51 protein-coding genes and 1 riboswitch (2 of these 52 running past the window's edge) are annotated in these 57,671 nt (G+C 34.9%); of the genes, 15 read left to right on the top strand and 36 right to left on the bottom strand.

Annotated features, from left to right (window positions below; translation table 11 throughout):
- Positions 1-114: the 5' portion of an efflux RND transporter permease subunit gene (locus AN959_RS00590; RefSeq protein WP_056827437.1), read on the bottom strand. 2,934 nt of this gene lie to the left of the window's left edge; only the first 114 of its 3,048 coding nucleotides appear in the window; it begins with the start codon at positions 112-114; its stop codon lies beyond the left edge, outside the window.
- A 104-nt stretch (positions 115-218) separates the two neighbouring features.
- On the opposite strand from AN959_RS00590, the gene AN959_RS00595 reads away from it, so the two are divergent.
- Entirely contained in the window at positions 219-845 is a 627-nt protein-coding gene (locus AN959_RS00595) for a TetR/AcrR family transcriptional regulator (RefSeq protein WP_053590150.1), read from the top strand.
- 46 nt (positions 846-891) lie between these two features.
- On the opposite strand, the gene AN959_RS00600 is transcribed toward AN959_RS00595, so the two are convergent.
- From AN959_RS00600 to AN959_RS00625, 6 genes are all read right to left on the bottom strand, one after another.
- Positions 892-1,677 (bottom strand): SDR family NAD(P)-dependent oxidoreductase, encoded by a 786-nt coding sequence (locus tag AN959_RS00600; RefSeq protein WP_056827439.1) that lies wholly within the window; start codon positions 1,675-1,677, stop codon positions 892-894.
- A gap of 363 nt (positions 1,678-2,040) precedes the next feature.
- Positions 2,041-3,453 carry a dihydrolipoyl dehydrogenase gene (gene lpdA, locus AN959_RS00605; RefSeq protein ID WP_053590152.1) on the bottom strand — a complete coding sequence of 471 codons (1,413 nt, stop codon included), beginning with the start codon at positions 3,451-3,453 and terminating at the stop codon, positions 2,041-2,043.
- Between the two features lie 3 nt (positions 3,454-3,456).
- Positions 3,457-4,821 (bottom strand): dihydrolipoamide acetyltransferase family protein, encoded by a 1,365-nt coding sequence (locus AN959_RS00610; protein ID WP_056827441.1) that lies wholly within the window; start codon positions 4,819-4,821, stop codon positions 3,457-3,459.
- A 31-nt stretch (positions 4,822-4,852) separates the two neighbouring features.
- A complete protein-coding gene (locus AN959_RS00615) occupies positions 4,853-5,830 on the bottom strand; it encodes an alpha-ketoacid dehydrogenase subunit beta (protein ID WP_053590154.1) in 978 nt (325 codons plus the stop codon).
- A gap of 3 nt (positions 5,831-5,833) precedes the next feature.
- Complete coding sequence (pdhA, locus tag AN959_RS00620) at positions 5,834-6,946, bottom strand: pyruvate dehydrogenase (acetyl-transferring) E1 component subunit alpha (RefSeq protein ID WP_056827444.1); 1,113 nt, start codon at positions 6,944-6,946, stop codon at positions 5,834-5,836.
- A 257-nt stretch (positions 6,947-7,203) separates the two neighbouring features.
- On the bottom strand, positions 7,204-7,851 hold the full coding sequence (locus tag AN959_RS00625; protein WP_053590156.1) for a YkyA family protein: 648 nt from the start codon (positions 7,849-7,851) through the stop codon (positions 7,204-7,206).
- 133 nt (positions 7,852-7,984) lie between these two features.
- On the opposite strand from AN959_RS00625, the gene def reads away from it, so the two are divergent.
- Positions 7,985-8,542: a peptide deformylase gene (gene def, locus AN959_RS00630; protein WP_056827446.1), complete on the top strand. Its 558-nt coding sequence runs from the start codon at positions 7,985-7,987 to the stop codon at positions 8,540-8,542.
- A 785-nt stretch (positions 8,543-9,327) separates the two neighbouring features.
- Here def and AN959_RS00635 read toward each other — a convergent pair.
- The gene (locus AN959_RS00635) at positions 9,328-10,263 is read right to left on the bottom strand and encodes a carbohydrate kinase family protein (protein ID WP_056827447.1); all 936 of its coding nucleotides are present in this window, start codon (positions 10,261-10,263) and stop codon (positions 9,328-9,330) included.
- A gap of 16 nt (positions 10,264-10,279) precedes the next feature.
- Positions 10,280-11,056 carry a Cof-type HAD-IIB family hydrolase gene (locus tag AN959_RS00640; RefSeq protein WP_056827449.1) on the bottom strand — a complete coding sequence of 259 codons (777 nt, stop codon included), beginning with the start codon at positions 11,054-11,056 and terminating at the stop codon, positions 10,280-10,282.
- A gap of 283 nt (positions 11,057-11,339) precedes the next feature.
- Here AN959_RS00640 and AN959_RS00645 point away from each other — a divergent pair, with 283 nt between their 5' ends.
- The 3 genes from AN959_RS00645 (at position 11,340) to AN959_RS00655 (ending at position 13,975) form a co-directional block, all read left to right on the top strand.
- Positions 11,340-11,549: a DNA-dependent RNA polymerase subunit epsilon gene (locus tag AN959_RS00645; protein WP_056827452.1), complete on the top strand. Its 210-nt coding sequence runs from the start codon at positions 11,340-11,342 to the stop codon at positions 11,547-11,549.
- A gap of 3 nt (positions 11,550-11,552) precedes the next feature.
- Positions 11,553-13,220, top strand: a complete 1,668-nt coding sequence (rnjA, locus tag AN959_RS00650) for a ribonuclease J1 (protein WP_053590162.1) — start codon at positions 11,553-11,555, stop codon at positions 13,218-13,220.
- Positions 13,221-13,348: 128 nt separating this feature from the next.
- Positions 13,349-13,975: a LysE family transporter gene (locus AN959_RS00655; protein ID WP_056827455.1), complete on the top strand. Its 627-nt coding sequence runs from the start codon at positions 13,349-13,351 to the stop codon at positions 13,973-13,975.
- Here the strand turns inward: AN959_RS00655 and AN959_RS00660 are convergent.
- From AN959_RS00660 to AN959_RS00670, 3 genes are all read right to left on the bottom strand, one after another.
- Positions 13,960-15,309 carry an amino acid permease gene (locus AN959_RS00660; protein WP_056827456.1) on the bottom strand — a complete coding sequence of 450 codons (1,350 nt, stop codon included), beginning with the start codon at positions 15,307-15,309 and terminating at the stop codon, positions 13,960-13,962. The two genes, AN959_RS00655 and AN959_RS00660, sit on opposite strands and share 16 nt — an antisense overlap.
- 208 nt (positions 15,310-15,517) lie before the next feature.
- Positions 15,518-16,177 (bottom strand): TrkA family potassium uptake protein, encoded by a 660-nt coding sequence (locus AN959_RS00665; protein WP_053590165.1) that lies wholly within the window; start codon positions 16,175-16,177, stop codon positions 15,518-15,520.
- 72 nt (positions 16,178-16,249) lie between these two features.
- Positions 16,250-16,693: a thioredoxin-like domain-containing protein gene (locus AN959_RS00670; protein ID WP_056827459.1), complete on the bottom strand. Its 444-nt coding sequence runs from the start codon at positions 16,691-16,693 to the stop codon at positions 16,250-16,252.
- A gap of 194 nt (positions 16,694-16,887) precedes the next feature.
- On the opposite strand from AN959_RS00670, the gene AN959_RS00675 reads away from it, so the two are divergent.
- The 6 genes from AN959_RS00675 (at position 16,888) to AN959_RS00700 (ending at position 22,563) form a co-directional block, all read left to right on the top strand.
- On the top strand, positions 16,888-17,430 hold the full coding sequence (locus AN959_RS00675; RefSeq protein ID WP_056827461.1) for a helix-turn-helix domain-containing protein: 543 nt from the start codon (positions 16,888-16,890) through the stop codon (positions 17,428-17,430).
- 18 nt (positions 17,431-17,448) lie between these two features.
- Positions 17,449-18,555: an ABC transporter ATP-binding protein gene (locus tag AN959_RS00680; RefSeq protein ID WP_053590168.1), complete on the top strand. Its 1,107-nt coding sequence runs from the start codon at positions 17,449-17,451 to the stop codon at positions 18,553-18,555.
- Positions 18,545-19,369 (top strand): ABC transporter permease, encoded by an 825-nt coding sequence (locus AN959_RS00685; RefSeq protein ID WP_056827463.1) that lies wholly within the window; start codon positions 18,545-18,547, stop codon positions 19,367-19,369. Before AN959_RS00680 ends, AN959_RS00685 begins: the two co-directional genes overlap by 11 nt.
- Complete coding sequence (locus AN959_RS00690; RefSeq protein WP_056827465.1) at positions 19,353-20,156, top strand: ABC transporter permease; 804 nt, start codon at positions 19,353-19,355, stop codon at positions 20,154-20,156. Before AN959_RS00685 ends, AN959_RS00690 begins: the two co-directional genes overlap by 17 nt.
- Positions 20,153-21,226, top strand: a complete 1,074-nt coding sequence (locus tag AN959_RS00695) for a PotD/PotF family extracellular solute-binding protein (protein ID WP_053590171.1) — start codon at positions 20,153-20,155, stop codon at positions 21,224-21,226. Before AN959_RS00690 ends, AN959_RS00695 begins: the two co-directional genes overlap by 4 nt.
- Before the next feature lie 152 nt (positions 21,227-21,378).
- Positions 21,379-22,563, top strand: a complete 1,185-nt coding sequence (locus tag AN959_RS00700; RefSeq protein ID WP_056827468.1) for an MFS transporter — start codon at positions 21,379-21,381, stop codon at positions 22,561-22,563.
- A gap of 42 nt (positions 22,564-22,605) precedes the next feature.
- Here AN959_RS00700 and AN959_RS00705 read toward each other — a convergent pair whose 3' ends face one another.
- The 17 genes from AN959_RS00705 to AN959_RS00785 form a co-directional block, all read right to left on the bottom strand.
- Positions 22,606-25,203, bottom strand: coding sequence for a VWA domain-containing protein (locus AN959_RS00705; protein WP_056827470.1), 2,598 nt, complete (start codon positions 25,201-25,203; stop codon positions 22,606-22,608).
- Positions 25,187-26,944 carry a BatA and WFA domain-containing protein gene (locus AN959_RS00710; protein WP_056827472.1) on the bottom strand — a complete coding sequence of 586 codons (1,758 nt, stop codon included), beginning with the start codon at positions 26,942-26,944 and terminating at the stop codon, positions 25,187-25,189. Before AN959_RS00710 ends, AN959_RS00705 begins: the two co-directional genes overlap by 17 nt.
- An 11-nt stretch (positions 26,945-26,955) precedes the next feature.
- The gene (locus AN959_RS00715; protein ID WP_056827473.1) at positions 26,956-27,831 is read right to left on the bottom strand and encodes a DUF58 domain-containing protein; all 876 of its coding nucleotides are present in this window, start codon (positions 27,829-27,831) and stop codon (positions 26,956-26,958) included.
- A complete protein-coding gene (locus AN959_RS00720; protein ID WP_056827475.1) occupies positions 27,828-28,820 on the bottom strand; it encodes a MoxR family ATPase in 993 nt (330 codons plus the stop codon). The genes AN959_RS00715 and AN959_RS00720 overlap by 4 nt, the downstream gene beginning before the upstream one ends.
- A gap of 12 nt (positions 28,821-28,832) precedes the next feature.
- A complete protein-coding gene (locus AN959_RS00725; protein WP_056827476.1) occupies positions 28,833-30,257 on the bottom strand; it encodes a hypothetical protein in 1,425 nt (474 codons plus the stop codon).
- Between the two features lie 13 nt (positions 30,258-30,270).
- Positions 30,271-31,113, bottom strand: a complete 843-nt coding sequence (locus tag AN959_RS00730) for an ABC transporter permease (protein ID WP_053590178.1) — start codon at positions 31,111-31,113, stop codon at positions 30,271-30,273.
- A complete protein-coding gene (locus AN959_RS00735; RefSeq protein ID WP_053590179.1) occupies positions 31,114-32,043 on the bottom strand; it encodes an ABC transporter ATP-binding protein in 930 nt (309 codons plus the stop codon).
- Positions 32,040-34,445 (bottom strand): hypothetical protein, encoded by a 2,406-nt coding sequence (locus AN959_RS00740; protein ID WP_056827478.1) that lies wholly within the window; start codon positions 34,443-34,445, stop codon positions 32,040-32,042. The genes AN959_RS00735 and AN959_RS00740 overlap by 4 nt, the downstream gene beginning before the upstream one ends.
- Before the next feature lie 84 nt (positions 34,446-34,529).
- The gene (locus AN959_RS00745; RefSeq protein WP_056827480.1) at positions 34,530-35,408 is read right to left on the bottom strand and encodes a LysR family transcriptional regulator; all 879 of its coding nucleotides are present in this window, start codon (positions 35,406-35,408) and stop codon (positions 34,530-34,532) included.
- A 3-nt stretch (positions 35,409-35,411) separates the two neighbouring features.
- The gene (locus tag AN959_RS00750) at positions 35,412-36,881 is read right to left on the bottom strand and encodes an MDR family MFS transporter (protein WP_253278848.1); all 1,470 of its coding nucleotides are present in this window, start codon (positions 36,879-36,881) and stop codon (positions 35,412-35,414) included.
- 64 nt (positions 36,882-36,945) lie between these two features.
- Positions 36,946-37,398 (bottom strand): cyclic-di-AMP-binding protein CbpB, encoded by a 453-nt coding sequence (cbpB, locus tag AN959_RS00755; protein WP_053590183.1) that lies wholly within the window; start codon positions 37,396-37,398, stop codon positions 36,946-36,948.
- 608 nt (positions 37,399-38,006) lie between these two features.
- Positions 38,007-38,774, bottom strand: coding sequence for a 2,4-dienoyl-CoA reductase (gene fadH / locus AN959_RS00760; RefSeq protein WP_056827484.1), 768 nt, complete (start codon positions 38,772-38,774; stop codon positions 38,007-38,009).
- Positions 38,775-38,862: 88 nt separating this feature from the next.
- Positions 38,863-40,773, bottom strand: a 1,911-nt coding sequence (locus AN959_RS00765; protein WP_216598622.1) for a GGDEF domain-containing phosphodiesterase, incomplete at its 5' end; no start/stop codon positions are given.
- A 1,203-nt stretch (positions 40,774-41,976) separates the two neighbouring features.
- On the bottom strand, positions 41,977-43,137 hold the full coding sequence (locus AN959_RS00775; protein WP_056827490.1) for a DUF58 domain-containing protein: 1,161 nt from the start codon (positions 43,135-43,137) through the stop codon (positions 41,977-41,979).
- A complete protein-coding gene (locus AN959_RS00780) occupies positions 43,134-44,072 on the bottom strand; it encodes a MoxR family ATPase (protein WP_056827492.1) in 939 nt (312 codons plus the stop codon). Before AN959_RS00780 ends, AN959_RS00775 begins: the two co-directional genes overlap by 4 nt.
- A 27-nt stretch (positions 44,073-44,099) precedes the next feature.
- Positions 44,100-44,270: an aspartyl-phosphate phosphatase Spo0E family protein gene (locus tag AN959_RS20505; RefSeq protein ID WP_082460677.1), complete on the bottom strand. Its 171-nt coding sequence runs from the start codon at positions 44,268-44,270 to the stop codon at positions 44,100-44,102.
- Positions 44,271-44,364: 94 nt separating this feature from the next.
- Complete coding sequence (locus AN959_RS00785) at positions 44,365-44,553, bottom strand: hypothetical protein (protein WP_056827494.1); 189 nt, start codon at positions 44,551-44,553, stop codon at positions 44,365-44,367.
- Positions 44,554-44,679: 126 nt separating this feature from the next.
- On the opposite strand from AN959_RS00785, the gene AN959_RS00790 reads away from it, so the two are divergent.
- From AN959_RS00790 to AN959_RS00800, 3 genes are all read left to right on the top strand, one after another.
- Entirely contained in the window at positions 44,680-44,868 is a 189-nt protein-coding gene (locus AN959_RS00790; protein WP_053590192.1) for a DUF2187 family protein, read from the top strand.
- 62 nt (positions 44,869-44,930) lie between these two features.
- The gene (locus tag AN959_RS00795) at positions 44,931-45,542 is read left to right on the top strand and encodes a CPBP family intramembrane glutamic endopeptidase (RefSeq protein WP_082460679.1); all 612 of its coding nucleotides are present in this window, start codon (positions 44,931-44,933) and stop codon (positions 45,540-45,542) included.
- Between the two features lie 80 nt (positions 45,543-45,622).
- Positions 45,623-46,225: a hypothetical protein gene (locus tag AN959_RS00800; protein ID WP_056827496.1), complete on the top strand. Its 603-nt coding sequence runs from the start codon at positions 45,623-45,625 to the stop codon at positions 46,223-46,225.
- A 41-nt stretch (positions 46,226-46,266) separates the two neighbouring features.
- Here AN959_RS00800 and AN959_RS00805 read toward each other — a convergent pair whose 3' ends face one another.
- Positions 46,267-46,713, bottom strand: a complete 447-nt coding sequence (locus AN959_RS00805; RefSeq protein ID WP_056827499.1) for a MarR family winged helix-turn-helix transcriptional regulator — start codon at positions 46,711-46,713, stop codon at positions 46,267-46,269.
- Between the two features lie 56 nt (positions 46,714-46,769).
- A complete protein-coding gene (locus tag AN959_RS00810) occupies positions 46,770-47,855 on the bottom strand; it encodes an ATP-binding protein (protein ID WP_056827500.1) in 1,086 nt (361 codons plus the stop codon).
- A 196-nt stretch (positions 47,856-48,051) separates the two neighbouring features.
- Between AN959_RS00810 and AN959_RS00815 the strand changes: the two genes are divergently transcribed.
- Positions 48,052-49,812 carry a B12-binding domain-containing radical SAM protein gene (locus AN959_RS00815; protein ID WP_056827502.1) on the top strand — a complete coding sequence of 587 codons (1,761 nt, stop codon included), beginning with the start codon at positions 48,052-48,054 and terminating at the stop codon, positions 49,810-49,812.
- A gap of 20 nt (positions 49,813-49,832) precedes the next feature.
- Here the strand turns inward: AN959_RS00815 and AN959_RS00820 are convergent, their stop codons facing one another.
- From AN959_RS00820 to AN959_RS00840, 5 genes are all read right to left on the bottom strand, one after another.
- Positions 49,833-51,185: a TrkH family potassium uptake protein gene (locus tag AN959_RS00820; protein WP_056827504.1), complete on the bottom strand. Its 1,353-nt coding sequence runs from the start codon at positions 51,183-51,185 to the stop codon at positions 49,833-49,835.
- Between the two features lie 106 nt (positions 51,186-51,291).
- Complete coding sequence (locus AN959_RS00825) at positions 51,292-52,059, bottom strand: TerC family protein (protein WP_056827506.1); 768 nt, start codon at positions 52,057-52,059, stop codon at positions 51,292-51,294.
- A gap of 1 nt (position 52,060) precedes the next feature.
- A riboswitch (yybP-ykoY riboswitch) is annotated at positions 52,061-52,218 on the bottom strand.
- Between the two features lie 62 nt (positions 52,219-52,280).
- A complete protein-coding gene (locus tag AN959_RS00830; RefSeq protein WP_056827508.1) occupies positions 52,281-53,369 on the bottom strand; it encodes an SDR family oxidoreductase in 1,089 nt (362 codons plus the stop codon).
- 446 nt (positions 53,370-53,815) lie between these two features.
- Complete coding sequence (locus tag AN959_RS00835; RefSeq protein ID WP_056827510.1) at positions 53,816-56,881, bottom strand: efflux RND transporter permease subunit; 3,066 nt, start codon at positions 56,879-56,881, stop codon at positions 53,816-53,818.
- Positions 56,882-57,226: 345 nt separating this feature from the next.
- A protein-coding gene (locus AN959_RS00840) for a peptide chain release factor 3 (protein WP_053590203.1) crosses the window boundary here: on the bottom strand, positions 57,227-57,671 show its final stretch. The gene runs 1,130 nt beyond the window's last position; 445 of the gene's 1,575 nt are visible here — the last part of the coding sequence; the start codon falls outside the window, past its right edge; its stop codon occupies positions 57,227-57,229.

Here is a 57,671-nt window from a genome sequence, read left to right on the forward strand (position 1 = left end):
AATAGTTTCAAGTTTCATTTGTGTTCCTGCATAAATACCTGTCGCCGTAATGATTAACGTTAATAACCATACCGCAAGTTTATTTTTCATAACAAAGTTAATGATGGAATTCATTATTTTCCCCCGTATAGATATATTTTGACCAGTCAGTCACATTACTTTATAATAGTAATTGACCAGTCGGTCATTCGTCAACTAATAAGGAAGTAGGGGTTCATTTGCCTGACAAAAAAGTTTTAATAATTGAAAAAGCGGTAGAGCTCTTTGCTAAAAACGGTTTTGAGTCTACTTCTGTTCAAGAAATTACAGAAGCTTGCGGTATTTCAAAAGGTGCATTCTATTTACACTTTAAATCAAAAGAAAGTTTACTTTTTAGCATCTTTGAAATTTTTATTGATAGAGCAATTCAAAAGATCTCAAGCGTTTTTGAAATGGAAATATCACCGAAAGATAAACTAGAACTTTTTTTATGTATCCAATTTGAAGAAATTGAACAATACTCTGACTTCATCTTGATGCTCTTAAGAGAACAAACTAAACCAGATGAGACCGAATTGTTTGTCCTTATGCAAAAGATGGATCACCAACTTAACAACGCATTGAATACACTATTAATTGAAGTCTATGGAGAAGATATCAATAAGCACGTTGCTGATATGACCGTCATAATAAAAGGAATTATTAAAGGCTATATTGAATTAATTGTCTTATCTAATCAAAATTTTAATTTGAAAAAATTGTCAAACTTTCTTCTACATCGAATTGATTCAATAGTATTAGGGTTAACAAACCCTTTTTTAGAAGAAGATCTGTTATTAAACATTTGCTATAAAAAAACTACTTGAAGATGAACTTTTCATCTGACAAGTAGTTTTATTTTGCAAATAACAATTACATAGCTGCACCAGATCCACCATCAATGTTGACGGAAGTTCCAGTTACATACGATGCTGCATCAGATACTAAAAAAGTGATGACATTAGCAGCCTCAGATGTATCCCCAATTCTCTGAAGAGGAATAGTAGGTCCTACAACACTTTTGGAATATTCATCCCAACTTAAATCTGGTGCTTCATTTTTCCAACGCTTCTCAATTTGCTCACTTCTTATTAATCCGATGCATACTGTGTTTACACGAATATTATCTTTTCCTAAATCTTTGCTCATTGCTTTTGTTAATGCCATACCAGCAGCACGGCTAACAGTTGTTGGTAGAGAAGATACAGGAGGAGTTTTTCCTAATACTGCTGTTACATTCACAATAGCCCCTCCACCTACTTCACGCATAAATGGAATCGCTGCTTTAGATGTGTGAATGGCACCAAATAGCTTTAAATCCAAATCTGTTTGCCATAATGCAGTTTCAACAGATTCAAAAGGATTTGCTGAAGAAGTACCCGCATTATTAATCAGAATATCAAGACGACCGTAATGATCCACTGTTTTCTGAATGATGTTCTTGCATTGTTCTTCTTTTGTAATGTCAGCAGGAACAACCAAAACCTCTTCTCCAGTTACTTGCTGGATGAAATCGGCAGCTTCTTGTAAACTTTCTTCACCTCGTGCACAAAGAGTCACTTTTGCTCCTTCTTTCACTAATTGTAAAGCTGTATGTAGTCCAATGCCCTTACTAGATCCAGTAACAATTGCTACTTTACCTGTTAATCCTAAATCCATAAAATCATCTCCTTATTTTTATTACATCTCTTCTATCATAGTAACATCCTTTTTATAATTTGTTTGAAAATTACTACTATAATATCATATAAGAAAATGCTGGCTCCCTTTAAAAGCTGTCCCTCTGCAACTTTTGTAGACTCGTTGATAGGATACTAAAAAATAGATTCTATGCTTTCCTATTGTGAGGTCCCTTCTACTCTATGTTTTGGTGACTGTTTAATATTCACAACCTTCACGGAAATAAACGTAATGTTCAAAGCAACCCTAATACAATAATGATAAAAAGAGTGATTATATACATTTCAACTAACATGAAAAAACCACTCAAAGCAAGGTTGCTTTGAGTGGTTCCGAAATAAATTATTTTGAAATGATATGAATTGGGTGACCCATAACAACTTCAGCAGCTTCCATTGCTATTTCACCTAATGTTGGATGTGCGTGAATAGTCATTGCGATATCTTCAACTGTCATTCCAGCCTCAATAGCTAAACCTAGCTCAGCAATCATATCAGAAGCTCCTTGACCTACAATTTGAGCTCCAAGAAGTAATCCATCTTCTTTACGAGAAACAAGTTTTACGAAACCTTCTGCAGCATTGAGTGCAAGTGCACGACCATTTGCACCGAATGGGAATTTCCCAGCAGCTACATCATATCCTTGTTCTTTAGCTTGCGCCTCGTTTAAACCTACTGTAGCCATTTCTGGATCTGTAAAGCAAACTGCAGGAATCGCTAAATAATCTACAACAGATGATTGACCAGCAATAGCCTCAGCAGCTACTTTACCTTCGTAAGAAGCTTTGTGTGCAAGTTGAGGTCCTGCTACGATATCACCGATTGCATAGATATTACTAATGCTAGTACGGCATTGTTTATCTACTTCTAGTAATCCGCGTTCACCGAACTTAATGCCAATTTCTTCTAGACCCATTTCGTCTGTATTAGGACGACGACCTACTGTTACTAATACATAATCAGCTTCGACTTTTTTCTCTTCTCCGCCTGCTTCATAAGTTACAACAACACCATTTTCAGTTTCTTCTACACCTTTAGCAGAAGCTTTAACTGAAATCTCGACACCTTTTTTCTTAAGGCCTTTTTTAACGATTGTTGTCATTTGCTTTTCGAAGCCAGCTAAAATGTCATCGCCACCTTCAATAATTGTTACTTTTGAACCTAGGTTAGCATATGCAGAACCTAATTCGGTACCAATATATCCTCCACCAATTACAACTAAGTTCTCTGGAATCTCAGGTAAACTTAAAGCACCAGTTGAGTTAAGTACGCGTTTTGAATATTTGAATGTTGGGATTTCAACTGGGCGAGAACCAGTAGCAATAATCGCATTTTTAAATGTATACGTTTGAGCAGATTTTTCGTCCATAACACGAACAGTGTTAGCGTCTACAAAATATGCTTCACCCATTACTACTTCGATATTGTTACCTTTTAATAACCCAGAAACACCGCTTGTTAATTTTTTTACTACGCTATCTTTGAAAGCTTGTGCTTTAGAAAAGTCAATTTTCACATCAGTAGCCGTAATACCCATGTCGTCCGCATGTTTTGCTTGTTCAAAACGGTGACCAACAGAAATTAATGCCTTCGATGGAATACAACCAACGTTTAAACAAACGCCACCAATATATTCTTTTTCTACTACTAAAACTTTTTGTCCAGTTTGTGCTGCACGAATTGCAGCTACATATCCACCAGGGCCTGAACCAATTACTAAAGTATCTGTTTCAATCGGAAAATCTCCTACAACCATTTTTTACGCCTCCATTAATAATAATTCTGGACTGCTTAGCAAACGTTTAATATGGTTCAACGCATGTTGAGCAGTCGCACCATCGATCATTCGATGATCAAAGCTCAATGATAATGCTAACACAGGAGCAGCTACAATTTCACCATTTTTTATTACAGGTTTTTCTGAAATTCGACCAATTCCAAGTATTGCTACCTCTGGATGGTTAATAACTGGAGTAAACCATTGTCCACCAGCAGAGCCAATATTCGTTATAGAGCAGGAAGCACCTTTCATTTCAGAAGGTGAAAGTTTTCCTTCACGTGCCTTACCAGCAAGTGAATTAATTTCATCCGAAATAGCAAATACAGATTTTCTATCCGCATGTTTAATGACTGGAACAAGCAATCCTTTTTCAGTATCAGCTGCAATTCCAATATTAAAGTAATGCTTTTGAATTACTTCACTTGTTTCATCATCATAAGAAGTATTTAATTGCGGGAACTCACGTAATGTACTTACTAATGCTTTCACCACATATGGTAAGTAAGTTAACTTGATATTTTTTTCCGCTGCAATATCTTTAAACTTCTTGCGATGAGCAACAAGTTCCGTCACATCCACCTCATCCATTAAAGTTACATGAGGAGCAGTATGTTTTGAATGAACCATTGCTTTAGCGATCGCTTTTCGAATACCAGAGATTTTCTCGCGAGTTTCAGGGAATTCTCCTTCTATAGAAACTGGTGCAGATGTTTTTACTTCTGCTTTTGTTTCTTTTGATATTTCTTCCCCTTGTACATTACTTGAAACCTCTTCAGATTTCTGATCACCAGATAAGAATGATTCAATATCCTCTTTTAGTATTCGTCCATTTTTTCCTGTTCCAGAGACATCTGCAATATTCACTTCATTATCACGAGCAAACTTACGAACAGATGGCATTGCAATCACACGTTTGTCGCCTTTTGGATCCACTCTTGGCTGTTCTGTTGTTTCTGTTGTTTCTGTTGATTTCTCAGATTTTTCAGGAGCCTTTGTTTCTTCTTTTTCTATAGATTGACCAGCCTCAGCTGTAGATTGTACTTGTGCTTCGGTTTTCTCGTTTGCCGCTTCGTTATCATGCCCTTTAAAATGTAGATCCTCATATCCAGGAGCATCTAATCGTATAAGCACATCTCCAACGACTGCAACTGTACCTTCGCTTACTAATACTTCCGTAACTTTCCCTTTTACAGGAGAAGGAATTTCTACTACAGCTTTATCGTTTTGGACTTCGCATAAAATATCATCTTCTGCTACTTCGTCTCCTACTTTGACAAACCATTTAACGATTTCGCCTTCATGTATACCTTCACCGATATCCGGTAATCGAAATTCAAATGCCACAGTATTCACCCTTTCTTTTAAATGCTATTTATTAAAACGTTAAGACTTTTTTAGCTGTTTCTACTATATCCTTTACTCCAGGTAACCAAACTGTTTCTGCTTGAGAAAATGGAAATACTGTATCAGGAGCAGCAACTCTAAGCACAGGCGCTTCTAAGCTTAAAATAGCTCTTTCTGTGATTTCAGCTACTACGTTTGCAGCGATACCAGCTTGTCTTTGAGCTTCTTGAACGACTATTGCACGTCCTGTTTTTTCAACAGAAGCAATAATTGTTTCAATATCAAGAGGTTGAACTGTACGTAAATCTACAACTTCTACAGAGTGACCTTCTTTTTCTAGCTCTTCCGCAGCTTTAATACTTTCATGTACCATTGCTCCATAAGTGATGATAGATAAATCTGTACCTTCACGTTTAACATCCGCTTTACCTAGTGGAATTGTATATTCTTCTTCTGGAACCTCACCACGGAATGAGCGGTACAATTTCATATGCTCTAGATAAATAACAGGGTCATTATCTCGAATAGCCGAAATCAATAATCCTTTTGCATCATAAGGTGTAGATGGAATAACTACTTTTACCCCTGGAGTAGATGTCATTAATAGTTCTAAGCTATCTGCATGCATTTCTGGTGTGTGCACACCTCCACCAAATGGTGAACGAATTGTAACAGGGGCATTAAAAGATCCTCCTGTACGGAAACGCATACGAGATAGTTGTCCACTAATAGAATCCATTACTTCATAAACGAATCCAAAGAATTGAATTTCAGGAACAGGTCTGAATCCTTGAAGTGCTAGACCAACTGCAAGACCACCGATCCCAGACTCTGCTAGAGGTGTATCAAATACTCGATCTTCTCCAAACTCTTTTTGTAGACCTTCAGTAGCACGGAATACTCCTCCGTTAACGCCTACGTCTTCACCGAAGACTAGAACGTTTTCATCATTTTTAAGCTCAGTACGGAGTGCGTCCGTAATTGCTTGAATCATCGTCAATTGTGCCATCGGTTACTTCGACTCCTTCTCTGTATAGTAAGCTAATTGCTCATCTAAGTTATATGGGTTTTCTTCATACATAATATTAATTAAATCAGTAACTTTTTGTTTTGGTGCACTGTCTGCTTTTTTAATAGCTTCTTTAATTTCCTCTTTAGCTTTTTCGATTACTTCTGCTTCTTTTTCTTCATTCCATAGTCCTTTTCCTTCTAAGAATGTACGGAAACGAACAAGTGGATCTTTCTTTTCCCAAGCAGAATCTGTTTCAGACGTACGGTAACGAGTTGGATCATCTCCAGCCATAGTGTGTGGACCGTAACGGTAACAAAGTGTTTCAATTAGAGTTGGACCTTCTCCTCTAATCGCACGTTCTCTAGCATCTTTTGTCGCTACATAAACAGCTAAAGGATCCATTCCATCTACTAACACACTTGGAATACCTGCAGCAATACCTTTTTGTGCAATAGTTTTTGCTGCTGTTTGTAATTCACGAGGAGTAGAAATAGCATATTGGTTATTTTGAACAATAAATACTGCCGGTGAGCGAAAAGCTCCTGCAAAGTTAATTCCTTCATAGAAATCACCTTGTGAAGATCCACCGTCACCTGTATAAGTAATGGCAATCGCTTTTTTACCACGTTTTTGCATTCCAAGTGCTACCCCAGCAGCTTGGATAAATTGCGCACCAATAATAATTTGTGGTGGGAAAACGTTTACACCTTCTGGTATTTGATTCCCCATGAAGTGTCCACGAGAGAACAAGAAAGCTTGCCATAATGGTAAACCATGCCATACGATTTGTGGCACATCTCGGTACCCAGGTAAGATAAAATCTTCTTTTTCAAGTGCAAATTGGGAAGCTAGTTGGGAAGCTTCTTGCCCAGCAGTTGGAGCATAAAATCCTAAACGTCCTTGACGGTTTAAAGAGATGGATCGTTGATCTAGAATTCTCGTATACACCATACGGCTCATTAACTCTACTAATTCTTCATCGGATAGGTTAGGGTTTGCTTCTTCGTTAACGATTGTCCCTTCTTCGTTTAAAATCTGGAACAATTCAAACTTTTCTTCAATCTCTTGAAGCGTTTTCTTTGGATCTAACTGCGGTAATTTTTTTGCAGCCATAATAGCAACTCTCCTTTTCTTCTGTATTAAAATTTCTTATAAGACATAGTGATACAACAATATTTCATTTTTAGTATACTCAAGTTTAAATCTACGGTCAATCATATAAAACTAGGGTTTGTTTTTGCAAGAAAATTTAAAACCTTTCAAACTGTATCACTAACTATTTTTGTCTGTATTATATCAGTTTACTAATGTAACAGTTATATATAATACAAAAGGCTATCCTAATGTTTCCCATTAGAATAGCCTACTGTTTACTTTTTTTCTTCTTGCAAGGAAGTAAATATATCTTCCTTCACTTTGTTTAACTGTGTAGTAAGCTCATTAAACTTCTCTACCGCTTTCTTGACCACTTCATTCTGTTCATTCACTTCTGCAACTTTGTTTTGAATTGTTTTTACTTCTGCTTCTTCAGTAATTAGTAAGTTATATAATTCTTCTTGCAAGCTAGCAAGAGAATTATACTCTTCAGTTAAAGCATCATAGGCTGCATATCTATTTTTTAATGCTTCTTCCATTTTTTCTAAATTTGCTTTTTCAGATTCATCTTTTGTTTCGGATATTAGTGTTTGTAATTGTTTCAATTTTTCAGATGCTTTAGTAATGGAAGCTGCTTCTTTTTCTACTAAAACTAACCGTTCTTCCAAAAGTTTAGAAGTTTCACCTACTTGTTTTGTAAGCTCTTCTTTTTGGTCTTTTGTTAATTCCATCATACTTTGAAAATTAGCTTGCTCTTTTTTTTCGATTGCTATTAACTCTGATTGTACAGCTCTATAATCAGATTCAGATTCATATAATTCAGTTAAGATGTTAGATAACTTTTCTTCTGTTTGTTGACCAAAAGAGCATGCAGACAGAAATAAGATAGAGCATAGAATAACTAGATATTTCATTTTTTTCATAAAGCAACCTCCTATATTCTTAACACTATAATTGTTCTTACCTTTAAATTCAACAGACCAATCGGCTCTTTTTGTTTAGTTAATGACCTTTTTTCGATATAATAGCTATATGAATATGGAAAGGACGATTCAAATGATACTTATGAACGACATTATAAGAGATGGTCATCCCACTCTTCGTAAAAAAACTTCTGAAATGACTTTCCCTTTATCAACAGAAGATCAAAAACTTGCAGCAGACTTATTAGAATATGTTATAAACAGCCAAGATGAAGAAATGGTTGAAAAATATAAGCTAAGACCAGGAATAGGCATAGCTGCACCACAAGTGAATGCTGAAAAAAGAATGTTTGCATTACACTTAACAGATGAAGAAGACAATATTGTTAGCTTTGTTGCCGTAAATCCAAAAATTATTAGTCATTCAGTTGAAAAAACCTATATTTCTGCAGGCGAGGGCTGCTTGTCAGTAGATGAAGTAATTGAAGGTTATGTTCCTAGATATGCAAGAATTACAGCAACTGGTTTTTATCCAGATGGTAAACCGTTTAAAAAACGTTTAAAAGGATTACCTGCAATTGCTTTCCAACATGAGTTAGATCATTTAAATGGAATTATGTTTTATGATCATATTAATAAAATGAACCCTTATGCAGAAATACCCGATTCTACACCTTATGATCGAGGATAATAAAAGAGGCGCCTATCTGCTTAGTAGCTACGCTTAGGACGCTGAAAAACTCTTCGAAGGTATCAATTAGCGAGGATGTGAACAAGATTTCGTTCACATCCTCGCTTTTTATCTGGACTCGTTAATTTCCGTTCCAGGCGGACACGTTCCGCCGGCATGGCTTCAGCCGCTTCCCTTGCTTCTGCGCAAAGCTCGTCGCAAAAATTAATTTCGCTACGCTCAGTCCAGGGTCTTCACCTCATGCACCTGACGCTTCGCTTTCGGTGCAGAAAACATTTGCTATTCCGGCTGGAGTCGCCGCCTGAAACGAAAATCAACTATTATCCGTTTTTCATTTAGAAAACCATCATGCTATTAATAAGAGTAAGTTTTTTTCAATTAGTATTTATAGAAAATAGTTGTAAAAGGCGACACTCCTGTGGGAATATCGTTAGCCGAAGACCCCGCAGTTGAGGGAAGGCAACGCCCGCGGAAAGGGAGCCGTTTCAACGATTTTCTTATTTATCGGACGACATTATTTAGTAAAAGTCAAATTCTATAGTCTTCTTCAGTGCCTTCAATACACTTCCTGTAGTGTCTCATCTGTCTCGCTTTTCCCGCAGGAGTCGAGCGGATGTTTCTACAAACCTATAAAATGCTACCTTATAGTTTTTTAGTACGCAGGAAGAATAACCTTGAGGAAAAAGAAAAATGACAAAAAATCAAAGCATTGAACACGACCAATTAGCAACTTCCTATGCCTTCAGTCTTAGAGGCGCCTATCTTGGTACCTCTTTTATCTATTTCTAACTTAATTCTTCTATTCTCGGCATTGCCGACAATGCGCCAAATTTTGTCGCACAAATTGCTCCTAGCTTGTTGCCGAATGATACATATTCCTTCCATACATTTATAGTAGTAGGGGCTCCATAAAGATGAATCTGTCTTAATATCCCTGCCATAAATGCATCACCAGCACCGGTTGTATCTACAGGGTCGACTTTGACAACTGGAATGTGAATTATCTGTTCATTCATCACAATATAAGCTCCCTCTTCTCCCATTGTAATAAGAATTGTTGGTATGGAGTAATACTGCAACTTTTCAATACCCGCTTCGAGCGTATCTGTTCTTGTTAAGAAAAAAAGCTCTTCTTCTGTTAATTTTAATAAATTTACATCTGTGAAAAAAGAAATAATTGTATTTCTACATTTTTCTTCATTTTCCCATCTTAATGGTCTAATATTGGCATCAAATGATAAGAAAGTTCCTGTCTCTTTCAATGTAGCTACTATTTCTTTTGTAGTATTAAAGGCAACGGGGTGAAATAAAGTTCCCGAACAAAAATGAAAAAGAGAAGCATTTTGAAAAGCTGATTGTTCTAACGTACAGTATTCTACTTGAACATTTGGCGTTTCATCTACATACTTATAAAAAATTCGGTCATTGTCAGTGGTCAAATGAACATATACTCCACTCACTCTTTTTTCTGGAATGATTTTTGCGTAAGTAAGATCTACACCTTCTCCCGCTAGTTCAGTTCTAACAAACTCTGATGTTTCATCTTCGCCAGTCACCGTTATAAAAGACGCTGGAGCTCCTAATCTAGAGATGCCAGCTGCGACATTTACAGTAGCCCCCCCTAAAAACTTCGTGAATTGTGTATTGCTTGAATCATTTGCAATATAATCGACAAATGCATCCCCGTATATTAGTACATGTTTATTTTGCATGTTTTTCATGTATATCTCCTTATTACTATTGTATAAGTTCTAACTTCTTCATAGCATTTATTAAACCATTTTCAGAAACATGCTCAGTGACAATTGTCGCACGATCCTTTAATGCATCTACAGAATTTCCCATTGCAACGCCTATCCCAACAAAATCGAGCATTTCTATATCATTGAATCCATCTCCGAAAGCAATACTATCATCTGGAGATTTCCCTAAATGTTTAAGCAATAATTCAATACCTTTAGCTTTTGAAACTCCTTTTGGTAGAACATCACAAGATACTCGATGCCAACGAACAAATTTTAAGTTTGGAAATGCATTTTCATATTCCTTTTGTTCTTCTAAGCTACAAAATATTAAAGCTTGATGGATGTCATTTGTTAAAAAGAAGTTTTCTTCTGTTCGAGGTAGCGCCATTTTTAAAGATGAAATACTTTCAAATACATCTTCATGGTCAGGTATATTCGATACAAATTCCTTACTATCCATATAAACTACCGGTTGCTCCCTATTTTGAGCAAAATCTGTTAACTGTTGCAACTCTTCTTTTTCTAGTACTCCTTTATAGATCGTTTCGCCTTTATACTGCACGATTTGGCCATTATAGCAAACAAAGGAGTCTAGGTTTAACTGGTCTAAAACAAATTTAGCTGTAAATGGAGCTCTTCCTGTAGCAATTATAATTTCATGCCCGTTCGATTTTGCTTCATTAATAGCTTCTATTACACCTGTGGGGATATTTTTATCACCATCTAGAATCGTTCCATCAATATCAAAAAATAAAATTTTATTTTTCATAAAAATAATCCTCTTTTCATTATGCAAATAGTTTGACTTTTCTGCGAAAATCCTTTACAATTTTTCCATTCTTGTATATAATGTAGTACAAGGAGTGGGTGGCCATGTTGAAACGCCTGAAAAGGAAACTGTTGAGACGGCTCGGTGGAATGCTCAGAGAAAAAACGATAGCATAGATTTTTATGCCCTTCAAATTTTGGAGGGCTTTTCTTTATTTTAAATAAGCGTCATGATAATATAAAGAGAATTGATTTATTTTGAACGTGAAAAAGGAGAGTATAAAATGATTTATAAAGTTTATTATCAAGAAAATGCACTAGAAGTACCAGTTCGCGAAAACACTAAGAGCCTATATGTAGAAGCAGAATCAGAACGTGAGGTTCGTTCTCTTCTGAAAGATCGAAAGTATAATATTGAATTAATTCAATTGCTTGAAGGTAATCATTTAGAATACGAACAAGCAAGTACGAATTTCAATGTTGAGAAGATATAATCTATGAAATTTGTAAAGAATGATCAAACTGCGGTTTTCGCCCTCGGCGGACTAGGCGAAATCGGCAAAAATACTTATGGCGTTCAATTTCAAGATGAAATAATTTTGATTGATGCTGGAATCAAGTTTCCAGAAGATGATTTATTAGGAATTGACTATGTTATTCCTGACTACACGTATTTAGTAAAAAATGTGGATAAAATTAAAGGCCTTTTTATCACACATGGTCATGAGGATCACATCGGTGGAATTCCTTATTTATTGAAGCAACTCAACGTTCCTGTTTATGGCGGAAAGTTAGCCCTCGGCCTACTACGCAATAAATTAGAAGAACATGGTTTACTTCGTCAAACTAAAATGAATGTTATTGAAGAAAATGATGTCATTAAGTTTAGAAAAACTGCAGTTAGTTTTTTTAGAACAACACATAGTATTCCAGATGCGTTCGGTATTGTAGTAAAAACCCCTCCAGGTAATATCGTTCACACGGGAGATTTTAAATTTGATTTCACACCTGTTGGTGAACCAGCAAACTTAACGAAAATGGCTGAAATCGGTAGTGACGGAGTGTTGTGTTTACTTTCCGATAGTACAAATGCAGAAGTCCCTAACTTTACAATGTCTGAACGTAAAGTAGGCGAAAGTATGGATTCTATCTTTAGAAAAGTAAATGGTCGTATTATATTTGCTACTTTTGCTTCTAATATTCATAGACTTCAGCAAGTAACAGATGCTGCTGTACATCATAATCGTAAAATCGCTGTATTTGGTAGAAGTATGGACAATGCAATCACGATTGGGCGTGAGCTTGGATATATCACTGCTCCTAAGGAAACTTTTGTTGACGTTAGTACATTAAATCGATTACCAGCAAATGAAGTACTTATTTTATGTACGGGTAGCCAAGGTGAACCAATGGCAGCTCTTTCACGAATAGCAAATGGCACTCATCGTCAAATTCAAATCCAGCCTGGAGATACTGTAGTATTTTCTTCCTCTCCTATTCCTGGAAATAGATCAAGTGTAAATCGCACGATTAACTTACTTTATCGTGCAGGAGCAGAAGTAATTCATGGATCTTTAAATAATATTCATACGTCTGGTCATGGTTCACAAGAAGAGCAAAAGCTTATGCTACGCCTGATGAAACCAAAATTCTTCATGCCAATACACGGTGAGTATCGTATGTTAAAAATCCATTCGGAACTTGCTATCGATTGTGATGTACTTCAAGAAAATACATTTATCATGGAAAATGGAGATGTACTTGCATTGAGTGCAAACGAAGCACATGTAGCTGGTAGAATTCCTTCTGGTGATGTATACATCGATGGTAGTGGGATAGGTGACATTGGCAATATCGTACTTAGAGATCGTCGTATTTTATCTGAAGAGGGATTAGTTATTGTCGTTGTCAGCGCAGATATGGAAAAGAAAAAAATTGTTTCTGGACCAGATATTATTTCACGAGGATTCGTTTATATGCGTGAATCGGGGACGATGATTAACGAGGCTCAACAAATGTTAAACAAGCACTTACGATTAACAATTCAGGACAAGCCTGCTGAATGGTCTGAATTAAAAAATGAGATTACAGACGTTCTAAGTCCTTATTTATATGAAAAAACAAAAAGACGACCAATGATTTTACCAATTATCATGGAAGTTTAGTATGTAAGCTTAAACCTCAGATTTCTATAATCTGAGGTTTTTTATTGAATAATTTTGTTTGCATTTAGTTGTACAAGACACTCCAAATGAATAAGATACAAGATATCTATTTCGATGGAGGACATACAATGAATTCAATTTTCACTTACATCTTGTTAGGAATTTCTTTAGCGGCACCAGTTGGACCTGTTAATGCGGCACAATTAGATACAGGAATCAAAAATGGTTTTTTTCATGCATTCATTTTTGGTTTTGGTGCATTAACAGCGGACATCCTCTATATGATTATGGTTTATTTTGGGGTTGGGCAATTCATAGATTCACCTTACATTAAAATATTTTTATGGACTTTCGGGTGTTTCGTTCTAACTTATACAGGCATAGAAAATTTACTAACCCTAAACAAAATTAAAATTAACATGTCATCTGGAAAGCGCATTCGTCTTAGGCAGGCATTACTGTCCGGATTCCTAATTTCCCTGTTGAATCCTCTAACGATTCTTTTTTGGTTGGGAATATACGGTTCTATCCTTGCGCAAACATCCGTCTCTCTCCAGGACGATCAATTAATTATTTTTAGCTTAGCAATTATAGTTGGAGTAATTTTGTGGGATACGATTATAGCTTTTCTTTCAAGTGGTGCAAGAAAGTACCTATCAACTAGGTTTCTTATTCTTATCTCCTTACTCTCTTCCCTATCGATGATTGCATTTGGTATATATTTTGGCATTCAAGCTTATCACACACTCTTTTGAGACTCTTCCTTTTCCCAGCGCTTACGTAACACTAAAATGACTAGTGCAATTACAGATATGAACACTAAACTGATAAAAAAACCTGGTCGACTCGTAGAATGAACAAGTGATCCACTTACTGCAGCGACTACAAGAATTATGCCGATAGTTCTTTTAACTTTATCCGCATTAGTCAGCTCAATCAATTTGTGATAAAACATTAACATAAATAACCAGTTATAAAGCAACATTAATGCTGCAGCAGTCGTTATATATTCATACACTTTATTAGGTAACACTAAAGAAGTTACAATAGATATTACAAGTCCTAAGGAAGTTAATGCAATAGCAGGTAAAGGCATTTTGAATTTTTTTTTCGTTTGTTTACTGAATATTGCTGGAGCATCTCCCTCTTCCGATAGCGTCGTAAGGATTGTGGTGACCGAAAATAAGGAAGCAGACATTGTTGAAAACCCAGCAATAATAATAGCCGCAGTAAAAACGTGGGGAAAAAAATCTAAATTAAAATCCGCTAAAGCAGTAACAAAGGGACTTTTCTTATCTTTAAATTCTGTATAGGGAACGAGCAATAGCGCCAAAGTAAGTGAAATTACATAAATTAAGCCAAGAAGAGCTAACATTACTTTCCCTGATTTTGGTGCATCTTCTTTCTTTTTTAGATGAATAGCCATAACTCCCATTACTTCTATTCCACCATGAGCGAAAAAGGCAAATAAAAGTGCACTCCAAAATCCAAAGACTCCTTTTGGAAATAATTCACCCATGGTTTTTGGAATATCTCCTTTTGGATTTCCATCAATAACACCTGTTAGAGCTAAGATAGCAATAACAATAAACATAAAGATTGCTGCAATTTTCATAATAGCAAATATACTTTCTACTTTTCCAAATGCTTTTGCTCCTATAAAAAGCACGATAAGTCCACAAATGGCGTATATTAAAGCAAAAATCCACAAACGAACACCTGGGAACCAAAGCTTTGTCAAAAGTGAAATTGCAGTCAACTGACTACCTATTATCAATATTTCAGAACACCAATAAACCCATCCACTACTAAATCCTGCCCAACGACCATATGCTTTTTTTGCGTATGTTCGAAATGTCCCCTTTTGTGGATCTTTAGCAGACATTTTCGCAAGAGCTTCAAACACAATGTATGTCGCAGTAGCTGCCAATATAAAAGCAAAAATAACGGATGGTCCGGTCATTTGAATGGCAATACTTGATGCCAAGAAAAAACCTGTCCCAATTATACAACCAACCCCGATTAAGGATAGTTGCCACCAAGAAAGATGCCCCTCACTATTATTTTTTTCAGACGTTTGTTTTGCCACAATTTCCACCTCCTTGTAATAGTCTTTCACAAGGAATTGTAATTATGATGTTTTTGTTTTTGTAAAAAAATGGTTCTGGAATGTATGAAAAAGATTGAAATATTTTATCTCTTTATAAGAAAGCTCTTGTGGGAGATTATTTAGAGGTTTCGTGCGCAAATAAAAAAGCCCACATCTGGGCTTATGTTTTGGTATTTACAGCTTTTCATTAAGATAAAACTTTTTTCTCAAAACGATTAATATCGACATCTGCTCCAATAATGATGAGTACATCATTTAATTGAAGCTGCTCATCTGGAGGTGGTGAAACAAAAATATCATTTCCCCTTTTGACAGCAACAATATTTATTCCGTATTTTGCACGAATATCTAAATCGATAATAGAATGACCTGCTATTTTTTCATTTACCTTTATTTCCATAATTGAATGTTTGTCAGATAGTTCAAGATAATCGAGAACATTACTAGATATTATATTATTTGCAATTCTAATACCCATGTCTCGCTCTGGATGAACAACTTGATCTGCCCCTATTTTGCGAAGTACTTTTTCATGGTAATCATTTTGTGCTTTTACAGTAATTTTTTTGACACCTATCTCTTTAAGCATTAGTGTTGTAAGAATACTGGATTGAATATCATCTCCAATAGCAACAATTACATGTTCAAAATTCCGAATACCAAGAGATTTTAAAGCTGCTTCGTCTGTGGTATCTGCTACAACGGCTTGTGTTGCAATTGCTGCAAATTCATCTACACGCTCTGGTACTATATCGATTGCCATTACATCTGCACCTTGAGTAATCAGTTCTCGTACAATACTTCCTCCAAAACGACCTAATCCTATAACTACGAATTCCTTTTGCACGCCAATACCTCCCTACCATTCGACTGCACTTAGTTTACCATATGGAATCAAATAGTAGATAGATTTATCGTCCTATTTTTCTTTCATTAAAAGAGTCAATCGTTTTTCAAGCATATGCATCCCGTTCTCACCAGATTGGACATGTCTTAACAAACCATTTTTATCAAATAAATAAAAGGAAGGAACAATTCTATTTTGAAATGCTTTGGTAACAATTAATTGATGGTCTAAGCAAACGGGATGGCTCATGTTCCATTTCTTAGTAAGAACTTGAATTAACTGTTCATCTATATCCTCTTGTTTTCTTGGCATATGCACACTAACGATTTTAAATTTTCCATTGTATAACACTTTCCATTTATTGATTTTTTCCACTGAGGTCTTACATAAATTACAGCTTACTGACCAAAAATGGACAAGAAGGGGTACTTCACCTATCAATTGCTCCTTTGTCTGTTTGCCATTCATCCACTTTAAATCCCGAGATAAATCAGGTAACTCCTCTCTTAGCTTCAATTACTTCTCTCCTTTTTTGTATAAGTCCAAAGCTATTGTATGCAAATGAAAGTAAATTGACTGTTCCTTTTATAGGAGTACTAACAATTTTTTGATATTAATAAAATAAGTTGTTAAAGTAAACTTTAAGTTGTGTTAAAATAAACTTTGTTTAAAATAGGAATTCATTTTCGCTTAAGAAGGAGTTTCTTTATATGCAAATAGGGAAAAAAATAAAGAGGTTGCGTTTAAAAAAAGGACTAACACAAGAAGAACTTGGAGAAAGAACAGACCTTAGTAAAGGTTTTATATCTCAATTAGAAAGAGATATAAATTCGCCGTCTATTGAGACCCTTTTTTCCATATTAAGTGTATTAGGAACAAAACCGAAAGATTTTTTTGACGATGAATACGCAAGGACAAAGGTGGTTTTCACGCAAGATGAACAGACTATTTATGAAGATGAAGATAAGAACTATGAACTAAGATGGCTTATTTCTGAATCCAATGATAATGAAATGGAGCCTGTTTATCTTAAGTTTGGAGTTGACGGTCAATTTAAACAATTTGAGCCTTCACTTTCTGAGACTTTTATTTATGTATTACAAGGAAGAGTTAAACTTACTTTAGGAAAGCAACAATACATAGCTTCAAAAGGAGAATCTATTTACTTTGAAGCGTCTGATCATCATCTGCTTGAAAATAATTCTACTGAAGAAGCACACGTTATTTACGTAGTTACAAATTCATATTTATAGAAGTTATGGAGGGATTTTATGTCGGAAACAACAATCATTCGTTTCGAGAATGTTACAAAATTCTACGATTCAGACACTACAGTACTTGATAATATTAACTTGGAATTAGAACGTGGAAAGTTTTATACTCTTCTAGGACCATCTGGTTGTGGGAAAACAACAATATTGAGATTAATAGCAGGATTTATGCAACCTTCCAGTGGAAACATTTATTTCAATGGGAAACTAATTAATAACGTTCCTGCAAATGAACGTCAAGTAAATACCGTATTCCAAGACTATGCATTGTTTCCACATTTAAATGTGTTTGAAAATGTTGCATTTGGTCTTCGTATTAAAAAGTTAGGAAAAAAAGAAATAGAACAAAAAGTATTTGAGGCACTTAAATTTGTTAATTTGACAGGATATGAAAATAGAGAAATCGTTGAAATGTCTGGTGGGCAAAGACAGCGTGTTGCAATAGCTCGTGCAATCGTCAATGATCCTGAAATAATTTTACTAGACGAGCCTCTATCAGCTCTTGACTTGAAACTTCGCTCTGAAATGCAATACGAGCTTCGTGAATTACAACAACGGTTAGGAAAAACTTTTATTTTTGTGACACATGACCAAGAAGAAGCACTTGCAATGTCTGATGAAATTTTCGTATTAAATGCAGGTCACATTGAACAAAGCGGTACTCCTATGGACATTTATGATGAACCAATTAATCGCTACGTAGCTGATTTTATTGGGGAATCTAATATTGTATCTGGAACGATGGTTGCGGATTTTCAAGTTCGAATTGGTGGAAAAGTATTTGAGTGTGTCGATCAGGGGTTAAATACAAACGAAAAAGTTGATATTGTAATCCGTCCAGAAGATTTAGAAATCACAGAAGTTGAAAAAGGAAAAATGAAAGTAAAAGTAGATACTCAGCTATTTAGAGGGGTTCACTATGAACTTTCAACTTACGATGATGAGGGAAATGAATGGCTTGTTCACTCAACCAAAAAAGCAGAAGTCGGTGAATTTATCGGTTTAGATTTTGATCCAGAATCTATTCATGTAATGCGTCTCAATGAAACAGAAGAAGAATTCGACAAACGTTTAGAATCTTACGGAGAAGAACAGTATGCAAACTAAAAATACGAAAACTTTATATTTAGTACCGTATTTTGCTTGGATTCTATTATTTGTAATAGCTCCAATAGCATTGATTGCTTATTATTCTTTCTTTGACTTAAACGGTAACTTTACGCTTACAAATTATCAAAATTTCTTTACTTCTGTTTATTTAAAATTGACCATTAGCTCTTTCTGGTATGCTTTTTTAATTACATTGTTTTCTTTACTAATTGCTTACCCTACAGCTTATTTTTTAACAAAAACAAAACATAAACAATTATGGCTATTATTAATCATTATTCCGTCTTGGATAAACTTACTTCTAAAAACATATGCTTTCATTGGAATTTTTGGTTTATATGGACCTATAAATGCATTTTTAAATGTATTTGGAATCGGAGAGCAGCAAATATTATTTACTGATTTTAGTTTTATTTTTGTCTCCGTCTATATTTTTATTCCTTTTATGATTCTACCTATCTTTAATGCATTGGATAAGTTAAATCCATCCTTAGTTGATGCTGGTAGAGATTTAGGTGCATCAAGTTGGACGACCTTTACAAAAGTGATTTTCCCATTAACGACGAATGGTGTGAAAGCTGGTATTCAAGCAGTATTTATCCCTTCCCTTTCCCTCTTCATGATTACACGTTTAATCGCTGGGAACAAGGTAATTACACTAGGTACAGCTATTGAACAACAATTTTTAGTTACACAAAACTGGGGAATGGGTGCAACAATTGCAGTATTCCTAATTATATTCATGGTAATAATAATGATAATTACAGGCCAAAGAGATAAGGGGGCTAATTTACATGGAAAAAACAAGTAAGTCAGCAAAGCTATATTTAGCCCTCGTATTTATTGTTTTATACGCACCGATTTTTTATCTAATCTTTTATTCTTTTAATAGTGGCGGTACGATGAATTCTTTTGAGTCATTTACATGGGAACATTATGGAGCTGTCTTTTCTGACACTCGACTGATTATGATACTTATTAATACTATAATTGTTGCATTACTTTCTGCATTAATAGCAACGATTATTGGTGTGTTTGGTTCCCTTGGTATTGTCTATATGAGAAATAAATCTATCCGTAATTCCATTTTATCTTTAAATAATGTATTAATTGTAAGTCCAGATGTTGTTATTGGTGCTTCCTTCTTAATCTTGTTTACAATGGTCGGTGTTAAATTGGGATTTGCTTCTGTGTTAATTTCTCATATCGCATTTAGTATTCCTATTGTTGTACTTATGGTTCTTCCAAAGCTACAAGAGATGAACAGCTCTTTAATCGATGCTGCTTCTGACCTTGGAGCGACGAACAAAGATATATTATCTCGAGTGATTATTCCATTTATCAAACCGGGAATATTTGCGGGATTTTTTATGGCATTAACCTATTCACTAGATGATTTTGCAGTGACTTTTTTCGTTACAGGGAATGGTTTCAGTACGCTTTCTGTTGAAATTTACTCCATGGCACGTGCTGGTATAACCTTAACGATTAATGCGCTATCTGGTATCATTTTTGTAGTTACTTTGTTCCTAGTAGTTGGTTATTACTTTATTAGTCAACGTGGTAAAAACCCTGTTGGAATGGGGGTAAGAAAATGAAGAATATTATAAGAGCTACAGTAGCAATAATCGTTGTATGTATTTTATTATTTCTTGTTAATGACTATTTAAATAAAAGCTCAGGAAAAGCTGGGAATGATACCGTTACTATTTATAACTGGGGAGAATATATTGACCCAGAGTTAATCGCACAATTTGAGGAAGAATCCGGATATCGGGTCGTATATGAAACGTTCGATTCGAATGAAGCTATGATGACTAAAATTGAGCAAGGTGGGACTTCCTACGATATTGCTGTCCCCTCTGAATATGCAATAGAAAAAATGAAAGAAAATAATTTACTATTACCAATTGACCATTCCAAAATACCGAATTTAAAAAATATTGATCCATATTTTTTAGACTTGTCCTTTGATCCTAAAAATGAATTTTCTATTCCTTATTTTTGGGGAACTGTAGGAATCGTTTATAATCCGAGCTTGCTCGATGGACAAACCTTTGAAAGTTGGGAAGCACTCTGGGATCCATCTTTAAAAGGAGAAATTCTATTAGTAGACGGTGCCAGAGAAGTTATTGGAATGGGCTTGAATAGTTTAGGCTATTCTTTAAACTCAACAAACGAAAACGAGTTGCAAGAAGCTACAGATAAGTTGAAAAAACTTACACCTAATGTAAAAGCTATTATTGGAGATGAAGTAACTCAACTAATGGTTAATGAGGAAGCTGCTGTGGCACTTACTTGGTCAGGACAAGCTGCTGATATGATGTGGGAAAATGAAGAACTTGACTATGCAGTTCCACAAGAAGGATCCAATTTATGGTTCGATAATATGGTTATACCGAAAACTGCTGCTAATGTGGAAGGAGCCCATGCATTTATTAACTTTATGTTAGATGCTGAAATTTCTGCTCAAAACGCAGATTATGTAGGTTACTCTACACCAAACGTTGCAGCAGTTTCCTTAATGGATGAAGAAGTTACCTCGGATGAACGTTTCTATCCTCCAGAGGAACAACGAGACAATTTAGAAGTTTATAATAATCTCGGTCTTGAATTACTCGGTAAGTACAATGAATTATTTTTAGAGTTTAAAATGAGTACAAACTAAAAACCTAGAACCGTCTATTAATAGACGGTTCTAGGTTTTTAATTATCTAAATATAAAATTAACAATAATTCGTGTTGCGAAAGTTTTTATTATGATAAGAATGTGATAGAATCGATAGACGTATATAAGTATTTTTAGAAAGTAGGAAACGTATGAAAAAGAAATCAAATCAATATGCCCTTTACATATTAATGTTTAATATGTTTATAGCGATGGCAGGAATCGGTTTAGTTATTCCAGTTATGCCTCAATATCTTGAAACATTTGGTGTAGCAGGACAAGCACTCGGATTTATTATTGCTTCCTTTGCATTAGGTCAGTTTTTATTTTCTCCTTTAGCTGGAGATTTATCTGATTCACTGGGACGCAAGAAACTAATCATAGTTGGCCTAGTTATCTTTTCTGCTTCACAATTATGGTTCGGAATGGCTACTCATGAGTGGATGCTTTATTGTGCACGTTTTGTTAGTGGGATTGGAGGAGCCTTTTTAATTCCTGCAACGATGGCATTTGTTGCAGATATCACCTCTCTTGAAGAACGAGGAAAAGGAATGGGACTCCTTGGTGCTTCTATGTCTCTTGGATTTATGATTGGTCCAGCAATAGGAGGATTTTTAGCTAACGTTAGCTTAACTTTCCCATTCTATATGGCTGCCCTAGCAGCAATCCTATCTTCCATTGTATCTTTTTTCATTTTGCCGGATATTAAAAATGCTGTTTCGGCAAATCCTCCTGAAGAGAAAAAACGACAAGATATTTTTGTTCAAATGAAGAACTCTGTTAAAACACCTTATTTTATGATGCTAATCATCATCTTTGTTTTCTCATTTGGTATTGCCAATTTCCAAACGACCTTCTCATTATACGTGGATCATAAATACAATTACACTCCACAAGACATAGCAGTCGTATTAACAGTTGGTGGATTTATCGGTGTAATTGTTCAAACAGTCGTTGTCGATAAGTTGTTCAAGCGTTTCGGAGAAATAAATGTTATCTTGACCAATTTAGTAGTAGCTGCCTTTGCTTTTTTACTATTCTTCCTAGTAGATGGTTTCTGGCTAGTATTATTAGTGGCTTCTATATTTTCTACTGCAACTACCCTTATTCGTCCAGCAGTCAATACGGTTGTTTCAAAATTGGCAGGGAATGAACAAGGATTTGCTGCAGGTATGAATAATGCTTATATGAGTTTAGGAAATATGATAGGTCCTGCACTAGCGGGAATATTTTTTGATATTAATATCAACTTTCCATTTGTCATAGGTTCGGTCATATTACTATTTTCATGGGGTTTAACTCTAGTTTGGGTTAAGAAAAAGAATCCCGTAATATAACACAAAAGCTGCTAGTGAATTTTTTATCACTAGCAGCTTTTTTTATCGTTTCTTTTTCTCTTTTACAAGTTTTTCAACATTACTTGTCGAAGTCACGTTCGGTATTTTTTCTTTTCTTTTCAATTTATAGAATGGAGCTATAATTTGTCTAAAACCAAACCTTCTAATTGTAATATCTATAAAAAACAAAATAATCGCAGCAAGTACAAGCATTTGTTGGATCGATTGTTTTTCAGAGCTTTTTATCTCTAAAGGTCGAAATACTTCAGATGCTTCTGTAAGCAGCCTGCCCCCTGTTTGACTTGCAATCTGCTCCAGCAAATTTGAATTTGCCTTCTGCACTTTATATTCTGCACTATATGGTATCGATATGCCTGCTTGGTATAAGGCATCTTGTTCATTTGAAACACGGAAAAATACAAGACCAGGATCACTTTCAACTGTCACTCTTGATTTTCCAGGTGCTATCGGTTCTGACGTAACAGGTAATTCTTCTCCTTTTTCATTGACTGCAGTTACTTCAATAAACGAAGACTTCCCAGTAGGATCCGCTACAGAATAACTACCATCACTTGATTTTTGAATCGTGAAAGGTACCTCACTATATGCAGGTAAAAGTCGAGAAACTGCTGTGTTCCAAAAATCACCCCAATTATTCCAATTTGCGAAATCACCACTCCACTCTCCTGTGGAATCAGATGTAAAAGCAATTGTTCTTCCTAACCCATACATCCATTCTGCTAGAACAGGATCTTCTTTTTCACTTTCTGCAATAATAGATGCTGTTTGTTTAGGAGTAGTCGCGATATACGCGTTCATTTGTGGTACACCATCGGCAAATAAACTCGTCCATGCTGCATCTCCATAAATGGTGGGATAAAACGGATTATCTTCAATATACGTGCGGGAGATCATGGCCGTTTCGGTAGACATTATGGCTGGAATAGTAGATTCATCTGCCACATCATAAAAAGATCCACCACCGATTTCAGCAATATTTTCCAATAATGCTCTGTCTGCATCCTGCCCAACTGCAACAGTAGACACTGTTATTAAATCCTGCGATCCTTCCTCAATTAATGCCTCGTAATCGTTTGAAGTAGCTGACTGTCCATCTGTTAATAAAATGATATGCTTTCTTTGCAGTTTTAAAGGAGATAGGCGTTCATAAGCTAAAGCTAAACTCGAATATATTTCTGTGCCCCCGCCTACCCCTACAGATAAAATATTGTCTAAGGCTTCTTCTTTATTCTCTAAAGATGCTGTCTCTATAATTTCCCAAGGACGATCATCGAATGCTATGAATCCAAGCGTATCTCCTTCACGTAACATTTCTACTGAACGGGCTGCTGCTTCTTTCGCATATTCGAATTTTGAGCCACTCATACTTCCAGAACGATCCATAACAATTACTAATCCAAGAGAAGGCAATTGATGCTTACCTTTAATCTCCATCTCCACTGGAAGTAACTTTTCAATAGGAGTTTTAAAGTATCCACCTAAGCCAAAGCTATTTTTGCCGCCAACCATCATAAACCCTACACCGAAGTTCTTCACTGCCTGTTCGATGACGGTCATTTTTTGCTCTCCCACAACATGCCCAGGAACATTATCAAAAATAATTGCATCATACGCCAAATAATTGGATAGATCGAACGGAAGCTCGGTAGAATCAATCACGTCCGTCTTGATAGCAGCTTGATCGATAACTGATGCAATATTAGAGTTATTTCTTTCATGTGTCACGATTAGTAGTTGTGGTGAACTTTCAACATTCGTGACACTTGTCAGTTTATTATTTTCAATTAAACCATCTCCCGCAATGACTACTTGAACCTCATACTTTAAAAGGCCCTCCCCAGCAGATGAATTTCGAAAAGTATACGTATTTGTACCTTGTTCAAGCGTTAAATGCTGACGTGATATTAACTCATCATTTTGATAAAGAAGTATTTCTCCTTTTGTATTAGTAGTGGATTCTAATTCGACGTTTAACTGTTGTTGCTCTCCTTCAAACGCAACGGGTGGCGTCTCAAAAGAGGTTATTGCAACATCTTCTGTAGCTATCCTATTCAGTTGAACTACGTCAATCGTTACATTTCCTCCAGTAATTTTAACTAACTCATCTGTAACAGAACCAGTAGTTTCGATACCGTCTGTGAAAAGAACAATACGTGTAGCTTTGTTGGGCTCCACAATACCCGTAGATAGTTGTAATGCTCTTGCTATATCTGTATCACCTGGATCTTTCATTGGCGCAAAAACAGGTAAATTTACTTCTCCACTCGTCAATGCGACTTCTGATTGAAAGTCTTCTGCAAATGTATAAACGCCTACAAGATGAGAATCCTTTCGGGTAGACATGCTTTTTTCAATCCATTCTGTCACTTGTTGATCAGTTCCTTGAACAGAAGCCGAACGATCGACTAAAAACAAAACTTGTTCTTCTTTAATAGGTAATAATAGATATGGATTTGTTAACCCTAGGATTAAACAAAAAATAGCAAGTAGACGTATAAAAAATACTACTTTTGCTTCTTTTCGAAAACTATTTTTATCTCTTCTCCATGTCCAAATCAAGTAAAGAAAAATTGGAATAAATAATAGTAGCCATAGTGGTTGATCAACTCGTAAATCCACGTCGTCTTTGCACCTCCCACTCTAGGACAAATAGTAACAATAAAACAATTAATAGGTAAGGAACAAATGAATGTTGACTAAAGTTTTCCTTCGATTCTATTTGTTGTCCACTTAATGTATAAGTCGCTCCTTTTTGAATTTCTTTTTCTTTTTGAGATAGAGCAACTGAAATATTTTTTTCTTTTTCATCTGAACGGAGTACATATAAACCTGGTTTCTTAGGTGCTATAAATGCACCCCCGTTTTCAATGGAATATTCATACTCATCAGCCATCGTATAAAGCTCCCACTCATTGCTTGCACTTCCAAGCGACAAGGCTTTGCGTTCATTCGGTGAAAAAGTCCCTAAATAAGTATTACCGGCAGATAGCTGCTCTTTCACACTCCACATAAACAGAGGAAACGATGGACTCAGAGGCCAATCAGTCATTTGAATATCAGAAAGAACAACAATATCTCCTCTTGGAGAAACTTGAATGAATGGTTCTTCTCCCACTGTTGCAATTGTCGTATATCCTTCTATAGGTGGATATACACTATTCACATATATATCTGTTAGATTAGCAAAAGAAAAAAGAGGATGTTCCAATGTTTCTACAACACCATTAACTTCTATTGGTGTAACATCATTTCTACCAATAAAAAAAGATGGAAGCTCTAACTGTTCCATTAATCCGAATTGATTTGTTACGACAATACCTTCTTCTTTTAACAAACCTACTTGTTCAGGAGGTATGCTGCTTACTTCTATATCTAACGATTGAAAAGCAGTTCTAACGAGGGAATGCAAAGAACTATCAATAAATACTTTTGATAATTGGTCTTGCATAAAGACAGTCATGGAATCATCAAGAGAATAATGATCCTTTATATTTAGGTTTGCTTTTAATAAGGACGATTCTTTAAGGTCATTAAATGATAAAGTAACTGTTTCATTTGGAGGTATGGTAATCTTTTCTTTTACCATTTCTGTCTGTTCATTTGACAGTGTCAATTCAGTTACTTCTTCTTTATTTGACTGGTTTTCAACCTGAATTAAAGCGGAGATTCCAGTATTCGTTTTGGTAGCGCCAAATCTCTTCAAAGATACATTTCTTACATCCTTTGTTTGTCCAACTACATTCCAACTTACTTGCTCATATTGTAAAGGCAACGATTGCTTGTCAAGTTGATCGGTAAATATGTAAACAGAGGTCGCTTTGTTATGAAAAAATGATTGAGCAAAGTCTAATGATTTCGACATACTTTCTTCTTCATAGCTTACTTCTATATCGTTTATAATATTTTTAATTTCATTCAAGTTCGTTTCTTGGCGAGCGATAACTACCGGTTGATTGCCTGTAGTTATTATTGTTAACGGTTTATCTGAAAGCTGTTCCACAAGTGTTAACATATCCTTTTTATGTTGCTCAAAAAGAGATGTACCATTTGTATTCACTTCCATCGTTGCAGATGTGTCTACAATAAACAAAGCTTGTTCTCCAGCCAATGATTTTGTTTTCCAAAATGGTTGTAGTAAGGCAATAACCAATAAAATCATTGCGAGCATCTGTAAATAAAATAAAGCATTTCGTTGTAAATGCTTCAAATAAGGAGATGCCTTTGTTTCCTTCATAGCTTCATTCCAAAAGAGAGTGGACGAAACATTCTGTTTCGCATATTTTTTACGAAAGAAATAATAAAGTAAAACCGCTAACGGAAAAATAGCTGTCCATAAAAACCCTAACTGATTAAAACCCAAATAATTTCACCTCACTGTACCCAGTTTGCACGTAATAGTTGATGAAACATAGTTTGTGAAATACCATCTTCTGCATTAACCTGAAGCAGTTTTACCCCGAATTTTCTACATAACAATTCTAAAGCTTGCTGATGTAATTTTCTTTCTCGCTCATATGCTTCCAATACGCTGGTAGACATAGATATATTTAATTGATGAGTAGTTTCCACATCTTCTAATTGCACATCACCTGTATAAGTTGGCTTTAACTCGTCTTTCGTTACTACTTGTAAAATACGTATGTCACCTGCGAACTTCGGTAATTTTTGAAGTAATTTTTCCCAAGATTCTATGGTTTCTAAGCAATCTGAAATAATAAAAAGAACAGTACTATCCTTTGGTAGAAATGAAATGACATTGTCAGTGAACGACTTTGTCATCATGGGTTCTTTTAAATCAGAGATTATTTGAGTATATGCCTTTCGATATGTTGCCCCTTTTCGTCTAAATGGTGGTTTCTTATCATCTGTTACTGCAGTGAAAGATAAACGATCATCACGCTGCAAAACGAGAATTCCAATGGATATAGCTAGTTGTTTAGCAAACGTCCATTTCATTTTATCCCCCATAGATTTGGTGGAATCAAGTATTATATGTACTCGCATTTCTTGTTCATCTAGAAATCGTTTAATAAAATACTTTTCTGTTCGAGCGTATACATTCCAATCTATTTGGCGTACATCATCTCCAGGGCTATACTCTCGAAAATCTGAAAAATCGAGAGAAGCTCCAAATCGTTGGGAGCGATGGGAACCTTTATGTTGACCACGCAGTTTGGATTTGGTTGCTAAAGAAAGTCTACTCAGTTTACCAGCCCAATCTTTTGGTACTAATGGCTCTGTACTCATATTGTTTGCCCTTGTTTAATAGTTTGTAAGATTAATTCCACCATTTCGTCAGAAGTTTTACCTTCTGCTTCTCCTTCATAATTCAATAACAAACGATGTCTTAGAACAGGTCTTGCCACTGACTTTATATCCGCGATCGACACATGATATCGGCCGGCTACTAACGCACGTGCTTTTGCAAGCTTTATAAGGCTTTGTAAACCACGTGGTCCACTTCCGTATTGTACGTATTGTGCAATTTCAGGGACAATTGCCGCTTCTGGATGCGTAGCTGCAATAATATCAACGGCATATTCCAGCATATCATCTGCGATTAAAACTTCTTTCACCATTTGTTGTGCATATACAATATCTTTTGCATTCATTATTTTATTTAGTTCAATGGAATTACCACCTGTTGTCCGTTTTGTAATTTCCATTAGTTCTTCTTTTGTTGGATACGAAACAAGAATTTTACAAAGAAAACGATCCATTTGTGCCTCTGGTAAAGGATATGTCCCTTCCATTTCGATGGGATTTTGTGTAGCTAATACAAAGAAAGGTCGATCCATCTGTTTCGTATCTCCGAGTATTGTCACGGTTTTTTCTCCCATTGCTTCTAAAAGTGCACTTTGCGTTTTTGGTGTAGCACGGTTAATTTCATCTGCCAACACCATTTGACTAAATATTGGGCCTTTTTGAAAGGTGAATTGCTGCTTTCCATTTTCTAAACGTTCAATCATACTTGTTCCCGTAATATCTGAGGGCATTAAATCTGGTGTAAATTGAATTCGAGAGAAAGACAAATCGAGTACTTCAGAAATTGTTCTAATGAGCATTGTTTTACCGAGACCAGGTAGCCCCTCTAAAAGAGCATGACCATCAGCCAAAACACAATAAATTGCAAACTCAACTGCTTCCCTTTGTCCCACAATAAATTGACCTATTTCTGTCTTTACTTCTTCTAAACGTTTACTCATATTCACATAATCTTCTGTAGTAAAAGTCATAAGTATCCTCCATTAATCACTATTTTCAACTGTAGAGAAATAATCTTGAACAATTCGTTGTAAATCAGATGGTAGTTGCATTCTTTCCGAGCTTTTTAAGTAAGAGTCAGCGTATTCATTAACCACTTCTTCATATGGTTTAACGGATCCCCGAGTTACAGGTACCTCACCAGATTGTTCACTAGCTGCTTCACCCTCACCAAGTTTTCCACTATCGACACTAGTTTCGCCATTTCCACCAATTCTTGATGGGATAGAAAGGAGGTCTCTTCCTCCGGAACCTTTACCTGCACCAGACCCTTGACCTTGACCCTGTCCTTGCCCTTGACCTTGGCCCTGTCCTTGGCCCTGTCCTTTGCCCTGTCCTTGACCTTGACCTTGGCCCTGTCCCTGTCCTTGTCCTTGGCCTTGTCCTTGTCCTTGGCCCTGTCCTTGTCCTTGGCCATGGCCTTGACCCTTTTGTTCTGTTCCTTTATTTTCACTTGCACCTTTTTGTTCCTCGTTGCCATTCCCTGATTTTCCGGAAGTATTCGTGCTATTGTTATTTGAACTCGAGTTTCCTTGAGCTATTTCATTTGTGCTAAAGGGGAATGTCTTACCCATTTTACTTAAAGCTGTTTGGGAGGATGCCGCACTTTTTGCTAGAGTATCATTTACATCTTCCAAAGAGGCAAGCTCTTTTTGTTCTTCCGCTGATAGAGATGTTTCGGTTGTTTCCCCATTTTCCGAGAGCTCTTTCTTTTTCTCTAGCTTTTGTTCTTTCAAGGCCAATTCTTTTTGTTTTTTTACTACTTCGCGCAATGCTTCTTCCGCTGTATCTACTTCTTTCAATTTTTCCTTTAATTCCTTCAAATCTTTTTTCACAGACTTTACCATTTCTTTTTTCTCTAATTTATTTACTTCTTTCTTCATTTCATTTACAACTTGATTTTCCTTTTCTATATCCTTCGCTTCTAGCTGTGTTGCAGAAGGAAATGCAAATAGGACTAATGCAAATGCAAGTGCTAGAACGAATCCTGTTATCCATTTAGGTTGAATATAAGATTTTTTTCGTTTCTTAAATGCCTCTAAAGCTTCTTTACTATCACTTTCTGCTTTATTGACAAGCCCTGTAATAAGTTCGGTTTTCTGTTGAAGAAAGGATAAAGCAGTAATCAAAATATTGTCTGGGAAGAAAGAATCTAGCCTTTCTAATGCCTCCTGTTTTGTAGGTCTTTTCCAAAAAGCGTATAAAAAAACTATTAGGAAAGTAAGAAAACCAATAATTATAGAAGAGCGTAAATAATACGGAAAGACAAATAAGCGAGAAACAAATAGAACAGACGAGGCACATGTAAATCCATAAAATAAGGCTGCTTGGAAATATCTCGTATAATGCTCTAATGAAAGGCTTCGTCTAGCTTTTTGAACTAGACGAATAAGCTTTTGTTGGCTCATCAAAGGGTCCTCCCTATTTTGATCGTTTCATATTTACACGTAATTTCTTCACTGCGATAAAAAGAGATAATATCGTGATTACCACATAAAAAATGGTATAACCTGCCCATATTGGGAACTCGATCTTTGTTGTTTCCGTAATAAAGCTATCCGATCCAGGTGAAATAAGTGTAAGCATTAACACTACAGGGTTAATACTTGCAAAAAAGTGACCGATAGGCGATGAAGTCAACGAACCGGTTGCCATACTATTCATTCCTGTAATGACAAGATAAATAAAACCAGTAACAGCCGTTAAAAAAATCATCGTTCCATACGTCGCAATCATCGCTACAATTGTTTTTCGAATAATTGTAGAGAACATGATTCCTATTCCACCTATTGTAATCATTGTAAGAAAATAAAATAAGAAAATAATTCCTAATTGACCTGGAGAAACTCCTCCAAAGAGAAATACTAAGCTATAAATTGGTAACCCTGCTAATACCATTAAGAGAAGAAATGCAATGGACGATGTTAGCTTCCCAAGTATAATTTGTAAGGATGTCTGTGAAGTTGTTAATAATATATTCAGCGTTTGTTTCTCTCGCTCTGTACTAATAGCACCTGCTGTCAGTCCTGGTGTTATAAATAGAATTAGCCCTAACTGGATATAAGTTAGCATTGAAAAAAGGAAGAAGCTTTCCTCCGGACGAAAGTATCCTGTTCCTGTAAAAGAAGTGGTAAGCATTATAAAACCAAATACAAAAATACACATCGCAATTAAATAAAAAAGTATTCCCATAAAGCTTTTAAGAGAACGAAAGCGTAATTTAATCTCTTTTACTAACACTGGATTATATAAAGCCTGTTTCACTTATTTCACCCCTTTCGTGATTTCCATAAAGACATCCTCAAGATCTGTTTCGGTTTCTGAGAACGAAATAATACGTAAGTTATTATCCAACGCTTTTTTCAACAAAGTAATTTGATCGTCCTCTGTACCTCTATAATGGAACGTTAAACTATTTTTCTCCAAATGCTGTTCTACTTTGAAAGCGAAAGGATCCTCTTCAAAAAAGGAAGCTGCATTGTCAAGTAAACCTTTTACTTTTACAGTAATCTGCCTTTCTCCAGCAAGTTGTGCCTGTATTTCAGCTACCGATCCGTGAGCAATCAGTTTTCCACCATCAATGACCCCAATTTCATCACACATTTCCGCTAGCTCTGGCAAAATATGCGAGGATATCAATATTGTCTTTCCCATCCCTTTTAGCTGTCTTAGTATATCTCGCATTTCTACGCGTGCACGTGGGTCTAACCCGGATGCCGGCTCATCCAAGATCAAAACTTTAGGGTCATGAATGAGTGCTCTTGCTAAACATAAACGTTGTTTCATCCCACGTGATAACAAATCCACATATTCATAGCGCTTATGTGATAAGTTAACTAGTTCAAGTAATTGTGGAATTAATGTTTTTCTATCATCATCTGATAATCCGTAGCTAGCACCATAAAAATCTAAATATTCATTTGCTTTTAACTGATCATAAACTCCAAAAAAGTCAGGCATATATCCGATCTGCTTTCTTACTTCATGTGCTTCCGTCTTAACACTTTTCCCATTAACAAATGCATCCCCAGCAGTCGGTTGTAACAGCGTTGCCAAAATAGAAAAAGTAGTAGATTTACCTGCACCATTCGCACCTACAAACCCAAATACTGTACCTTCATCCAATGTAAGATTTAAGTCATTTAATGCATAAAAAGAGCCATATTTTTTCGTTAATCCTTTAATCTCAATCATTGCTTAACCTCCCCTTTTAAACGAACTTCTGGAAGTCTTGAATAGGTATCCCCTTGAATCGCTTTTTTGGTAAGTTTATAATGCACTTCGCCATTTTTATTAATATAACTTTGTATATTATCAGTTACTGTGTATCTACTTTCATCTATAGCTTCATAAGCTTGAGTGTCATTATTCCATATTTCTATATTTTGCGAATTTCGATCAGTATTAGCTATTTGGAGTTGTGTCCACAATACTTTATCTGTTGGGATAGTATCTGGTGCTTTCCAATAAACATTATATTCTCCATCTTGTAAGTGCCACTCTAAATTACTATTTTCAACCGGTTCCATATACTTACCATATTGCTCTGTGTTGACGTTCACGGTGAAAGTATTAGCTGGTAATACAAATTCTCCTGCGAAGATTGTTTCTGCTTTAAATGGTTGAATGATAAGATGTAGTGCGGACATTTCCACCTTTTTATCTTTTAATTCAATTGGTATTAAATTATCTTCTGAAAAAGCTGTTATTGCTGGACTGGTGCCTAGTTGGCTAAACATTTGGCTGGTAGAAAATAACGATTGCTTTCTTTGCTCTAATAAATTGTCATTATTCCTAGAAGGCAAACCAAAATTCCTATTAAAATATGGATTAGAAGTCGGAGTTAACATGACAGTACCTAATTCTTTGTTTACGTCCATTCTTTCTCCTGGTTGAAGATCTCCCAATGAAATTAATTTACTTCCAGACCAAACCGACACTTCTTTAAGTGCAAAAGGAAAATTATTTTGTACAGTCCCTATTAATTTACTTGACTCTACTCGTAAATCTACTCCAAAATTACCTACTTCTTGTAATTGTGTATTTCCGAGAAAAGTAGAAACTGACCAATATCCTACATCGCGAAATGTCAGCTCACTATTTGTCGCATGTTTTTCTAAAATGACTTCTTCATGTACGTTAGGAGACTGCCCAGTAAACGCATTCATACTTCTTTGAGCAATCATAGTTGTTGTGGAAGGGGCAGAGAATGCAAATTCTCCACTCTTATTACTTAATAAAGATTCGGAATAATATCCATTCAAACTATTATCTTCATTAACATATAAAAAAGAAGATTGTTGAACTTGTGGACGAGCTATTCTATCTCTCGCACCATATCCAAATATGGCCGCTGAAGCAATAATAGCAGTAAGAGGAATTATTCCCCATGCATACTCTCTTTTATCTTTTCTTTTCAATAAAATATATAAAAGCGGTCCGACTAAAATCATGTAAAAGACAACAATCCCAATCATTAACGGAGTTGAAACTTTAAAGGAGCTAAACAAGGAATTCGTACTACCTAATTCATAAACAAGTTGATCCTTACTGTTATATCCATACATATTCGAATTCTTCTTGACTTTTACTGACTGCATAACAGTAGTCAGTAAGTCGCTATATGCTGGATCCTTTGCTAACGGTTCATCGCCAAGGGAAAATGTCGTTTGAATGATGGATCCACTACCTAAAGTTTTTTTGGCTGCAATGGTAGTTCCATCCAAATTTAATAACTCAATAGCTCCCTCATTTAAAGAGGCCTCATAAACTTTTAAATCATTTGATAGTTTATTGTTTGCTGTTAACGCACTTACTTTGTCTGCTGACAAAGAAACTGTACTTGCTTGGAGATTCAAAGGCAAATTGCTTCCTAGCTTCCCAAGTTCAGCAGCTGTATTGTCTGATGCACCTACAATTACATTTCCACCAACATTCACATAGTCTACTATTGCTTGTTGTTGCTTTTCCTCTAGATCCGCAAGAACAAATTCATCAATGACAATATAGTCTGCCATTTCCCAAGCTGCTGCTTCTGTTGGGAATGTAAAGTTACTTAATTGGGCAACATGTACTACTTCTCCACTTAATTGTCCCTGTTGCTTTATTTGACTAAGTACTTTTAGACGATCTGCACTATTTGTTATTGTAAGATAAAAATTACTTGCTGGATCTGTGAAGCTCGCTCTTAAATTTTTGGTTCCTTTAAAATCAATCGACTTACCTTTTTCCCATCCACCTTCAAAGAAATGTATCAATTGTGCATTAGACCCTTGATACATATAGTCCTCTGTTAATCCCGATGCTGCTATTTGAATGGTCTTTGTCTCACCAGCTCCAATTTCAAATGGAACTGCCTGCGCATTTCCTAGATTATATGATTCAACAATATCTAGAACTATATCCCCTGAAAATGCATCCCCTTTGTTCTCGACGGTAATGGTAATAGGCAATCCTTCCCCATACTTTGCTTTACCATTAAAGCCTGCTGTTGCTTTAACTTGTAAGTTAGGAGCCGCCAAGGCATCAATCGTCGGAAATAATGTTAAGTATATAAAAAGTGCTGATATAACCAACGTAAACTTTCGGATAAGCATACTTTGTCCCCCTTTTTCTTTATATGTATTAGTACGTTAATTACAGACAGAGGTTCCTTCAAAAAAATGAAAAGGAACTTCTTCTCAATTATTGAAACTCTCCGCATGTTTGTATACAATCTCCACAAAAGCTTCTACTTGTGGAAGTTCAAAAGAGGCATCATAGCCGATCAGCCATGTATCTCGAGTCAATTCAAATTGTTCTTCTTGGTTTGTTAAAGGGATTTTATGTACATCTTCTTGTCCATTTAGCGTAATGGATGGAAGAATAGCATAACCTATCCCATTTACAGCCATTTGCTTGCAAGTTTCAATTTGATCTACAATAATTTGTCTTTTCGGATTGGTAGAAAAGTGTTTTTGCCACCATAATTGTATTTCTTGATAATAATTTGAATCACTTTTAAATTGAATAAATGGTTTCTCTGTCGTTAAAACATCGTCTACGGATGTCATCTCTTTATCCACTAAATAAAGTGTATCTCGGAACAAATGTGTCTTCTTCCCTTTCCAATCAGATTGACCACGAACTATACCAATATGTGCTTCACCGTCATAAATTGACTTAACAATCTCCGAACTCCATCCTGTGAGTAGGGAAATTTTGGCTTCTGGGTATGTTTGAACAAAATCTTTTAATACTTTCGGTAGCCAATTCTGTCCTACTATAGAGGCGCATGCTATTTTTAATGTTCCATGCACTTTAGAGGATAAGGACTGAATACTTTCCATTACTTCTTCTCTTTGTTGAATCGTGTTATTGGCAAACTCTATTACTAATTCTCCTTCTGGTGTAGGAGTCAGACCTTTTTGAGAGCGTAAAAACAGTTTTGCATTCCAATCTTTTTCTATCGTTTGTAAACGTAAAGAAAGTGCCGGCTGTGACAAAAAAAGGCGCTCAGCAGCTTTACGCATATTTAATTCTTCCGCCAATACTTTAATAATTTGAAAATCAGAAGTCATAATTTATACCCCTTTCTTTTTTGGTATTCCAAATACCAGGATGAAACAAATAATCGCAATAATAAATGATGCTATAAACACAGCATGTAACGCATTATCTAGACCTGCTTGCAAAAAGGACAATTCCTCTACTGAAAAAACGTTTCTTTCTTCTGCATCTAGCAATTGATCTATAATACTCAAATCTTCAGTAGACCCGTTATGTTTTAAGTATTTACCTAATGTTACATTAACAATTGTACCTAAGAGCGCAGCACCTACCGTGTTGCCAAAGTTACGCATAAATAGATTGCTTGCTGTTGCCACACCTCTCAATTCTTGTCCAACAGCACCCTGAATAGTAACGATAAAAGAAGTGCTAGTTAGTCCCATACCTATACCTACTAAGAAACTACAACAAGCAATAACAATAGGGTTAAGAGTTGGATTAATAAAAATAAACGAAAAGGTACCAATCATTAAAAATAATGTACCTACAAATGACAGTTTAGAAGCTCCGTGTTTCGTTAATAATCGACCAGCTATGGTTGATGCTATTGGCCATCCAATTGAAACTGCTGTTAGTGTAAATCCAGCAACAATAGCCTTTTGTTCCATTACCCCAGTAACATACATCGGTATATAACTAGATAAACCAATTAATATAACCCCTGTGAAAAAAGAAATTAGATTGGCAAATAATATCGTTTTATTTCTCCATATAGAAAATGGCATAAAAGGATCACTTGCTCTTTTTTCCACTTTTATAAAGAAGTAAAGTCCGACAATAACTACTAGTATCAAGCTTAAACTAGTAAGTGATTTCCATGGGAACGATTGACCACCCTCCACTAGCCAAAATAATAAGGACGAAAGGAGAGCAGTTAATAAGATAGCTCCTTTATAATCCACAGTCGTATCTTTTCTTGGACTTGTTTCATGTAAAAACAATCCAATGCCTATCATGGCAATTAGACCTAAAGGTATATTCACCCAGAACACAAATTGCCAGCCAATTGTTTCAACCAATATACCCCCTATAGCAGGTCCGGACACAGCAGATATACCCCAAACGCTTGACAAGTAGCCTTGAATCTTCGCCCGTTCCTCTCCTTGATACACATCTCCAATAATAATAGTTGCAATTGGTTGGACAGCACCAGCACCTAAACCCTGAATTAGTCGGTAAATAATAAGCTGCTCCATAGTAGTTGCGAATCCACATAACAATGATCCACTTAAAAATAAACTAACTCCAATAAAAAAGACTACTTTTCGTCCAAAAATATCAGCAAGCTTGCCATATATTAAAACAGTAATTGTACTCATTAATAAATAGGCCGAAAACACCCAACTATACCTAGAAAACCCACCTAAATCAGAAGTAATGCTCGGCATTGCAGTTGCTACAATAGTTGCTTCCACGGCTCCCATAAACATTGCTAACATTACGGATATCAGAACAAAAGGCCGTTTGGTCACTTTAGATTTCATCATAAACCCCTCACTTCAAAAAAAAGAAGACCTTCATAAAAGGCCTTCACTAATCGTAAAACAATTATACTTCAGATTCTTGCGTTTGGTATAAATACTTTTTCATTTGCTTCAATATCACTCTTCTAGTTAAGATTCCCAAAAACGTACGCTCATCATCGACCACACAAACATATGGATTATTTACAAGTAAGTCTAACCCTTTTTGAAATTTTTCTTTAATATGAATGACTGGTAAATCTGTCTTCATTATATCGTCCACTTTTAAGGAAGGTAGTCTTTCGTATTCAATATGTTCTAACCCTAAAATTTCATCTGTAATTTGCTGTGTGCTTATTAATCCTTGTAGTCTGTATTTCACATCCAATACGGGGATTGAAGAATATCCTGTTTTTGTTAAGACTAACAGCGCATGCTCTGCATTATTTCCTAATTGAACATGTGCTACTTTTTCTGCTGAAATAATATATCCCTCAATTGGAATTTGTAAAAAGTCTTTACTGCTCACCGTAATCATCGCCTTCTACTCCTTTGTTTGTTTTCATCATTTGAAAACATAACCTATAAAACTATGATAGCATATGCGAGGAATAAAAAACTATGAAATCGCTTTCAATCAAGTATAATTTTTTCTTTTCCATTGTTACTCAAAAATCATGAGTTAGTCAGCTTAATAGAATATTTATTAGCAAATTAGAGCAGAGAAAACCGATGTGCTCCTGCCTCCGATACACATGAGCCTTCATAGGATGAGTCGCTCTCCTGCGGTCTGAAAAGGTGCACATCCTTAATACAACTTACATAAAAGAATCGTTTTCTTTCATATTTTTATATATAAAAAAAGTAAAACACGGATGCTCGCTTGCCGCACGCTACGCATGAGACTCCGCAGGATGAGTCGCTCCTTTGTAGCTCCCACATCCTTTACGGGGTCTTATTCTTCGCTCTCCTGCGGCTTTTAAGGCGCACATCCTGGAAACACCCACTGTAATACAGTATAGTTTCCATAATATATTGTATTTAGTATTACAGGAGACAACAAATAGTTATTACGACTTGGTATACATGGCGTATAATGACGTGCGACTAGCGTGAATGCCTATAGTTTAGTGTGATAATTTGGAATCAAAATGGATGCTGATTTAACCATTGTCCGCCATCTAAAGTTACGATTTCTCCGTTCATATAAGAAGCCTTCTCTGACATAATGAACGCAGCAAGCTCAGCTATTTCTTCAGGCTGGCCTAGTCTTCGTAAAGGAACAGACTGAAGTGTTCTTTTCGCTGCCTCTTCAGATTCCCAAAGCTTACCCGCTCCCCCTGTACGTTCTATTGGACCTGGTGCAATTCCATTCACTCGAATCCCATACTTCGTGCCCCATTCAACAGCCAACGTACGAGTTAGAGACATTACACCGGCTTTTGCAGCAGCTGAATGAGCTACTCCAGCACCGGCACCCCAAGCATATGTCGCAAGCATATTTAATATTGAACCTTTTCTACCTTTTTCAATCCAATAGTTTCCTACTGCACTCGAACAATAGAAAGTTCCATTCAATACAATATCAATTACAGCTTTCCATCCATTTGGAGAAAGCTTCTCTGTTTCTACAATAAAATTTCCTGCAGCATTATTTACTAATCCATCAATTTGTCCATACGTATTATCTGAAAAAGTTACCATTGCACCAACATGTTCCGGGTTACGGACATCCATCTGAAATATAGAAATCGTACTTCCGATAGATTCAATTTCTTCTTTTGCTTTTTCCAGTTTTTCTAAATCACGTCCAGTAATAACGACATTTGCTCCTTCTGAAACAAACTTCATTGCCATATACTTTCCCATACCATTTGATCCACCTGTAACAATTATCGTTTTACCATTCAACATAAAAACACCCCTTCTTTGGAATTGAATGAACATTCACTCATATTTTATCATAATAATATAGAAAAAGCGTAAATCTCTAAAAAGAAATTTACGCTTTTTCTATTTTCATATATGACTCATTAATAGCTTCAATCGGTACTGGTCGACTAAAAAAATATCCTTGTGCTTTTTGGCATTTTGCAGCTTTTAATATTTCTACTTGTTTGTCCTTTTCCACACCTTCTGCCACAACTTCCATGCCTAGGCTATGCGCTAACTGGATAATAGTATTGGCAATAGCTGCATTTTTATCATCAGTTTCCATGTCCTTAATAAAAGATTGATCTATCTTAATAATATCAATTGGGTATTTTTTAAGGTAACTCAAGGATGAATAACCTGTACCAAAATCATCAATTGAAATGACAATACCAATCTCCTTCAATTCTTTTAACATTATTAACGTATCTTGTAAATGAGTCATGGCACTTTCAGTAATTTCTACTTCTAATGATGAAGGAGTAATTTGATATTTATTTATTTTTTCCCTAATTTTTATCGCAAAATTTTCTTGCTTGAACTGCTTTGGTGAAATATTTACCGCAATTCGAACTGGACGATATCCTTTTTCCTGCCAATATTTCAACTGTTTACAGGCTTCTTCTAATACCCAATCGCCTATTTGCATAATCATACCGGATTCCTCAGCAAGAGGAATAAATTGCATAGGTGACACGTATCCAAATTTTCTATTATTCCACCGTAGTAACGCTTCGAAAGAATTTATTTCCCCAGTGACTAAATTCACTTGAGGCTGAAAATGAATCGTAAGTTCATCTTTTTCAATAGCTCTTCTTAAATGTGATTCCATAAGAGCCTCATTTGGAAAAGATAAGTTCATTTGATCTTGGAAAAAACGATAATGTGCTCTTCCTCTATCTTTTGCAACGTATAATGCTTGGTCTGCTTTGATAAGTAATTCGTCTAAATTTTTTCCATCAAACGGATACATAGATATACCAATTGATGCAGTAACAAAATACTCTTGATGATCTAAGTATATAGGTTTTGATAACTCAGCTAAAATAGTTTCTGCAAAAACACTTGTTTGGTCCCTAGTTTTCCCTTTTAAGATATAAACAAACTCATCGCCACTTTGTCTATATAAATTATTTTTTTTATCAATATACAAACCAAGCCGATCAGCAATTTTCTTTAACAATTCATCCCCTGAATTATATCCCAGTGATTCATTTATCAACTTAAATCTATCTAAGTCTATACGAATAATTGAAATTTGACTTTCATTTTTTTCAGCTTGTTCTAAATTCTCTCGTAAATGCTCTTTTAATGCCCGACGGTTCCATAAGCCTGTTAAATGATCATGGTATGCTAAATAAAATAATTGGTCCTTTTCATCTACTGCAGCTGTCATATCTCGTATGAAAAGATGAAAACCGTGTATTTCTCCTAGTATTTCGTTAGGAATAGCCTTTAAATATACAGTTATGTAATGACCTTTTTCATGCAGTATTAAACAGTTATGCATTTCAGTAGGGTAACCACTTAACGTTTGTTTCATCATTAATTGAAAATTCCTTAAAGAATTTTCTTCGATAAAATGCTCCACTGGTTTATTTTTTACAAATTCTGTTTCATATCCTAGTTCTTTTAATGCAATAGAATTTGAATACGTTATTGTTCCATTTTCATTGACAAAGAAAACAGAATCCAAATTATTACTTACTAAAGATAAATATTTTTCCTTCGCTTCTATTAAAGCCTTTTTTTCAACTTCTTCATTCGATTTATTGTGCATAGTTAATCCAAATATTTTTTTCTTTTCATCGATTTGTTTTATGGAAATATCAAAAATGTATTCTACCTTTTCGAATACAATGGATTGTTGAAGGAACAGTTTTTCGTTTGTGTCCGAAACCAAATTAAAAAGACTTTGCATTTGTTTAGAAATAACCTCAGAAAGGAATTCATTTTTAGATTGTAATGTATGGGTAAAAAANTTATTTCATTTAATGTTTTAATAAATACTTCTGCTTTTGGTGTAGCAATTGTATGCCCACCGTACCGTACTTCCTCATAAATTTGAAAAAATTCATCATTAACTTTCCAACCCATTTTATTAAACCACTCTCTTACTGTCTCATCCCGTTTTCTACCTAAGTCAAATGAATTCGATTCAACTTCAAACTGTAAATATCTTTCTCGTAATAGAGACGTTTCAACTTTGTAAATGGTTTTTAATTGGCTCTTTTTCTTTTCTTGTTCATTATTCATTTCTTCATTCTCATATTGGATATAAACTTGCTCCAATTCTAACTTCTCGGGTTTATTTTTTAATAAATATCGAACTAATAATATACATGCAATAGTTACTATGCCAAATAGAATCCATTCAAATGGGAAATTCGTAATCATTTCTTCCTTTATAGGTTCTCTTAGCTTGTTTTCGCTTTGCTCCCCAACCTGTAAGCGTTCGCTCTCTTCTATTTCTTTAATCTGTAATCCACCTATGAAATTTTCTAGATATTCTATTAGAGGTCTAAATGGTATTATTAAAATACTAAAAATAAATACTAACAGGATATCTATCCCTTTTCTAATGATCGGGGCAATAAAATAAATACAAACAGATAGACCAGCTAAACAAACGATACTAACTAGATAGAAAACAAAAATTTTTGCTTTCGAAATGGAATTAGACTTGTCTGTATTCACTAAGATAGAGAATACTCTTATGCCCATGAACAGTGCTATTCCGGTTAAAAATACAGTATAAAGAAGATACTGATAGTTTTCATGCCCCAAAATAAAACTAACAAAATGGACTAAGAGAAAAGTTGCAAAAAATATAAGCATAAAGCTGCTATCTAAATGGTACCCATTTTGAGATGTATTAAATCTTGCGTGAAGTCTCCATATTGAAATCAATACTCCTATCAAAAATAACCAAAAAGGAGATCCGAAAAGGAAAAGCAACAACAAGATCAATGAAGGGAGAATAAAAGGTACAACCATATTTGGACCCGTTTTTCTAAACACTAATAGGGAAACGACTGAAATGATTACTTGTAGACCAATCCAAATAATAGGTAACGATATAGCCGTTTGATTTTGAATCAATACAAAAATCAAAGCAACGATCCATATATCTCTCAAATAGTTTCCAAACGACTGAACTTGAATATTGATCATTCGGGTAGACTTATACATGAGAAGCCTCCCTTTGAATTATATCCGTTACGTACAAAACGTTTGACCGTTGTTCCCATTGACTTAAAAATGGTAAAAACTGTTCTAGATTATGTGTCATAATATAAACAGCAACTGGAAGTTCTTCCTTCATATTTATGTACGCAATCATCTTATCAAATGGAACTAGACTGTCGCTCCAAGATAATACGGATAGTAGTTCTAAAGCTCGTATCCTATGCGTATCCCCACTTCCTATTGGTAAATATACAAAAGGGAATTTCCCATATGTTCGTATATTTATTGCAAAAGAGAAAGGTATATCTTCTTTATAACAAGCGTCTATATAGGAAGCTAACCACTCAATTTTTTCTTCAAAATCTGCCACTACCCCATGCTTGTTCTTTATATTTAAGACAAAAAGGATAGATACATTCGCTACCTTAGTAAATACTTTCGTTTGTAATTCTTGCATTTTAGCACTAGCTTTCCAATGTATATGATGAAATTGGTCTCCAGGTTCATATTGTCTTGTTCCAACTGGAAAATAAGGATCATCATATAAAGAAGAATTCAATTGTAAGTGACCTTGTTTTACATTAGATGGATGTAGCTTCTCATTGATGGGATATATTTTGGGGAATACAATTGCATCTATTAATATAAATGGCTTAAAATCAAGCAAAACTGATCCGTCGATTAAAGGATGTGGAACTTGAATTTCGATTTGGTTTATCCTAGCAAGCCCTCTATGGTCACCTGTTATGGGTATTTTTATCGTTACTCGCTTGTTAAAACCTATAGAGAAAGGAGCTTTCACTTCGTGTAAACCTGCAATAGTTCTATTGGTGATACCATATGGGGTTATAGAATCTTGAAAAGATATTAATAGAGTTCCGTTCCAAATTGGTAACCCTTTGTTTTGAAAAGTTAATACCAGATTAGAAGTCGATCCTATTAATAAACGAACTCTCTTTTTTTCATTAATTAGAATTAATTTCTCTCCGACCTTTTTAAAATAAATCATTTGCAAAAAAACTATAAATAGCATTAAAGTTAAAACAACTAATAATAGATATTGTTTGAGGAGAAGAGTGATTATACATATAACGATGAGAAAATCTAAGAATAATTTTGTATTTCTCATACCAAAATCTTGACGTATCCAATTCATCGAGAAATAGCCTCAACCGGAACTTCAATTTCACTGACTAGTTCTCTCATTATGTCTGCTAGATTATGAATTAGCATTCCTTGAGGAGAAAGTTTCATGCGATGAAGGCAGACGGGGTCAATCACTTTTTTTACATCATCTGGAGTAACATACATTCTACCTTTAATATAAGCATGAGCTTTAGCTGCTTGAAGTAATGCAAGAGAAGCACGACTACTTAACCCTAATTCAATAAATTGGTGATTTCTAGTACAATTTACAATTTGGACTATGTAAGTCATGATGTCGTCATGCACAGCTACTTCCTTTGCTTGCTCAGCCCATAGTTCAATTTGTTCTAATGTCACTACTTTTTTTGATCTTACTTCCCCTGGTAAACGTCCAAATGTTTGTAATATAACTTTTTCTTGTTCCATAGATGGATAGTCAATCGTTAGTTTAAATAGAAAACGATCTAATTGTGCAGCAGGAAGTGGAAAAGTACCCTGCTGAGACTCTACTGGATTTTGAGTTGCGATAACCATAAAAGGGGATAACAAATTAATTGTTTCTCCATCAATTGTTACTTGTTTCTCTTCCATGGCCTCCAGTAAACTTGATTGAGTTCTCGGTGTCGCACGGTTTATCTCGTCTGCGAGTAGGATATTACTCATCACGGGTCCTATTCTTAGAATAAATTCTTGCTTTTGAGGATGAAAAAAACTAATTCCAGTTATATCTGAAGGTAATACATCTGGTGTAAACTGTATTCTTTTAAATTCTCCATGAATAGCTTCGGCAAAAGACTTAGCCATCATAGTTTTTCCAGAACCTGGTACACTTTCTAAAAGCACATGCCCCCCACATAGTAATCCCATCAGCATCAATTCAATTTCTCTTTCCCGTCCAATTATAGATTGGTTTAGTTCCTTTTGTAGTACTAAGATACTATTCATGAACAATTTCTCCCTTAAATATCTAATCTATTTTTTATATTGTATATTTTGGCTTTCTTCATATTGAAATATATTTAATAGCAAATCAAGCTCTTTACTTAATCGAATAGTATCTTGATCTTGCATTCCCTTTTCTATAGCTGTTTGGATCATCTTTTCCCTTGTAAATTCCACTTGTTTCAAAATAGATTCTACCATTTAGAACAACCCCTTTTACAAAATATATATTTTCATTTCAATATACCTTTTGCTTTAAGTGTTTAAACAAAAACATTTCGACAATTCACGACAATCAACTTCTTGGTGTTAGTAAATACGTATAAATGACATGACCACCTTGTTTAGCTTTTCCTGAAAAATGTTTAAAATCTTCTCTTTTTAATAATACTTCTCGAAATGGAAGAAATTCCTCTTTTGTTATTTCTAATGTATTTATAGTACCATTTTTTAGCATATTTAGCTTCTCTTCAAAAGATTCCATATAGCTCGTTCCTTTCTTTTTATTAATCGATGTATATTTTGCCGCTTTCGGATTAAAATACTTTACGAATACCTTTTTTTAGGGCAAACTGTAATGTATTAAGTTCTAAAAGGGGAGGGACAATCTGTGAAAGTTGCAGAAGTTGGTAATATAATAGAATTTAGAGATGGTCTCCAAGGTATTGTTGAAAAAGTCAATGAGAACTCTGTAATCGTTGATTTAACATATATGGAGAACTTTAATGAACTTGAAATGGAAGAAAAAACCGTAGTCAACCACAAGCGTTATAAAATATTATATAGTAATGAAGACTAAACGTCATGCCGTTCCTCGATTAGAAGAACGGTATTTTAAATAATTTTTAGGATGTGCTTTTATTGAACAGAAAAATACCCTTATTGGGTTTAATCATAACCTTACTTTTAGCTTATACCTTTACATGGATCACATTTTCTAATGAAAAGGTATTTTGGTACTTTTACACTTTTACGGTCCTTTTTCTCATGTCGATTGCATTTTTTTACGCTAAGATAGATGATAAGATCAAAACAATTGAATATATTCTTTATGGTGTAGGATTTGGATTTTTGATGTATGCCATAATTGCAGGAGGATATAAATTACTTGAGTGGATTCCAGGTATATCGACCACAAGTGTCAACCAATTTTTTGGTAACTTTGCGCCTACTTCCATTTGGCATTTTCTATTGCTTTTGTTCATTATAGCACCTGGTGAAGAATTTTTTTGGAGAGGGTATATACAGCAACAATTGAAGCGGTGGATGACTCCTTCAAAAGCTATTATTGCTAGTTCAGTACTATCTAGCCTTTCTTTTATATTTAGCGGTTTTTGGCTAGGCATGTTAGGCGCTTTCATTTGTGGACTCATTCTGGGAATTTTATATGAATGGAAAAAAAGTATGCCTCTTATTATTTTAGCCCATATCATTTTGTTAGTCTTGTTATTTTTAGTGTTCCCTATTGTCTGAAACAATTATTAATCAGTTACGTCTAATAATATGTATAAATAAAGAAGTATAACTTATTTTTTTAAAGGAGCTGGAAAATCATGAAAAAGTTTTATTCTTTATTGTCTGTTATGCTACTTACAGTTTTAATTTCTGCTTGTGGTACAACAACTAATGAATCTGAAAACACTAACGATCTACCTACTACTGAAGCAACTGAAAATGGACAATCACAAAATAATTCAACTAGTTCCAATGAGCCGCAACAAGTACTTGAAGGTACTACTACAGAAAGCGAAAGCCAAAACTACTCCATCACAGTTGTAGAAGGTTTTGAACTGACTGGAGAAGAACCGAACAAGGATTTACTTTTCAATAAAGAAAATGATTTACAGTCGATGAGAATTGAAACCTTTAATAAGGAAGAAGTCAATTTAGAAGAAACTACAAACAATTTAATGGAAACACTAAAGGCTTCCAATGAGGAAGGAACATTAGAAGAAATTACAGATGAAAATCAACTGCCTGCTAGTGATACTATTCAGCAAGCTAAAGGGTTCCAAATAGATACTCCAGATGGAAAAGTTACGGGATATACTTTTGAAACAGACGGATTGATAGTAAAACTTACTATATTTGATACAGCTGATACTCCTGCATTAGAAACTTTCATACAAATGGCAGGAACAATAAAAAGTAAATAAAAAAAAGCTTCTGATTAGTAGTTAATCAGAAGCTTTTTTTATTAATACGACAAATTTTTAATGGATAAACCAAGTTTTTTTACAAGGTCGATAACTTCTAGTTTTTCTTCCTCTGAAAGAGCTCCCATTAATTCAACCAGTTGTTTCTCGTGTCTTGGGAAAAGTTCGTCCATGAATGCATTTCCTTCATTTGTAATTTCTGCAAAAGTCACTCGACGATCAGAATCACAAGAAACACGACTAATATAACCTCTTTTTTCTAACTTGTCTACTACATATGTAATAGAGCCACTTGCCAAAAGGATTTTGTTCCCAATTTGCTGAAGTGGTTGTCTCCCCTTATGATATAAGAGTTCCAATACTGCAAATTCAGTCGGGTTTAAACCATTTTCTTGAAAGAAATGATTCGTACTTTCATGAATTACTTTATGAGCACGTGACAACACAATAAATAACTTTAATGCACTGTTCGATTGTTCATTTGTCATTCTCGTCATCCTCACCTAAATAAAATACACTAAACACTATTATATAGGTCAGGTGATTAGATTGTCAAAATATGTTTGTTCTCATTATGAAGAGGAAGCAGAAATGTAAAAGTAGTTCCTTTTCCTACTGTACTACTTACTTCAATATTTCCTCCATGTTCACCAATTACTTTGTTAATATGTGCCAACCCTAAACCTGTCCCATAAGTTTTAGTTGTATAAAAAGGATCAAAAATCTTTTCTAGAACTTTTTCTTCTATACCATGTCCTTGATCTTCAATGGAAACACACACATAGGGTTTATCACCCATGTCCGAAATATTTATATATATATTTCCTCCATTTGACATTGCCTCTATTGCATTTTTTATCGTATTTATAAATACTTGTTTTAATAAATTTCGATCACCTAATATTTTTCGAGTATGGTCAATCTCAAAATTGATAGTAGCATTTATGTTTTGCATCAATGCTTGAGGAGCCATAAAATTAACTACTTCAAGAATTAGATTCTTTATCTCAAAGTTTGTAAATATAGGAGTAGTAGGCTTAGAAACTTCTAAGAATTCCGTTAAAATCTCTTCCATTCTATTAATTTCATCATTAATAACGGATAAATACCTTTTTCCATCATCATTTGCAGTAGAATACAATAATTGGGTAAATCCTTTTAATGACGTCATTGGATTGCGTATTTCATGTGCAATACTTGCTGCCAATTGCCCCAGAGTGCTAAGAGATTCTGTGTGGTCTAATCTCTTTTTCATTTTCATTTTTTCGGATTCATCATTAACTTCCGTTAAGTAAAGGTCTGCATCCTTTTGTTTTGAAACTCTAATTCTTATATATTTTAATTCACCCCTGAAGGTTTGTATTTCACAAAAAAACTCCGCCTGCCCTTTATGGTGAAGTTCTTGTATAAACTCTTTTTTATTTTCAAGGTTAGCTTTTAGCATTTTCAAAATATGAAATGCATTCATCCCACTTAACTCATTTCTATCGGTTTGTAGAATATTCTCTACTTTTGAATTTACTTCTAGAATTATTCCTTCTTGATTAATGAAAATAAGCCCTCCAGAATAAAGCTGAAAAACATGTTCAAATCTTTGCTTATATTTAGCTTCAACTACCACAAACGTCACCCATCCTCTCCTAACGATTAAAAAATCATCCCAAAAAGGGGTATTTACAGTATGTAAAAAAGAAGCATTTAAAATATTTGTTAATTCTGATTATTCCACAAATTTTTTTATAATGAAATGATTCCTTTTACCTATATTGTCGACAACAACAATCATTGTTGTTACAATAGAAATAAGTAAAAAGGAGTTATTAACAATGAATATAATCTTAACAACACTAAATGCAAAATACATTCATACTAATTTGGCACTTCGCTGCTTAAAATCCTATGCAGAACCAGAATATTCCCCCCTTATCACTGAATACACCATTAAAGACCCCACATTTAACATTGTCGCGGATTTATATCAGAAAAAACCCGATATTGTAGGTTTTAGCTGCTATATTTGGAATATCGAAGAAACGTTAAAAGTTATTAAAATTCTCAAGACTGTGGATCCAAAAATTACTATTGTTTTAGGTGGTCCGGAAGTTTCTTACGACACAAATATTTGGTTACGACAAGTAAAAGAAATAGATTATATTGTCGTTGGTGAAGGAGAAATTTCTTTTAAGGAACTGTTAAATTTCCTACACGGTAAACAGTCTCTTGAAAACATACCTGGTGTAGCATATGTACAAGACGACAAATTTATTCTAAATCCGCTACCAAAAAAATTAGATTTAAGAGAATCTCCTTCACCATTTCGCTTTGAAGAAGATTTACCCACTCTGTCTAAGCGAATAGTTTATATTGAAACAAGTCGTGGTTGTCCTTTCTCGTGTCAATTTTGTTTATCTTCAATTGAGGTAGGTGTTAGATACTTCAATAGAGATAAAGTGAAGGAAGATATTCGCTTTTTAATGGCAAATGGAGCGAAAACAATAAAGTTTGTGGATCGAACTTTTAATATAAGTAGAAGCTACGCAATGGAAATGTTCCAATTTTTAATAGATGAACATTTACCTGGAGTAGTCTTTCAGTTTGAAATAACTGCTGATATTATGAGGCCAGAAGTAATTCAATTTTTAAATGATAATGCACCAGCAGGGCTTTTCCGATTTGAAATTGGCGTCCAATCAACAAATGATTTAACGAACGAACTTGTCAAACGTAGACAAAACTTTGAGAAGTTAAAACGTACAGTTACAATGGTTAAGAGTGGAGGCAAAATTGATCAGCATTTGGATCTAATTGCCGGTCTGCCAGAAGAAGATTATGATTCCTTTAGAAATACTTTCAATGAAGTATTTGAAATGCGCCCAGAGGAATTACAGTTAGGATTTTTAAAGTTGCTACGTGGGACTGGATTACGTGTGGAAGCAAAAAAATACGGTTATGTTTATGTAGATCAAGCGCCGTATGAAATCTTTTCTAATAATGTGTTAACTTTTGACGATATCCTTCGCATAAAACAAGTGGAAGATGTTTTAGAGAAATATTGGAATGCGCATAGGATGGATCGAACACTTGAATACTTGTTCGATCAAATTTTTGATACTCCATTTGATTTCTTCCAACAATTTGGTACCTTTTGGGAGGAAAGAAATTGGTCGAAAATTGGTCATCAATTAGAGGATTTATTCATTAGATTGAATACCTTTTTAATGGGAATTGAAAACTTATCCTTACCAGTTGTTCAAAGTGTTATGAAACTAGATTATTTATCTAAACAAAAATTCCAACCACGCAAACCTTGGTGGTCAAACGACATTGCTAAAGAAGAACAATCCTATCTATATAAACAACTTCTGTTAAATCCATCTATTGCAGGGGATGAATTTGCATCACTTCAGATGAACGAACGTGAATTATATAAACAAACTTTTATAACACCAATCTCTATTTGTGTTGACTCATATTTGCAGGGAATAATAAAAGAAAGAGAAGGATACTTACTTACTACTTTTGGAAAAGGTCCAACCCCACATTTCTTTTTTATCGAACAAAAACAACAAAGCCAATTAATCCTTTAACGGATTAATTGGCTTTTCTATTATCCGATAATCACTCGCTCTTTCGGGTAATGATATTTACTTTTATTACTCTTTCCACCTAATGTATATAAAAATGAGATCAGACCAACTCGTCCAATAAACATTAATATCATAATTGTTACCTTCCCAATAATTGATAGATCTCCAGTAATACCAAGCGACATTCCACAAGTACCGAAAGCAGAGGTTATTTCAAATAGTAAAGATGTAATTGGAATATCCGGTTCAGTTATAGAAAGTAGAATAGTTGCGGCAAACACCATACCTAGAGCTAAAATTATTACTGCATATGCTCGAAAAATATCAATTAAATGAATTTCACGATGAAAAATTTGAATATTGTCTTTACCTCTTGAAAAATTGATTAAAAATAATAGTGCAATGGCAAAAGTTGTCGTACGTATCCCGCCACCTACTGAGCTTGGGGATGCACCAATGAACATCAAAACACTAATTAAAAAATTTGTACCTTCTTGGAATAATGTAATATCTACTGTTGTTAAACCTGCTGAACGAGATGAAACAGAATGGAAGAAAGCTGTAAAAAACTTTTCATGCCAAGCCATTCCTTGCATTGAATTAAACATTTCAAGTAAAAGAATCATTAGTGTACCAAACATCAGAAGAATTGCATATGTGATTGTTGTCAGCTTTGTAAATAATGAAAAACGAAAATTTTTATTTTTGTTTGAAAGAAATTCTTTTACTTCAATTAAAACTGGGAACCCAATTGCTCCAAAAACAATTAACATGCTAGTAATTATTTGAACAAAATAATCATGATGATACGGTATTAAAGATTCACCTGTTATATCGAACCCTGCATTGGTTGTGGCCGAAACAGACGTAAAGATCCCATGTACCATCGCTTCCTTGAATGTATCATAATATTGTGTGAAATATAAAGTTAATATAACTGCTCCTATAAGTTGAATTAACAATAAAATTTTAACAATTTCTTTTATTAAGTTCACTACACCTGATAATTTAGGCTGATTATGATCAACCATTATTAACTGTCTTTCGCGAAGCCCAATTTTTTTTCCCGAAACTAACCAAATAAATGTCCCTAACGACATAATTCCAATTCCACCTAATTGGAGAATCAGTAATAACATAAAGTATCCAAATACACTATATGTTTCAAGAATATTAATCGCTGTTAAACCAGTGACACTAACTGCACTTACTGCGGTAAATAAACTATCAATAAAATCCACATGAACCCCTGGCCTATGAACACCTGGTAAATTTAGAAGAATTACTGATACAGCAATAGCAATAAAATAATACGTTACGATTACTTGAGCTGGAGTAAATTTAAACTTTTGTTTAACTTGAAATGTTCTCATAAATAGTTTCCTTTCAATAAGCACATGCCTGTTTTCTCATTGTAAGAAAAAAAAGCATAAAAAGATAGCACTAACCACTATCTTTTCATACTTTTACAATTTATTACTACGCATTTTCTTTTTTGTTTTTAACTACTCCGAATATATATCCTAATAGAGCTATACCCAGCAAGACTGTCCAGAAAGTAATTTCCCATGGTGCAGAGTGTGGGAAATCATGAGGTAGAATTCCAACTTTGTCATGAGACATTGTCAATACTGCTAATTTTACCCCTACCCAACCAACGATTAAAAATGCTGCTGTTTCAAGTGAAGGGTACTTTTCAAGTAATTGAACAAATTTGTGCGCTGCAAATCGCATAATGATTAGACCAATGACACCACCTGCGAACATAACGGAGAATTGACCAGCATTTATACCACCTATATCAAAGTCGCCTACGTACGGTAAAGTAACTGCAATTGCTACTGCTGCAAGCATAGAGTCTATTGCAAAAGCAATATCTGCAAGCTCAACTTTTAATACTGTCATCCAAAATCCAGAACCTTTTTTTGGTTCCATTCCTTCTACATCGATATGTGGACCTGGTTTTTTGCGTTGATCATAAATATGTTTTATCGAAATGAATAGTAAGTAAGCTGCTCCTATTGCTTGAACTTGCCAAATATTCACTAAGAATGTAATCATGAATAATGCTAAAAATCTAAAGACAAAAGCACCTAATAACCCGTAAAATAACGCTTTTTTCTGTTGTTCTTTTGGTAAGTGTTTTACCATTACAGCCATCACGACTGCATTATCAGCTGCAAGTAAACCTTCTAGACCTACTAAAACTAGCAAGACCCATGCATACTCTAAAAAAACTGTTTCCATAAATATCCTCCTTTTTTGCAAATAAAAAGACCCATGCCTATTAAAAGGCAAAGGTCTTGCTAAGCAATTTTAAAAATTACTATCATAACCGATGGCTTACGCCATGTAATGACGATTATGAAATAGGTTTCCCTATAGCTACTCCCCTTTGACATATGTCAAAAGTATATCCATTTATGTTATTCATTATAACGATTACAAATTAATTTGTAAAGGTAAATCTACTTTATTTGAATGTGATACAATTTGTCGTCTTTATGTCCGTTATAAAATCCAATCATAGATGGGATAGATTCGATAAAATCTGGGCATGTAATGTTTCCTTTTTTTAATATACTATCAGCTACAGTAGTATCAAAGGAAGCATCCCATGTTAAATAATCTAATGTTTCCTTTTCTACTTGTAATAGCTTTCTAACTAGATATAAAGAAACAGATGCTTTTGCAAGAAATAATGGTATTCTCCCTTTTGGATATTTCCCTGTTATTTCTTTTACAAATGCACGATACACTTCTTCAACTGGATATGGTTTTGGATCAGTCAAATGCAATGTTTTTGAAAGGGCATCCTCACTAAAACAGCTATATATGGAAGCTTTTGTTATATAATCACTAGGTACAACATTAATAAAAGAATTTGACTTTCCTAAGTAAGGTAACACGGGCAACCATTTTAGATTAGTAATCATATTAATAAAGAAATATGGCCCATCAAATTTAATTGTTTCCCCCGTCACAGAATTGCCCCTTACAATTCCAGGTCTGATTATAGTGACAGGAACGGACTCTTTTAGTTGTTCTACTAGCAATTCCGCCTCATATTTTGTTTCTTCATAATAATTTTTAAAACCATCTGGTCTAATAAGCTCTGTTTCTAATAGTTTCCCTTCTCTTTTACCTGCAACATAGGCTGTACTAAAGTATATATATCTCTTTAGATTAGGAAATTGCACAACTACTTTATTAAACATGTCTGTTCCATGAACATTCACTTTCCAAGCGATATCTTTTGGAACTGCTAAATCATAAATTGCTGCTAAATGCCATATATACTCTACTTTTTCTCGTAGCATGTTTAATGTTTCATTTTTCAATCCGGCATTAGGTTCTGTAATATCTCCTTCCACAATAATGATCTGTTGATTTGGTATTTCATCTTTATAGATTTCTGCTATCATTTCTTTCGCTTTATCTACTTGAACTGGAAGAACGAGTACGTAAATAGATGAAAAAGCTTTTTGAAGGCGAAGCTCTTTTATAATATTTTTAGCTAAAAAACCAGGAAAACCGGTTATTAGTGCGTTCGACATATAGACCCACCCCTTGTATAAATATTAAAAAATGAGCCATCGAGAAGACCCTTCGTTTCTTAGAGAAGACACGAACACGGATGTGCGCTAGCCATACGCTACGCATGAGCCTCTGCAGGATGAGTCGCTCCTTTGCCGCCTCCCTCATCCTTTACGGGGTCTCATTCTTCGCGCTTCTGCGGCGTGTAAGGCGCACATCCTGGAATCATCGGATGAACTAAAAACAATTTAATGAAAGTTAAGCCTACATCCTGTTTTCAAGATTATTGATTAACATTTCATTTGAGTACTTTATTCCTTATCAAGCAGAATACACTGGCATTCGCCCTTGTCAGCCGCATGACGTGCAGTATGAGACAGCGAAGTTTACTTTGCGGTCAGCGCGAATGTCTATAGTTAGAGATGTATCCTTCCGAGACTATGCATAAGTAGTACTTTAATTTGGCCTAATCTTGAGTTGTCGCACGTTTTCTTGTTTCTTTATCAAACAAACTATAAATTACCGGAACAACATATAAAGTTAAAAAAGTAGAACTAATTAATCCTCCAATTACTGTAATGCCCATTGGTTGATTGATTTCTGTTCCTTCCCCAATACCTAGCGCAAGTGGTACTAACCCTAAGATGGTCGTTAACGCAGTCATGAGAATAGGTCTTACACGATCTCGTACCGAGGTTGTTATAGCTTCGTATGATGCCATCCCCTCTGCTTTTCGCTGATTAATATATTCTACTAATACAATTCCGTTATTAACTACAATTCCTACTAAGATAAGAATCCCTATTACTGCTGAAATACTTATTGGTGTGTTTGTTGTAAATAATCCAAAGAATATTCCAATGACAATTAGGGGTACTGTAAACATAATAACAAATGGATACTTGTATGATTCAAACTGGGCAGCCATTACAATGAATACTAAAACAACTGCCAATAAAACCGCCAAGATCATATCGTTTGTTGCATTATCTAATAATTCCCGATCTCCACCAAATGAAATAGAAACATTGTTTGGCAATTGTGCTCTTTCAATTGCAGCATCTACTGAATCAGACATTTCCCCTAATGAAATATTAGAATCATATTTAACAGTAAATGCAACTGCCCCCGCTTGATTCACTCTTCGGATTGTTAAAGGTCCCTCTGCAACCTCTATATGTGCTACATCCTGTAAGGAAATATATAGACCAGATGGTGTTCTAAGTTTTAATTGCTTTAGTTGGTCTACGCTATTTCGATAATCTTCATCATAATTAACATATACACCATACACCTCTTCTTGCTCTAAAATAATCTGTGTTGCTATAACTCCTCTTGTTATATTATTGACGGTTTGGGCTATTTGAGCTGGAGCAAGGCCATATTCAGTAGCTGCATCTCTCTTCACCGTCATTTGGACTTCATCAATTGTCTCCGTTAAATCATTTCTTATTTTTGTTATTCCATTTATCTTTTCTATTTCTTTTGTCACTTTATTTACCGCATTATTTAACTGTTCTTTATTTGCTGAAGTTATTGTAAAAGATAGTGAGTTTGGTGCTGATCCAGCAGCCGTTTGTAGATTAAAGTTTACTTCTACATTTTCTCCAACTGCTTCTATCACCTTAGGTTGAACTTCATCTACAAAAGTAAAAATGGAACGCTCTCTTTGATCTAATGGTATTAGCTTAACGGATATTTCCGCCAAATTAGATCGGGAAGTCCCTCTTGACTGTCCCTCTTGATTGCCGCCTACAAAGCTTACATATACTTCTACATCTTTTTCCTTTTGTAATTGTTCCTCAATTTTTTTTACTACTTCGTCTGTTGCAGCTATTGAAGAACCATTTTCTAACCTAACGGCTATCGTAACAAACCCTTCATCTGTTGCAGGTAAAAATTCTGTTCCCGTTCGGAATAAACCAACAGTTGATATTACTAACAAGATTACCGTAATGGAAAGAATAATCGCTCGATGAGACAATGCCCATCCTACAGAACGCTCAAAGTTGTTGTATGCTTTCGACCGTCTTCTTTTTGCCTCCAGATTTCCCTTTGGCTTCTTCAGCATTCTACTTGCCATCATGGGAATAACTGTTATCGCAACTACTAAGGAAGCAAATAAACTAAAGGATATAGTGAGTGCAAACTCTGTAAAAATTTGACCTATTAATCCAGAAAGAAAGACAACAGGCACAAACACGGCGACAGTTGTTAGTGTGGAAGCAGTAATTGCTCCTATGACTTCTTTTGTTCCAACATAAGTGGCTTCCTTAGGATCTTTACCTAACCCTAAATGCCTTTCAATATTCTCTATTACTACAATGGAATTATCGACGAGCATACCAATACCAAGCGCTAACGCACCTAGCGTCATAATGTTTAAGGAGAAGCCTGCAAAATACATTAAAACAAATGTCACTATGACAGAATAAGGAATTGCAACACCGACAATAATTGGACTTCTTATACCTTTTAAGAAGACAAATAATATTAACATTGCGAGAATACCGCCACTTATAAGCGTGGTGCCAATATTATCGATTGCAACCTGTATGTAATCTCCTTGGTCGAATAATAGATTTGCTTTAACTCCGTTAAATTCTTTTTTCGATAGCTGCTCCTCTAATGCTTGCTGAAAAGCTTTGGATACATTAGCCGTATTTGCACTTGATTCTTGGAAAACAGATAGTAAAACTGCTGGTTCATTATTCGCTCTTGTTTCAGTGTTTAAATCCTGTTCGGTCAACTCTACAGTAGCAACATCTGCAATAGTTACTTTTTTCCCATCAAGTGGATTAACTGTAATCACTAAATTTTTGATATCGTCTATACTCGTTAATGTACTAACTATTCTAGTTGTAAGTGTTTTTTTATCATTTGTTTCCACTGGATTTCCAGGAAAAGAAATATTATTTGCTTGTATAAGTTGAACAATATCGTTTTGTGTTAGTCCTTTTTCTTCTAATGCAATTGGATTTAATAATATTTGTACTTCTTCCACGAGTGAGCCAGATATATTAACATTAGCTACTCCATCAGTACTGATCAATTCTTTTTCTAATTTTTCTGCGATTAAGCGAATATCGCCGTCAGCATTTGTCCCACTTAGTGACAACTGAATGATCGGAAATTGTGCAGGGTCAAACTTTAAAAACTGTGGTTTTAATGCGCCTTCCGGCATGGTAGTTAAATCAATACGTTGCAAAATATCTAATTCAATATCATCCATATCCGTAGACCATTCAAACTCTAATAAGATGAAATTTGCGCCTTCTTGAGATGTGCTCTTTACTGACTTGATTCCGGGTAAAGTACTTAACGAGTCCTCTAATGGTTTCGTAATCTTTTCATTTACTTCTACCGAGCTTGCCCCTGGATAACTTGTTACTACTACAGCAACTGGAGGATTTAAGTCGGGAATTAAAGTTACTGGAATTTTAAAGAATGAAACTCCTCCAAGTATAATAATAAGAAACATGATAACTGTGGTAAATACTGGTCTTTTTATGGAGAAATCACTTATTTTCATTTTTTAGGGACCACCTTCTATTTTGCTAATACTATCATATGCCCTACAAAGGCAGAGTTCAAATTTATAATAAACAAAATCTTTACGGAAAATGCGTTTGTTGTCTAGTTTTGGAATATGGAGGGAGGGTTGTGCGATTTAGAATATATATATTGCTTTTCAATGAAATTATATCGTGATTATACAAGTTACCGTGGTATATTTTCTTGAAGGATTATTCGTGACTTCCGTCGCTTTCCTGCGATTATTCGAGATATAACTTTTAGAGAATAGTAGAGAATAGATTCTTTCATATCCATCAAAAAAAGAGGTCACTTTAGTTAAAAAGTGCCTCCCTCTACGATATTAAAGAAGATTATACAATTTAATATGTTCGTATTTATCTTGGAACCATCTAGTAGCGAACTCATTTTCAAATAAGAAAACATAGTTGTCATAGCGATCTCTCACAAGCATACTTCTTGGACCTGTCATGGATTCTTTCACTTCTTCTTCATTTTCAATCCAACGTGCTACTTTAGATCCAATTGGTTCCATACGAACTTCCACATTGTATTCATTTCTCATACGGTGCTCAAACACTTCAAATTGGAGCTGTCCAACTGCTCCTAAAATGACTTCTTCTGTATGAAGCGTTTTATAGTATTGAATTGCTCCCTCTTGTACAAGTTGGAGGATTCCTTTATGAAAATGCTTGGATTTCAACACGTTTTTAGCTGTTACTTTTACAAATAGTTCCGGGGTAAATTGAGGAAGTTTTTCATAATTAAATCCTTTTTTTCCTCCGACT

Origin of the sequence: Psychrobacillus sp. FJAT-21963, assembly GCF_001420585.1 — a bacterium.
Lineage (GTDB): Bacteria > Bacillota > Bacilli > Bacillales_A > Planococcaceae > Psychrobacillus.

Excerpts from the sequence above, each read along its gene's own strand:
- AN959_RS00685 (WP_056827463.1), top strand. The coding sequence starts at position 18,545 with ATGCAAACTAAAAATACGAAAACTTTATATTTAGTACCGTATTTTGCT.
- AN959_RS00655 (WP_056827455.1), top strand. The coding sequence starts at position 13,349 with ATGAATTCAATTTTCACTTACATCTTGTTAGGAATTTCTTTAGCGGCA.
- AN959_RS00835 (WP_056827510.1), bottom strand. The coding sequence starts at position 56,881 with ATGAAAATAAGTGATTTCTCCATAAAAAGACCAGTATTTACCACAGTT.
- AN959_RS00815 (WP_056827502.1), top strand. The coding sequence starts at position 48,052 with ATGAATATAATCTTAACAACACTAAATGCAAAATACATTCATACTAAT.
- AN959_RS00800 (WP_056827496.1), top strand. The coding sequence starts at position 45,623 with ATGAAAAAGTTTTATTCTTTATTGTCTGTTATGCTACTTACAGTTTTA.
- AN959_RS00640 (WP_056827449.1), bottom strand. The coding sequence starts at position 11,056 with ATGAAAAATAAAATTTTATTTTTTGATATTGATGGAACGATTCTAGAT.
- AN959_RS00775 (WP_056827490.1), bottom strand. The coding sequence starts at position 43,137 with ATGAATTGGATACGTCAAGATTTTGGTATGAGAAATACAAAATTATTC.
- cbpB (WP_053590183.1), bottom strand. The coding sequence starts at position 37,398 with ATGATTACGGTGAGCAGTAAAGACTTTTTACAAATTCCAATTGAGGGA.
- AN959_RS00625 (WP_053590156.1), bottom strand. The coding sequence starts at position 7,851 with ATGAAAAAAATGAAATATCTAGTTATTCTATGCTCTATCTTATTTCTG.
- AN959_RS00830 (WP_056827508.1), bottom strand. The coding sequence starts at position 53,369 with ATGTCGAACGCACTAATAACCGGTTTTCCTGGTTTTTTAGCTAAAAAT.
- AN959_RS00785 (WP_056827494.1), bottom strand. The coding sequence starts at position 44,553 with ATGGAATCTTTTGAAGAGAAGCTAAATATGCTAAAAAATGGTACTATA.
- AN959_RS00715 (WP_056827473.1), bottom strand. The coding sequence starts at position 27,831 with ATGAGTACAGAGCCATTAGTACCAAAAGATTGGGCTGGTAAACTGAGT.
- pdhA (WP_056827444.1), bottom strand. The coding sequence starts at position 6,946 with ATGGCTGCAAAAAAATTACCGCAGTTAGATCCAAAGAAAACGCTTCAA.
- AN959_RS00700 (WP_056827468.1), top strand. The coding sequence starts at position 21,379 with ATGAAAAAGAAATCAAATCAATATGCCCTTTACATATTAATGTTTAAT.
- AN959_RS00805 (WP_056827499.1), bottom strand. The coding sequence starts at position 46,713 with ATGACAAATGAACAATCGAACAGTGCATTAAAGTTATTTATTGTGTTG.
- AN959_RS00635 (WP_056827447.1), bottom strand. The coding sequence starts at position 10,263 with ATGAAAAACATGCAAAATAAACATGTACTAATATACGGGGATGCATTT.
- AN959_RS00720 (WP_056827475.1), bottom strand. The coding sequence starts at position 28,820 with ATGACTTTTACTACAGAAGATTATGTGAATATGAGTAAACGTTTAGAA.
- AN959_RS00735 (WP_053590179.1), bottom strand. The coding sequence starts at position 32,043 with ATGATTGAGATTAAAGGATTAACGAAAAAATATGGCTCTTTTTATGCA.
- AN959_RS00675 (WP_056827461.1), top strand. The coding sequence starts at position 16,888 with ATGCAAATAGGGAAAAAAATAAAGAGGTTGCGTTTAAAAAAAGGACTA.
- AN959_RS00645 (WP_056827452.1), top strand. The coding sequence starts at position 11,340 with ATGATTTATAAAGTTTATTATCAAGAAAATGCACTAGAAGTACCAGTT.
- rnjA (WP_053590162.1), top strand. The coding sequence starts at position 11,553 with ATGAAATTTGTAAAGAATGATCAAACTGCGGTTTTCGCCCTCGGCGGA.
- AN959_RS00740 (WP_056827478.1), bottom strand. The coding sequence starts at position 34,445 with ATGCTTATCCGAAAGTTTACGTTGGTTATATCAGCACTTTTTATATAC.
- AN959_RS00820 (WP_056827504.1), bottom strand. The coding sequence starts at position 51,185 with ATGAGAACATTTCAAGTTAAACAAAAGTTTAAATTTACTCCAGCTCAA.
- AN959_RS00745 (WP_056827480.1), bottom strand. The coding sequence starts at position 35,408 with ATGACTTCTGATTTTCAAATTATTAAAGTATTGGCGGAAGAATTAAAT.
- AN959_RS00695 (WP_053590171.1), top strand. The coding sequence starts at position 20,153 with ATGAAGAATATTATAAGAGCTACAGTAGCAATAATCGTTGTATGTATT.
- lpdA (WP_053590152.1), bottom strand. The coding sequence starts at position 3,453 with ATGGTTGTAGGAGATTTTCCGATTGAAACAGATACTTTAGTAATTGGT.
- def (WP_056827446.1), top strand. The coding sequence starts at position 7,985 with ATGATACTTATGAACGACATTATAAGAGATGGTCATCCCACTCTTCGT.
- AN959_RS00680 (WP_053590168.1), top strand. The coding sequence starts at position 17,449 with ATGTCGGAAACAACAATCATTCGTTTCGAGAATGTTACAAAATTCTAC.
- AN959_RS00690 (WP_056827465.1), top strand. The coding sequence starts at position 19,353 with ATGGAAAAAACAAGTAAGTCAGCAAAGCTATATTTAGCCCTCGTATTT.
- fadH (WP_056827484.1), bottom strand. The coding sequence starts at position 38,774 with ATGTTGAATGGTAAAACGATAATTGTTACAGGTGGATCAAATGGTATG.
- AN959_RS00615 (WP_053590154.1), bottom strand. The coding sequence starts at position 5,830 with ATGGCACAATTGACGATGATTCAAGCAATTACGGACGCACTCCGTACT.
- AN959_RS00600 (WP_056827439.1), bottom strand. The coding sequence starts at position 1,677 with ATGGATTTAGGATTAACAGGTAAAGTAGCAATTGTTACTGGATCTAGT.
- AN959_RS00725 (WP_056827476.1), bottom strand. The coding sequence starts at position 30,257 with ATGAGCCAACAAAAGCTTATTCGTCTAGTTCAAAAAGCTAGACGAAGC.
- AN959_RS20505 (WP_082460677.1), bottom strand. The coding sequence starts at position 44,270 with ATGGTAGAATCTATTTTGAAACAAGTGGAATTTACAAGGGAAAAGATG.
- AN959_RS00750 (WP_253278848.1), bottom strand. The coding sequence starts at position 36,881 with ATGAAATCTAAAGTGACCAAACGGCCTTTTGTTCTGATATCCGTAATG.
- AN959_RS00780 (WP_056827492.1), bottom strand. The coding sequence starts at position 44,072 with ATGAATAGTATCTTAGTACTACAAAAGGAACTAAACCAATCTATAATT.
- AN959_RS00825 (WP_056827506.1), bottom strand. The coding sequence starts at position 52,059 with ATGGAAACAGTTTTTTTAGAGTATGCATGGGTCTTGCTAGTTTTAGTA.